Annotated in this window: 40 protein-coding genes and 1 other RNA gene; 11 read left to right on the top strand and 30 right to left on the bottom strand. The window is 73.4% G+C overall.

All coding sequences use genetic code 11. The features are described from left to right. Positions 1 to 132: 132 nt before the first annotated feature. The 8 genes from ABZ497_RS28265 to ftsE form a co-directional block, all read right to left on the bottom strand. Positions 133 to 414, bottom strand: coding sequence for an HU family DNA-binding protein (locus tag ABZ497_RS28265; protein WP_030059737.1), 282 nt, complete (start codon positions 412 to 414; stop codon positions 133 to 135). A 507-nt stretch (positions 415 to 921) separates the two neighbouring features. Next, a complete protein-coding gene (locus ABZ497_RS28260; RefSeq protein ID WP_329487878.1) occupies positions 922 to 2,394 on the bottom strand; it encodes an NAD-dependent malic enzyme in 1,473 nt (490 codons plus the stop codon). 329 nt (positions 2,395 to 2,723) lie between these two features. After that, positions 2,724 to 5,027, bottom strand: a complete 2,304-nt coding sequence (locus ABZ497_RS28255) for a UvrD-helicase domain-containing protein (RefSeq protein WP_329492116.1) — start codon at positions 5,025 to 5,027, stop codon at positions 2,724 to 2,726. A gap of 246 nt (positions 5,028 to 5,273) precedes the next feature. After that, positions 5,274 to 5,655: a transfer-messenger RNA gene (gene ssrA / locus ABZ497_RS28250) on the bottom strand. Between the two features lie 110 nt (positions 5,656 to 5,765). Beyond that, positions 5,766 to 6,242 carry an SsrA-binding protein SmpB gene (gene smpB, locus ABZ497_RS28245; protein ID WP_329487879.1) on the bottom strand — a complete coding sequence of 159 codons (477 nt, stop codon included), beginning with the start codon at positions 6,240 to 6,242 and terminating at the stop codon, positions 5,766 to 5,768. A 58-nt stretch (positions 6,243 to 6,300) separates the two neighbouring features. After that, positions 6,301 to 7,443, bottom strand: a complete 1,143-nt coding sequence (locus ABZ497_RS28240) for a S41 family peptidase (RefSeq protein WP_359809222.1) — start codon at positions 7,441 to 7,443, stop codon at positions 6,301 to 6,303. A gap of 113 nt (positions 7,444 to 7,556) precedes the next feature. Beyond that, complete coding sequence (gene ftsX, locus ABZ497_RS28235) at positions 7,557 to 8,468, bottom strand: permease-like cell division protein FtsX (RefSeq protein ID WP_329487881.1); 912 nt, start codon at positions 8,466 to 8,468, stop codon at positions 7,557 to 7,559. Between the two features lie 60 nt (positions 8,469 to 8,528). Next, on the bottom strand, positions 8,529 to 9,218 hold the full coding sequence (ftsE, locus tag ABZ497_RS28230) for a cell division ATP-binding protein FtsE (protein ID WP_329487882.1): 690 nt from the start codon (positions 9,216 to 9,218) through the stop codon (positions 8,529 to 8,531). A 349-nt stretch (positions 9,219 to 9,567) separates the two neighbouring features. Between ftsE and ABZ497_RS28225 the strand changes: the two genes are divergently transcribed. Further along, positions 9,568 to 9,762 carry a hypothetical protein gene (locus ABZ497_RS28225; protein ID WP_329487883.1) on the top strand — a complete coding sequence of 65 codons (195 nt, stop codon included), beginning with the start codon at positions 9,568 to 9,570 and terminating at the stop codon, positions 9,760 to 9,762. Positions 9,763 to 9,825: 63 nt separating this feature from the next. Here the strand turns inward: ABZ497_RS28225 and prfB are convergent, their stop codons facing one another. The 3 genes from prfB to ABZ497_RS28210 all read right to left on the bottom strand — a co-directional run bounded on the left by prfB (position 9,826) and on the right by ABZ497_RS28210 (position 14,349). Then, positions 9,826 to 10,938, bottom strand: a complete 1,113-nt coding sequence (gene prfB, locus ABZ497_RS28220; RefSeq protein WP_329487884.1) for a peptide chain release factor 2 — start codon at positions 10,936 to 10,938, stop codon at positions 9,826 to 9,828. Positions 10,939 to 10,995: 57 nt separating this feature from the next. Beyond that, a complete protein-coding gene (locus ABZ497_RS28215) occupies positions 10,996 to 12,255 on the bottom strand; it encodes a serine/threonine-protein kinase (RefSeq protein ID WP_359809219.1) in 1,260 nt (419 codons plus the stop codon). A 213-nt stretch (positions 12,256 to 12,468) separates the two neighbouring features. Continuing rightward, positions 12,469 to 14,349 carry a protein kinase gene (locus tag ABZ497_RS28210; RefSeq protein ID WP_359809218.1) on the bottom strand — a complete coding sequence of 627 codons (1,881 nt, stop codon included), beginning with the start codon at positions 14,347 to 14,349 and terminating at the stop codon, positions 12,469 to 12,471. Between the two features lie 413 nt (positions 14,350 to 14,762). Here ABZ497_RS28210 and ABZ497_RS28205 point away from each other — a divergent pair, with 413 nt between their 5' ends. Further along, the gene (locus tag ABZ497_RS28205) at positions 14,763 to 17,636 is read left to right on the top strand and encodes an FtsK/SpoIIIE domain-containing protein (protein ID WP_359809216.1); all 2,874 of its coding nucleotides are present in this window, start codon (positions 14,763 to 14,765) and stop codon (positions 17,634 to 17,636) included. Between the two features lie 63 nt (positions 17,637 to 17,699). On the opposite strand, the gene ABZ497_RS28200 is transcribed toward ABZ497_RS28205, so the two are convergent. The 13 genes from ABZ497_RS28200 to ABZ497_RS28140 form a co-directional block, all read right to left on the bottom strand. Beyond that, positions 17,700 to 18,512 (bottom strand): hypothetical protein, encoded by an 813-nt coding sequence (locus ABZ497_RS28200; RefSeq protein ID WP_359809214.1) that lies wholly within the window; start codon positions 18,510 to 18,512, stop codon positions 17,700 to 17,702. Between the two features lie 117 nt (positions 18,513 to 18,629). Then, positions 18,630 to 19,544 carry an enoyl-CoA hydratase/isomerase family protein gene (locus ABZ497_RS28195; protein WP_329487889.1) on the bottom strand — a complete coding sequence of 305 codons (915 nt, stop codon included), beginning with the start codon at positions 19,542 to 19,544 and terminating at the stop codon, positions 18,630 to 18,632. Next, positions 19,541 to 20,674: a cytochrome P450 gene (locus ABZ497_RS28190; RefSeq protein WP_359809231.1), complete on the bottom strand. Its 1,134-nt coding sequence runs from the start codon at positions 20,672 to 20,674 to the stop codon at positions 19,541 to 19,543. The genes ABZ497_RS28195 and ABZ497_RS28190 overlap by 4 nt, the downstream gene beginning before the upstream one ends. Positions 20,675 to 20,972: 298 nt before the next feature. Continuing rightward, entirely contained in the window at positions 20,973 to 22,367 is a 1,395-nt protein-coding gene (locus ABZ497_RS28185) for a cytochrome P450 (protein WP_359809212.1), read from the bottom strand. Positions 22,368 to 22,442: 75 nt separating this feature from the next. Continuing rightward, positions 22,443 to 23,033 carry an ATP/GTP-binding protein gene (locus tag ABZ497_RS28180; protein ID WP_329487891.1) on the bottom strand — a complete coding sequence of 197 codons (591 nt, stop codon included), beginning with the start codon at positions 23,031 to 23,033 and terminating at the stop codon, positions 22,443 to 22,445. Further along, a complete protein-coding gene (locus tag ABZ497_RS28175) occupies positions 23,008 to 23,382 on the bottom strand; it encodes a DUF742 domain-containing protein (RefSeq protein ID WP_329487892.1) in 375 nt (124 codons plus the stop codon). The genes ABZ497_RS28180 and ABZ497_RS28175 overlap by 26 nt, the downstream gene beginning before the upstream one ends. Next, entirely contained in the window at positions 23,379 to 23,780 is a 402-nt protein-coding gene (locus ABZ497_RS28170; RefSeq protein WP_329487893.1) for a roadblock/LC7 domain-containing protein, read from the bottom strand. Before ABZ497_RS28170 ends, ABZ497_RS28175 begins: the two co-directional genes overlap by 4 nt. After that, complete coding sequence (locus ABZ497_RS28165) at positions 23,777 to 25,132, bottom strand: ATP-binding protein (RefSeq protein ID WP_329487894.1); 1,356 nt, start codon at positions 25,130 to 25,132, stop codon at positions 23,777 to 23,779. Before ABZ497_RS28165 ends, ABZ497_RS28170 begins: the two co-directional genes overlap by 4 nt. Before the next feature lie 486 nt (positions 25,133 to 25,618). Continuing rightward, on the bottom strand, positions 25,619 to 30,568 hold the full coding sequence (locus tag ABZ497_RS28160) for an NAD-glutamate dehydrogenase (RefSeq protein ID WP_359809209.1): 4,950 nt from the start codon (positions 30,566 to 30,568) through the stop codon (positions 25,619 to 25,621). Between the two features lie 283 nt (positions 30,569 to 30,851). Beyond that, on the bottom strand, positions 30,852 to 32,477 hold the full coding sequence (gene pruA, locus ABZ497_RS28155; RefSeq protein WP_359809230.1) for an L-glutamate gamma-semialdehyde dehydrogenase: 1,626 nt from the start codon (positions 32,475 to 32,477) through the stop codon (positions 30,852 to 30,854). Positions 32,478 to 32,632: 155 nt separating this feature from the next. Continuing rightward, positions 32,633 to 33,289 (bottom strand): HAD hydrolase-like protein, encoded by a 657-nt coding sequence (locus ABZ497_RS28150; protein WP_329487896.1) that lies wholly within the window; start codon positions 33,287 to 33,289, stop codon positions 32,633 to 32,635. A 106-nt stretch (positions 33,290 to 33,395) separates the two neighbouring features. Continuing rightward, the gene (locus ABZ497_RS28145; protein WP_329487897.1) at positions 33,396 to 33,905 is read right to left on the bottom strand and encodes a hypothetical protein; all 510 of its coding nucleotides are present in this window, start codon (positions 33,903 to 33,905) and stop codon (positions 33,396 to 33,398) included. A gap of 340 nt (positions 33,906 to 34,245) precedes the next feature. Then, complete coding sequence (locus tag ABZ497_RS28140) at positions 34,246 to 35,310, bottom strand: patatin-like phospholipase family protein (RefSeq protein WP_359809208.1); 1,065 nt, start codon at positions 35,308 to 35,310, stop codon at positions 34,246 to 34,248. A 349-nt stretch (positions 35,311 to 35,659) separates the two neighbouring features. Here ABZ497_RS28140 and ABZ497_RS28135 point away from each other — a divergent pair, with 349 nt between their 5' ends. Continuing rightward, positions 35,660 to 36,199, top strand: coding sequence for an Rv3235 family protein (locus ABZ497_RS28135; RefSeq protein WP_359809206.1), 540 nt, complete (start codon positions 35,660 to 35,662; stop codon positions 36,197 to 36,199). A 278-nt stretch (positions 36,200 to 36,477) separates the two neighbouring features. On the opposite strand, the gene secA is transcribed toward ABZ497_RS28135, so the two are convergent. Beyond that, positions 36,478 to 39,240 (bottom strand): preprotein translocase subunit SecA, encoded by a 2,763-nt coding sequence (gene secA / locus ABZ497_RS28130; protein ID WP_329487900.1) that lies wholly within the window; start codon positions 39,238 to 39,240, stop codon positions 36,478 to 36,480. Positions 39,241 to 39,491: 251 nt separating this feature from the next. On the opposite strand from secA, the gene ABZ497_RS28125 reads away from it, so the two are divergent. Both ABZ497_RS28125 and ABZ497_RS28120 read left to right on the top strand, forming a co-directional pair. Further along, the gene (locus ABZ497_RS28125) at positions 39,492 to 40,082 is read left to right on the top strand and encodes a GNAT family N-acetyltransferase (RefSeq protein ID WP_359809204.1); all 591 of its coding nucleotides are present in this window, start codon (positions 39,492 to 39,494) and stop codon (positions 40,080 to 40,082) included. A gap of 130 nt (positions 40,083 to 40,212) precedes the next feature. Continuing rightward, on the top strand, positions 40,213 to 41,394 hold the full coding sequence (locus ABZ497_RS28120) for a crosslink repair DNA glycosylase YcaQ family protein (protein ID WP_359809203.1): 1,182 nt from the start codon (positions 40,213 to 40,215) through the stop codon (positions 41,392 to 41,394). Positions 41,395 to 41,425: 31 nt separating this feature from the next. On the opposite strand, the gene ABZ497_RS28115 is transcribed toward ABZ497_RS28120, so the two are convergent. Both ABZ497_RS28115 and raiA read right to left on the bottom strand, forming a co-directional pair. Beyond that, complete coding sequence (locus ABZ497_RS28115; RefSeq protein WP_329487903.1) at positions 41,426 to 42,184, bottom strand: response regulator transcription factor; 759 nt, start codon at positions 42,182 to 42,184, stop codon at positions 41,426 to 41,428. A 268-nt stretch (positions 42,185 to 42,452) separates the two neighbouring features. Further along, positions 42,453 to 43,145, bottom strand: coding sequence for a ribosome-associated translation inhibitor RaiA (gene raiA, locus ABZ497_RS28110; protein ID WP_329487904.1), 693 nt, complete (start codon positions 43,143 to 43,145; stop codon positions 42,453 to 42,455). Between the two features lie 450 nt (positions 43,146 to 43,595). On the opposite strand from raiA, the gene ABZ497_RS28105 reads away from it, so the two are divergent. After that, a complete protein-coding gene (locus ABZ497_RS28105) occupies positions 43,596 to 44,369 on the top strand; it encodes a ComF family protein (protein WP_359809228.1) in 774 nt (257 codons plus the stop codon). Here ABZ497_RS28105 and ABZ497_RS28100 read toward each other — a convergent pair. The 3 genes from ABZ497_RS28100 to mtrA all read right to left on the bottom strand — a co-directional run bounded on the left by ABZ497_RS28100 (position 44,357) and on the right by mtrA (position 49,026). Further along, a complete protein-coding gene (locus tag ABZ497_RS28100; RefSeq protein ID WP_359809201.1) occupies positions 44,357 to 46,231 on the bottom strand; it encodes an LpqB family beta-propeller domain-containing protein in 1,875 nt (624 codons plus the stop codon). The two genes, ABZ497_RS28105 and ABZ497_RS28100, sit on opposite strands and share 13 nt — an antisense overlap. Next, the gene (mtrB, locus tag ABZ497_RS28095; protein ID WP_359809226.1) at positions 46,209 to 48,218 is read right to left on the bottom strand and encodes an MtrAB system histidine kinase MtrB; all 2,010 of its coding nucleotides are present in this window, start codon (positions 48,216 to 48,218) and stop codon (positions 46,209 to 46,211) included. Before mtrB ends, ABZ497_RS28100 begins: the two co-directional genes overlap by 23 nt. 130 nt (positions 48,219 to 48,348) lie before the next feature. Next, the gene (gene mtrA, locus ABZ497_RS28090; RefSeq protein ID WP_030061806.1) at positions 48,349 to 49,026 is read right to left on the bottom strand and encodes an MtrAB system response regulator MtrA; all 678 of its coding nucleotides are present in this window, start codon (positions 49,024 to 49,026) and stop codon (positions 48,349 to 48,351) included. A gap of 310 nt (positions 49,027 to 49,336) precedes the next feature. On the opposite strand from mtrA, the gene ABZ497_RS28085 reads away from it, so the two are divergent. The 5 genes from ABZ497_RS28085 to ABZ497_RS28065 all read left to right on the top strand — a co-directional run bounded on the left by ABZ497_RS28085 (position 49,337) and on the right by ABZ497_RS28065 (position 54,870). Then, positions 49,337 to 50,533 (top strand): hypothetical protein, encoded by a 1,197-nt coding sequence (locus ABZ497_RS28085; protein ID WP_359809199.1) that lies wholly within the window; start codon positions 49,337 to 49,339, stop codon positions 50,531 to 50,533. Between the two features lie 5 nt (positions 50,534 to 50,538). After that, entirely contained in the window at positions 50,539 to 51,210 is a 672-nt protein-coding gene (locus ABZ497_RS28080) for a DUF4129 domain-containing protein (RefSeq protein WP_359809197.1), read from the top strand. Next, positions 51,207 to 52,508: a DUF4350 domain-containing protein gene (locus ABZ497_RS28075; protein ID WP_359809195.1), complete on the top strand. Its 1,302-nt coding sequence runs from the start codon at positions 51,207 to 51,209 to the stop codon at positions 52,506 to 52,508. Before ABZ497_RS28080 ends, ABZ497_RS28075 begins: the two co-directional genes overlap by 4 nt. Before the next feature lie 92 nt (positions 52,509 to 52,600). Then, a complete protein-coding gene (locus tag ABZ497_RS28070) occupies positions 52,601 to 53,521 on the top strand; it encodes a MoxR family ATPase (protein ID WP_359809224.1) in 921 nt (306 codons plus the stop codon). Positions 53,522 to 53,559: 38 nt separating this feature from the next. Beyond that, positions 53,560 to 54,870 carry a DUF58 domain-containing protein gene (locus ABZ497_RS28065; RefSeq protein ID WP_359809194.1) on the top strand — a complete coding sequence of 437 codons (1,311 nt, stop codon included), beginning with the start codon at positions 53,560 to 53,562 and terminating at the stop codon, positions 54,868 to 54,870. The last annotated feature ends 486 nt before the right edge of the window (positions 54,871 to 55,356 follow it).

Genomic DNA, 55,356 nt, shown 5'->3' with positions numbered 1-55,356 from the left:
CGCGGCCACCGTGCTCGACCAGACCGCCCGGCACGAGAGCCACCGGCCCGCCGTCCGGGCCCTGGTCCGGGACTGGACGAGGTCCGACTCGGTCCCGAAGGGAACCCGGCCTCTCGGCGTTCAAGGGGTTGCTCAGGCGCCCTTGGCGGCTTCCTTGAGCTTGGAGCCCGCGCTCACCTTGGCGCTGTAGCCGGCCGCGATCTGGATCGGCTCACCGGTCTGCGGGTTGCGGGCGGTGCGGGCAGCGCGGTGGGTGCGCTCGAAGGTCAGGAAACCGGGGATGGTGACCTTCTCGTCGCCCTTGGCGACGACCTCGCCGACGATCTCGGCGAAGGCGGCCAGAACGGCGTCGGCGTCCTTGCGGGTCACCTCGGCGCGCTCGGACAGCGCGGCCACCAGCTCACTGCGGTTCATGTGTACTCCTGTGGTCTGTTCGCTTGCGGTGTGCGGGGGCCCATCGGTGCTCCCCTCCGGGGGCACCCGGACAGGCCGCAGGTCCGCACACAGTGCTCATTCAGGCAATGCGTGGTCGCAGGCCGGGTTCGCGCCCTGTGCCGCGGTCGGTGCCGTCGACGGCCCGTCTGCCTGCCTGGATACGAATCCTGCCCCGACCGGCCCCGAGAAAGCCAATCGGGCCCCGGCCGTGCCACCCGAACAAAGCCCGCCCGCCGGAGGTGTGACGCTCCGTCGGCTCCGGCGGACCGGGCGCGGGCGGCGGTCGGGACGACGCGCCGGAAGACCAGGGGGACGTTCCGTACTTGTCGGACACGCCTGCCCCGTGCAGGGCTACCGTACGCCCTAGGCCCGACAAGCCCAAACACGCCCCTCGCCCTTGTGTCGCAAGGGTTCGGGGCGGACTTGGGCGGGTAAGGACGCTAATCGGTCATTTGACCGATCCGCGACACCTGTCGCGTACCGCCATCAGAGCTTGAAGACGGGGAAGGACGAGGTGTCGAGCGTGCCGACGATGCCCGGGGTCGGCCGGGACGGCGCCTGCTCCTCCTGGGGGCCGGCCAGGGCGGCGTCCCGGACGGCGGCGGCCACGGTCTTGGCGACGTCCTTGTGGAAGACGCTCGGGATGATGTAGTTGGCGTTCAGCTCGTCGTCCGCGACGGTGGTGGCCAGCGCGCGGGCGGCGGCGATCATCATCTCGGTGTTGACGGTCCGGCTCTGCGCGTCCAGCAGGCCGCGGAAGACACCCGGGAAGACCAGCACGTTGTTGATCTGGTTCGGGAAGTCGCTGCGGCCGGTGGCGACCACCGCGGCGGTCTGGCGGGCGATCGCCGGGTCGACCTCCGGGTCCGGGTTGGCCAGCGCGAAGACGATCGCGTCCTCGGCCATGGTGGCCAGGTCGTCGCCGTCCAGCACGTTCGGGGCCGAGACGCCGATGAAGACGTCGGCGCCCGCCACGGCCTCCTTGAGGCTGCCGGTGCGACCCGAGCGGTTGGTGTGCTCGGCGATCCAGCGCAGCGAGTCGTTGAGGTCCTCACGGCCCTGGTGGACCACGCCCAGCACGTCCGCGACGGTGGCGTGCTCGACGCCGGCCGCCAGCAGCAGCTTGAGGATCGCCGTGCCGGCGGCGCCGGCGCCCGACATCACCACCCGGATGTCGCCGATCTCCTTGCCGACCACCTTGAGCGCGTTGGTCAGCGCCGCCAGCACCACGATCGCGGTGCCGTGCTGGTCGTCGTGGAAGACCGGGATGTCCAGGGCCTCGCGCAGCCGGGCCTCGATCTCGAAGCACCGCGGCGCGGAGATGTCCTCCAGGTTGATGCCGGCGAAGCCGGGGGCGATCGCCTTGACGATGGCCACGATCTCGTCGGTGTCCTGGGTGTCCAGGCAGATCGGCCAGGCGTCGATGCCGGCGAAGCGCTTGAACAGGGCCGCCTTGCCCTCCATCACCGGCAGCGCGGCCGCCGGGCCGATGTTGCCCAGGCCCAGCACCGCGGAGCCGTCGGTGACCACGGCGACGCTGTTGCGCTTGATGGTCAGGCGGCGGGCGTCCTCGGGGTTCTCGGCGATCGCCATGCAGACCCGGGCGACGCCCGGGGTGTAGATCATGCTCAGGTCGTCGCGGTTGCGGATCGGGAGCTTCGAGGACATCTCGATCTTGCCGCCGAGGTGCATCAGGAAGGTGCGGTCCGAGACCTTGCCGATCGACACGCCGTCGATCGTGCGGAGCTTCTCGACGATCTCCTCGCCGTGCGCGACCGAGGACGCGGCCACCGTCACGTCGATCCGCAGGGCCTCCAGGCCGGAGGCGGTCACGTCGAGGCCGGTGACCGAGCCGCCGGAGGACTCGACCGCCGTGGTGATCGCACTGACGGCGTTGCCCCTGGCCGGGACCTCCAGCCGCACCGTGATCGAGTTGGAGACACTGGGCACCGTCGCCATCGACGTTTCCTTCTTCCGTCCGTCAGCTGCTTCAACAGAATGTTGAAGCCCTTCGCCTGCGCATGCTAGACCTCGATCGTCGCACCTACCAGGGCGAAGCCAGAAATAACGTTCATTGAGTGTGCGGACTCGACAACTTCTTGCCTCCCCGGGCAGATGCGTTACATTGGACGGGACACCGGCTCGATCCAAGCCCCCGGGCCCAACCTTCGTCCCTTCGAGGGACCACTTGCCGCGAGGCGAGCATGGCGGGTCGGTGTCATCAACGTCTGAAGGCCCCTCACCACCGGTGAGGGGCCTTCTTCGTGCCCGCGGCACGCGACGGTCGGTCAGCCGTGCAGCAGCGCCGGCACCCCGGCCGCGTCCGGCAGGTCGTCCGGACCGGAGAGCACCGTCAGCCGCTGGGTCGCCCGGGTGAGGGCCACGTAGAGCACCCGCAGACCGGCCTCCGACTCGCCGGCGATCCCGGTCGGGTCGGCCACCACGGTCGCGTCGTACTCCAGGCCCTTGGCCTCCAGGCTGCCCAGGGCCACCGCGCGGGCGCCCAGACCCTCGATCCAGCCGGCCGCCTCGGCCCGCCGGTCCATCGGCACGACGACCGCCACGGTGCCGTCCACCTCCGCCAGCAGCCGCTCCAGCTCCGCCCTGGCCGCCGCGCCGAAGGCCCGGGGCGACGGATCGGTGACGGCCGCGAAGCGCGGCTCCACGCCGACGTGGCGCACCGCGCTCGGCGAGGGCGTGCCCGGGGCCGCCAGCGCCAGCACCTTGGCCGCGACCTCGGCGATCTCGGCGGGGTTGCGGTAGTTCACGGTCAGCGTGAACCGCCGGCGCGGCTTGCCGGCCAGCACCTCGTCCAGCGCGGCCTGCGCCTCCTGCGGGAACGGCCAGGAGGACTGCGCCGGGTCGCCGACGATCGTCCAGGTGGCCATCCGGGCGCGGCGCCCGATCATCCGCCACTGCATCGGGGTGAGGTCCTGCGCCTCGTCCACGATGATGTGCGCGTACTCGGTGCGCTCCACCGGCACCTTCTCCCGCTGTCTGGAGCTGCGGTCGGCGAAGGTGGTGACCTCGTCCAGCCCGCTCAGCAGGTCCACCGCGTCCACCTCGCGGACCTTCGGGCGGGCCGCCTCGCCGAGCAGCACCTGGAGCTCGTCCACCAGCGCGACGTCGTGCGCCGACAGCGCGCCCTCGCCGCGCTCGGACAGGTGCCGCCAGGAGCCGGCCAGCACCCTGGCCTCCTCCGGGGTGACGGCGCGACGGGCGATCCGGTTGGTGTGCCGGCTCTGCTTCAGCGTGGCGAGCACCCGACGCGGGGTCAGCGCGGGCCACCAGGCGTCCAGGAAGTCCAGGAACGGCGCCTCGTCCGAGACGTAGTCGTCGAAGGACTCCTTCTCCTCCTGGCGCTGCTCCCGGGCGTAGTGGTCGGCGGGCCTGGGCAGGTGCCGGGTGAGCTCCTGCCAGAGGGCGTCCAGCAGCAGCCTGCGGGCGCGCGGGCGCAGCAGGTTCAGCGGGGTGCCGCCGGAGCCGATCACGTGGCCGCGGACGGCCTTCAGCCGGCCGGCGTCCAGCCGCAGCACCTCGCCGCGGGCGACCACCTTGAGCTCCTGCGGCGCGCCCAGCTCCAGGGCGCCCCTGGCGGCCCGGCGCAGCAGCTGCGTCATCCGGGCCGAGCCCTTGATCCGGGCCGCCTCCGGGGTGTCGTAGGTGCCCGCCTCGATGCCGTCCACCAGTGAGCCGACCGCGCGGACGGCGACCTGCCCCTCCTCGCCGAGCGAGGGCAGCACGCCCTCGGTGTAGGAGACCAGCAGCGGGGTCGGGGAGACCACCAGGATGCCCCCGGCGTAGCGGCGGCGGTCCTGGTAGAGCAGGAAGGCGGCGCGGTGCAGGGCGACGGCGGTCTTGCCGGTGCCGGGGCCGCCGGTGACCAGGGTGGCCCCGGCCGCGGCGGCGCGGATCACCTCGTCCTGCTCCTTCTGGATGGACGAGACGATGTCGCGCATCGAGTGGCTGCGGGCCCGGCCGAGCGAGGCCATCAGCGCGCCGTCGCCGACCACGGCCAGCTCGCGGCCGTCCAGGGTGGGGGTCAGGTCGGGGCGGAGCAGGTCGTCCTCGACCCCGATCACCCGGCGGCCCTTGGACCGGATCACCCGGCGGCGGACCACCCGGCCCGGCTCCAGCGGTGTGGCGCGGTAGAAGGGCGCCGCCGCGGGCGCCCGCCAGTCGATCACCAGCGGGCCGTACTCGGCGTCCAGCACCCCGAGCCGGCCGATGTGCAGCGTCTCGGCGACGGCCGGGTCGGCCGGGTCGAGCGGGGTGTCCGAGGGGATGCCGTGCTCCTCCGGCGCATCGGCCTGCTGGAGGTCGATCCGGCCGAAGAGGAAGTCCTCGAATTCGTTGTTGAGCCGCTGGAGGTGCGCGCCGGCTCGGTACACCTGGGCGTCGCGCTCGGCGAGCGCGCCGGGGGTGCCGACCTGCACGCGCTTGGCGGCGTCCTCCAGGATGTACTCGGCCTCGGCGAGCTTCTCCTCCAGGCGGTGGTAGACCGTGTCGAGGTGACGCTGTTCCCCGGCGATCTCCCGCTCGCGGACGGTCTCGGAATCGGTGACGGCGGTGGTGTCCGTGTTGCTCTGCATGGCCTCGGTGGTTGCGGCGGAGTACTGGGTGGAGCCGGTCTCGCCCAAGAAGCCCCCCGACGTACGTCCTGCGATGGATGGGGTCCGGCCCGGCGAAACGAGCGGACGGAAAATCCTACGCCCCCACCCCTCCCCCGCGCCGCACCAGGGCCGGAATGTGGCGCGGGAGGCTCCGGACGGGGCCGGGGACGCACGAAGGCCGCCCCCCGCTGAGCGGTGGGCGGCCTTCGATCTTCAAACATGGGGTGGTGGAGATGCCGGGAATCGAACCCGGGTCCAGTGGAGTGGATTCAGGACTTCTCCGAGCGCAGTCCGCTGTGATTTTCTCGGCCCTGGCGGTCACGCGGACAAGCCGCCAACAGGCCCAGCTGCTGTTTGATTTCCCCTCCACCCCCGCAGCCCGGGTGGACGGTTGAGTTCCCTAGATTATGCCAGGGTCCGGGTCGGGAACTCCCCGGTCTGACACCCAAGCGCTATCGGTGCTTATTAGGCAGCGAGAGCGAACTGCTGGGAATCGCGCTTAGAGTTGGCGATTATTTGTTTGCGACAGATGGTTAACGAGATCATTGCCGCGTTCCTCGGCTCGCTTCTCCTGTTTCGACTTCCCCTGTCGAAACCGATCATCCCCATGTTCTGTTGAGAAACAACTCGGACGGCGAACCGTCCGTGGTGCTGGCGCCATACTACGCGAGGCGGCCTGCGAGGGTCCAGCGGATTAACTCCGACGTGGCCGCCGGGTCACTGCTGGCGCCGCCGGGCGGCGGCCACGGCGCGGGCCGTCTCGCGGGTGTCCTGCTTCTCCCGCAGCGTCTGGCGCTTGTCGTACAGCTTCTTGCCGACGGCGAGTGCCAGTTCGAGCTTCACCCGGCCGTCCTTGAAGTACAGCGAGAGCGGGATCAGGGTGTGGCCCGCGTCCCGGACCTTCGCCTCGATCTTGTGGATCTCCAGCCGGTGCAGCAGCAGCTTGCGCTTGCGCCGCGCGGCGTGGTTGGTCCACGTCCCCTGGGTGTACTCGGGGATGAAGACGTTGTCGATCCAGGCCTCGTGGTTCTGGATGTAGGCATAGCCGTCGACCAGGTTGGCCCGCCCCTCGCGCAGTGACTTGACCTCGGTGCCGGTGAGCACGAGACCGCACTCGTAGGTGTCGAGGATGGTGTACTCGTGTCGCGCCTTCTTGTTCTGCGCGATCAGCTTGTGTCCGGTTTCCTTTGCCATAGCGCCGCCATTCTCGCACCTCGACGCGGTGGCGGGCAGCTCCTTTACCCGCGGTGCCTCAGGTCCGGGTGCCGAGGCCGGCGAGCACCCGCAGGGCCAGCGCGCCGGCGTCCTCGGTGCCGGACGCGGGCACGTCGGGCACCAGGCCGACGCCCTCCGGGGAGCGGCCGGCGGGGGTGTAGTAGCGCCCGACGGTCAGCTCCAGCACCGCGCCGTCGGCCAGCCGGCTGGGCTGCTGGACGGTGCCCTTGCCGAAGGTCCGGCCGCCCACCACGACGGCCCGGCTGCGGTCCTGGAGGGCGCCGGTGAGCAGCTCGGCGGCGCTCATGGTGCCGCCGTCCACCAGCACCACCAGCGGGGTGCGCTGGTCGCCGCCGGGCGGGGCGGTCAGCTCGCGCGTCCCGCCGCGCTCCTGGTAGGAGCCGACCGGGCCGCCGTCCAGGAAGACCGCGGCGGTGCCGGCGGCCTCCTCGACCAGCCCGCCGGAGTTCCCCCGCAGGTCGAGCACCACCCCGTGGGCGCCGTGCACGGCGGCGCGCACCTGCTCGGCGACGCCGCTGGTGAAGGCCCGCACGGTGATCCGCACGACCCCCTTGTCCAGCCGCTCCACCGCGACCTGCTGACTGTCCAGCAGGGCCCGCCGCAGCCGGACCTCGCGGACCTCGCCATCGCCGCGCCGGACGGCCAGGGTCACCTCGGAGCCGGCCTGGCGCTCGCCCTCGCGGCCGCGCAGCCGGGCGACCACTTCGGTGACCGGCAGCCGGTCGGCCTGGTCCGCGTCGATCGTCAGCAGCCGGTCGCCCACCGCGATCCCGGCGGCGGCGGCCGGACCGGCCGGCAGCACCTGGGAGACGGTGGTGACGCCGTCCTGGCCCCGGCCGACCGAGAGGCCCACGCCGAGGTAGCGGCCGTCCAGGCCCTGACTGAACTCGGCGTACTCCCGCGCGCTGTAGTAGGCGCCCCAGCGGTCGCCGGTGGCGCCGATCAGGTGCTCGGCCTGCTGCTCGGAGAGGGCCGCGCCGGCCGGGTCCTGGCCGGCCCCGACCGTGGCGACGGCGGCCGGGGCCGCGTCGCCGGAGGGGCGCGGGTGCGGCGCGGCCGGGTCGCCCCAGGCACCGGTCGCGGCCCCGGCCAGCAGCACGGCGCCGAACACCAGGCTGAGGGTGACCACCTGACGTGCTCTGCGCGGAGTTTCTGGCATGGCATCGGAGTGTAGGCGCAGCGTGCGGGGCGGTGGGCCGGATCGGCCGACGGCGAAACCCCGACGGCCCCGGACGGCGCAGTGCCGTCCGGGGCCGTCGGGGCCGTGCGGGGTCAGACCTTGAGGTACTTGCGCAGGGTGAAGAACGCCGCGATGCCGGCCATGCCCATACCGACCACCACCAGCAGCGGTATCACCGCCAGCACCGAACCGAGCCCGATGAAGTGGATGAACTGCACCCGCTCGGCCAGCCAGCTGTGGACGAAGAAGTGCCCGCCGAGCAGCAGTCCGGAGGCCATCACCGCGCCGAGCAGCGCGGCGAACGCCGCCTCGGCGATGAAGGGCATCTGGACGTAGAAGTTCGAGGCACCGACCAGGCGCATGATGCCGGTCTCGCGCCGCCTGCTGAACGCCGACACCCGGACGGTGTTCACGATCAGCAGCAACGCGACGAAGAGCATCAGCACCATGATCACGAAGGCCGCGGTCTGGAGGCCGTTCAGCAGGCCGAACAGGTTCTCCAGGATCTTGCGCTGGTCCTCGACCGACTTCACCCCGGGCTTGCCCGCGAAGGCGCTCTGGATGACGTCGTACTTGGTCGGGTCGTTCAGCTTCACCCGCCAGGACTGCGGGATGGCCTCCGGCCCGAGGACGGAGATGAGCGGGTTGTCCGGGTTCATCTCCTTCCAGTGCTTGTAGGCCTCGGCGGAGTCCTCGAACACGGAGGACTGGACGACCGAGTCCATCTTGTCGAGCTGGGTCTTGATGTCGGCGATCTGCTGGTCGGTGGCCGCACCCGCCTGGCACTGCGGCGAGTTGCGGGCATCCGCCTTGGTGCAGAAGTAGATGCTCACCTCGACCTTGTCGTACCAGTACCCCTTCATGGAGTTCACCTGGTCACGAACCAGCAGGGAGGCACCGGCGAGGGCGAGGGAGAGCGCGACACTGACGACCACCGCGATGGTCATCGTCAGGTTGCGGCGGAGACCCACACCGATCTCCGACAGGACGAACTGGGCGCGCATGCGGGTAACAACTCCAGGGTCGGTTGCTGGTCGGGCGAGACGGGCCGGCGGCCTACGGGATCAGTGCTGGTACCCGTAGACGCCGCGGGCCTGGTCGCGGACCAGCAGCCCCTTGTCGAGTTCGATGACGCGCTTGCGCATCTGGTCGACGATGGCCTGGTCGTGCGTGGCCATCAGCACCGTGGTGCCGGTGCGGTTGATCCGGTCCAGCAGCTTCATGATGCCGACCGAGTTCTGCGGGTCGAGGTTGCCGGTGGGCTCGTCCGCGATCAGCAGCATCGGGCGGTTCACGAACGCCCGGGCGATCGCGACGCGCTGCTGCTCACCACCGGAGAGCTCGCCCGGCATGCGGTCCTCCTTGCCGCCGAGGCCGACCAGGTCCAGCACCTCGGGCACCACCTTGTTGATGGCGCTCTTGGGCTTGCCGATCACTTCGAGGGCGAAGGCCACGTTCTGCGCGACCGTCTTGTTGGGCAGCAGGCGGAAGTCCTGGAAGACGGTGCCCAGCTGGCGGCGCATGTGCGGCACCTTCCAGTTGGACAGCTTGCCCAGGTCCTTGCCCATCACGTGCACCTCGCCGGTGCTGGGGCGCTCCTCGCGCAGGCACAGGCGCAGGAAGGTGGACTTGCCCGAGCCGGACGAACCGACCAGGAAGACGAACTCACCCTTCTCGATCTCCAGCGAGACGTTGTCCAGGGCGGGACGGTTCTGCTTGGGATAGGTCTTGGAGACGTTGTCGAATCTGATCACGGCTGCATCACGGAGGCCATCCTAGGCGGCGCCAGTCCTCGGTCGGTCCACCCCGGGCGCCCGGCCCGGGGGCGGGCGGCGGGAGCGGAAAGGGCCGCTCCCGGCTTGGGACCATACGCGAACCGGCGTCCGGCTCGCAGGGCCGGTCCGGGACGGAAGCCTCATCTTGGGAGACAATGTCCGGTTATGCCCGGAAAATTTGGGGGCATCTCACAGCCCGGGGGCCGGAACGGTCGGAACCTGGCAGAGTGGAGGTGGTGGCCGGGGCCGGCCACTCCCCCGCACAGGGCAAGAACAGGAACCAAAGCCCCGTCCGGTGCGTTGGCAGTAGCAGCGAGGAGGAGATCGCATGACCTGCGACCATCTGGTGTGCGCCAACTGCAACGGCCGCGTGAGCGATGGCCGCTGCCCCGTGTGCCGCGCCAACCGGGCCCGGCTGCAGGAGCAGCAGGGTCCGTTCGCCGCGCTCTCCCCCGTGATGCTGCTGGCCCTGCTGGCCGGGCTGATCGCGGTGGCACTGATCGCCCGGCAGGCGCTGGCCTGAGCCACGACGGACAGCCGGAAGGCCCCCGACGGATCTCCGTCGGGGGCCTTCCGTCGTTCACGCTCAGTTCGCGGCGGTCTCGCGCTGCTTGCGCCAGCGGATGCCGGCCTCGATGAAGCCGTCGATGTCGCCGTCCAGCACGCCCTGCGGGTTGCCGACCTCGTACTCGGTGCGGACGTCCTTCACCATCTGGTACGGGTGCAGCACGTAGGAGCGCATCTGGTTGCCCCAGGAGCTGCCGCTGTCCTTCAGCGCGTCCATGGCCGCCCGCTCCTCCTGGCGCCGCCGCTCCAGCAGCTTGGCCTGGAGGACGTTCATCGCGGACGCCTTGTTCTGGATCTGCGAGCGCTCGTTCTGGCAGGAGACCACGACGCCGGTCGGGAGGTGCGTGATGCGCACCGCCGAGTCGGTGGTGTTGACGCCCTGGCCGCCGGGGCCGGACGCGCGGTAGACGTCGATCCGCAGCTCGGACTCGTCGATGTCGACGTGGTCGGACTGCTCGACGACGGGGAGCACCTCGACACCGGCGAAGGAGGTCTGCCGGCGGCCCTGGTTGTCGAAGGGCGAGATGCGGACCAGGCGGTGGGTGCCCTGCTCGACCGAGAGGGTGCCGTAGGCGTAGGGCGCCTTGACGGTGAAGGTCGCGGACTTGATGCCGGCCTCCTCCGCGTACGAGGTGTCGTACACCTCGGTGGGGTACCCGTGCCGCTCGGCCCAGCGCAGGTACATCCGCATCAGCTGCTCGGCGAAGTCGGCGGCGTCCACGCCACCGGCCTCGGCACGGATGTTGATCAGCGCCTCGCGGGCGTCGTACTCGCCGGACAGGAGGGTGCGGACCTCCAGCTCCTCGACCGCCTTCATGACGACCCCGAGCTCCTGCTCGGCCTCGACGCGGGTGTCCGCGTCGTCCTCAGCCTCGGCGAGCTCGAACAGGACGCCCAGGTCGTCGATGCGGCTGCGCAGGCCTTCGACGCGGCGCAGTTCACCCTGGAGGAAGGAGAGCCGGCTGGTCACCTTCTGCGCGTTCGCGAGGTCGTCCCACAGGTCGGGGGCGGCTGCCTCCTCCTCCAGACGCGCGATGTCGGCCCGGATCTTGTCCAGGTCGAGGACTGCCTCGATCGACCCCATGGTCGTGTCGAGGTTCTTGAGCTCTTCGGAAGGATCGACGGCTGCCACGCACCCAGGGTAATGGTTCCGGGGGGGCACCTGGCGACACCGGGGTCGCCGGGCCTCCTACGGGGCCCGCGGCGGCGCGGAGTGGACGGCCGGACGGGGCGCCTGCCCGCCCTCCGGCGCGGTGGCGGCGAAGGCGGTCCAGGCGGCGGCCGCACCGGCCAGCAGCAGCACGGTGGCCAGCAGGACGGCCAGCAGCCGGCGGCGGCGCAGCAGGGCCTGGCGGTCCCGGCGGTGGGTGGCGCCCGGGGCGGTGCGCTGCGCCCGGGACTCGGCGGCGTAGGAGGCCAGCTCCTGCGCGGAGGGGCGGCGCAGGCTGGTGTGGGTGTCCCGGGTGGAGTCGGGGGCGACCCCGGGCACCAGCGGGACGGCCGGGCCGCGGCGGCGCTTGTGGGCGCCGGGGGCGGCGTCCACCTCGGCGTACACCGCCTCGCCGGGGGTCAGCTGCTCCTCGGCCGGGGTCCGGCCCTGCTGCGGGACGGCGAGCACCGGCAGTCCGGCCAGCGCGGGCAGCTGCTCGCGGAGCCGGGTGGCCAGCTCGGCGGCGCGCAGCCGGGAGGCCGGGGCCTTGGCCAGGCACTCGGCGATGATCCGCCAGAGGCCGTCGGGCAGCCCCGGGACGGGCGGCACCTGCTCGGTGACGTGGCGGCGCAGCACGGCGCCGGTGTGGCCGCCGCCGAACGGGGTGGAACCGGCCAGCAGCTCGTAGAGCACGGTGGCGAGCGCGTAGATGTCGACGGCGGCGCGCGGCTCCAGGCCCTCGATGATCTCGGGGGCGAGGTAGTCGGGGGTGCCGATGATCCGGGTGGCGCGGGTCCGGCGCGGGGCGTCGACCAGGCGGGCCACGCCGAAGTCGGTCAGCTTGGCGCGCGGGGCTCCGCCGGGGCCGGGCGCGGCGGCGAGGTCGAGCAGGACGTTCTCCGGCTTGACGTCGCGGTGGACGATGCCGGCGGCGTGCGCGGCGGCCAGGCCGTCGGCGACGTCGGCGATGACCGAGACGGCGGTCTGCGGGGCGAGCGCGCCGTCGCGCTCCAGCCGGGAGCGCAGGTCGGTGCCCTGGACCAGCTCCATCACCAGGGCGAGGTCGCTGCCGTCGACCACCATGTCGCGCACGCCGACCACCCGGGGGTGGTCGAGGCTGGTCAGCGCGGCGCGCTCCTGGACGAAGCGGCCGACCAGGACCTGGTCGGCGGCGAGGTCCTCGCGCAGCAGCTTGACCGCGACCGGGCCGTCCGGGCCCTCACCGAGCCAGACCGTCCCGGCGGAACCCCGGCCGATCACCTGGTGGACGGTGTAGCGGCTGCCGATCTTGCGTGCCAATGCTGCTCCGTGGGCGGCGGGAGCGCGCGGGGGAGGGTCCGGTGCGCTCGGTGGGGCGGGACAACAGCGACCAACCTACGCGCCCGAACGCCCTTCGCGGGCCGCCTGAGGGCGCTCGGCGGGCACTGACGGGCGAGAAATCTCGTGGATTGTCGATAAAGCGTCAATGTTGCCGCCGGGCCCGGCCCCTGGCGCGGCGCCGGGCCCCCGCGGTCAGCTCTTGGAGCTGCCGACGATATTGCTCACCCAGTCGCTCGCCCTGCTGAACCAGTCCTGGACGTCGGCCCAGTACTGCGGGAGCGGTGTGAAGTTCCACAGCGCCACCGCCGCCACGGCCAGCACCAGCAGCACCATCAGACAGCCCTTGAGGCAGCCGAGGCCCGGGATGTACATCCGGTTGCGGCTGCGCCGGCGCGGCTCGCGGGCCGGCGCGGCCTCCCGCCGGGCGGGCTCCGGCGGTGCCTCGCGGCGCTGCGGGGGCTCCCGCCGCTGCGGGGCGGGCGGCTCCGCCCGGCGCTGCGGCGCGGGCGGCGGCGGGGCCTGGTAGCCGCCGGGCGGGCCGGCCTGCGGCTGCTGCCGCCCGTAGGGCTGCGGGGCCTGGTTGTGCTGCGGGGCCTGGTTGTAGCCGCCCGGCGGCTGCGGGCGGCCACCGGGGGCCTGGCCCCCCTGCCCCGCCTGGTAGGGCGGCGGGGCCACCGGCGGGCGCTGGGCGTAACCGGGCGGCGGGGCCTGCTGGTAGCCGCGCGGCGGCGGCTGCTGGGGGTAGCCCTGCGGCCCCTGCGGCCGGGGCTGGCCGCCCTGGTCGGCCCGGCCGCCCGGTCGGGCCTGATACGGCGGCGGAGCGACCGGCGGAGCCTCGAAGTCCGCCGGGTCGAAGTAGCCGATCTCGGTCTGCTGGTTGCGGTCGCGGGCGGCGCGCAGCTGGCTCTGCCAGGGGTGCGGCGCCTCCGGCTGCGGCGGTCCCGGCGGGGTGGGCGGCATCACCTGGGTACGGTCCGCGGCGCCGTACGGGGCGGCCGGCGGCGGCTGGGTGCCCATCACCCGGGTCGCGGCGGCCGGGTCGTAGTGCTGCCCGCCCGGCTGGCCGGCCGGCAGCACCTGGGTCCGGTCCTCCGTACCCGGCCCGCCCGCGGCGGCGTCGGGCAGGACGCCCGGCGGGTTGCCCGGCACGGCGGCCGGCTGCGGGTCCGGCAGCAGCAGCGCGCCCACCGCGAGCGCCGCGTCCACCGCCGCCGGGGAGGCGTGCACGCCGACCCCGGCCGCGACCACCCGCAGCGCGCGGGCCAGCGCGACGGCGCTCGGCCGCTGCGCCGGGTCCTTGCGCAGGCAGCGCTCGATCACCGTCCAGAGCGGGTCGGGCATGGTGGAGGGCCGCTGCGGCTCCTGGGCGAGGTGCGCCTGGAGGATCTGCAGCGGGCCGTCGCCCTGGAACGGCTGGCGGCCGGTGACCAGCTCGTACAGCATGATCCCGGCGCCGTAGACGTCCACCGCGGAGGTCTGCGGGCGGCCCTCGGCGGACTCGGGCGCGACGTACGCCGGAGTGCCGACGAACTCGTGGGTGCGGGTGATGCCGGGAGAGTCGGCGAGGCGGGCGATGCCGAAGTCGGTCAGCATCGGGTGCATCTGCTCGGTGCCGTCCACCATGGTGGAGGCGAGCAGCACGTTGGCCGGCTTGAGGTCGCGGTGGACGACGCCGTCGGCGTGGCTGGCCGCCAGCGCGTCGGCGACCTGGGCCATCAGCAGGGCGCCGGCGATCGGGCTGAACGGGCCGTTGCCGCGCAGGTAGCGGGCCAGGTCGGGGCCCTCGATCAGGTCCATCACCAGGGCCAGCAGCTCACCCTCGACCACCAGGTCGCGGACCTTGACGATGTTGGGGTGGGTCAGCCGCAGCAGCAGCGAGCGCTCGCGCAGGAAGCGCATCACGACGTCGGGGTCGGCCGCGAGCTCCTCGCGCAGCACCTTGATCGCCACCGGCTGCCCGGGCTCGCTGCCGGGCACCGCGACATCCGCGCGGACCCGTCCGCGCCAGACGGTGCCGGTGGCCCCCCGTCCGAGGGTCTCCTCAAGCAGATACTTGCTGCCGACTGGCCGCACCTGTCGCACTCCTCGCCGTGCCGCCCGCGCGGGGCGCTCCTCCGCAGGTGCGGTGAGCCTGCCGGGCCCGTGTTGCGGCCACTCTAACCGGGTCCGTTCACGTTTTCGGGGCGACCGGCGAGGGTTCCGGACGGGTCTGGGGGACATCCCCTAGGGGGGTCCCCGAGGCCGGCGGGCGGGGCGTTCGGGGGGACGGTTGACCTGACCCTCCGTCGCCCCCACCATGGCGATGATCGCAAGATCGTCAAATCCGGTACCGTGCGCGGACTGTCGGTGACGGATGGCAGGATGACAGTCGCCACTCTTGTGGCCCACCGTCGTCGCAGCCGCCCGCAGGGGCGTCCACCGCAGGCAGCCCGGGCAGCAAGCGTCAGCACCAGGCGTCAGCACCAGCAGAAGGGACCGCGGGCGAGATGCAGATCCGGCTGACCGTCCTCCGACCGCGCAGCGGCCCGGCAGCCGCCGGCTCCGCCATCCCCTACGTGGACGTGCTGGTCACCGCGCCCGTCGGCACCGCGCTCGGCTCCCTCGCGGGCGCCCTCGCGGGCGCCGTGGGCGTGCGCGGCCCACGAGCCGCCACCCATGTACACCTGTACGCCGGGGCGCACCGGGTGGACGAGCACACCCTGCTCGGCCACCCCCCGCTGCTCGACGGCGCCGTCCTCAGCCTCAACGAGCCCGACCCGACCGCCGACGACCCGGACGACGGCCCGGCCGCCGCCGAGCTGCGGGTGGTCGGCGGCCCCGACGCCGGCGGCGTGCACCGCCTGCACGGCCGGGAGATCCGGGTCGGCCGCTCCGGCGAGGCCGACGTCCCGCTCGACGACCCCGACGTCTCCCGCCTCCACCTCGCGCTACACCTCGGGGAGGACGGCCGGGTCGCCGTGCGGGACCTCGGCTCCACCAACGGCACCACCCTGGACGGCCGGATCGTCCCGCCCGGACCGCCCGAGGAGGCCGTCCCGCTGGAGGGCGGCGCCCTGCTGCGGATCGGCGAGTCCACCCTTCGGGTCACCCCGCCGGATCCCGGGTCCGGCCCGGGCGCGCCCGCCCGCGCGGCGCTGCCCGACGGCCACGGCCACCTCCAGCTCGCCGCACCCGCCCCCGCGCGGCCCGCGCCGCCGGTGGCCGAACCGCCCGCCGCGCCCGAGCCCGCCCCCGGCCGCGGCCGGGGCCTGCTCTCGCTCCGGCTCGGCCGCGCCGGCGCCGAGCCGCCCGGCCAGGAGAGCGCCGAGCGCCACCACGCCGCCGTCCGCACCCGGCAGGCCGCCGCCCAGCGCGAGCGCTGGCCCGACCTCGCCACCCTGCTGCTCAACGCCCTCGGCCCGGGCCCGCGGCTCTGGGAGCGCGGCCCCGGCCACCCCGACGCGCTCACCCTGCGCCTCGGCACCGCCGACCGGCCCGGCGGGCCCGGCACCACCCCCGGCACGCTGCTGCCCGCCGTCCCGGTCACCCTCGACCTGCAGACCGCCGGCAGCCTCGGCCTCAGCGGCCCGCGCGAGCGGCTGGACGCCCTCACCCGCGCGGTCGTCGCCCAGCTGGCCGCCCTGCACCCGCCCACCGGCCTCAGCCTCGTCGTGGTCGACGCCGACCCGGCGCGGCCCGCGCAGGACCGCGTCGACACCTGGGCCTGGGCGCTGTGGCTGCCGCACCTGCGCCCCGTCGACGGCCAGGACTGCCGGCTGCTGATCGGCCTCGACGACGAGCAGGCCACCGCCCGCCTCGCCGAGCTCACCGCCCGGCTCAGCGGCCCGGTCGGGCTCGGCGGCCAGCCCGCCACCGTGGTCGTGGTCGACGGCCGCCCGCCCGGCGACGCCGCCCGGCAGGCGCTCGACCTGCTGCTGCGCCAGGGCCCGGCCGTCGGCATCTTCCCGATCTGCCTCGCCGAACAGCCCGAGCTGCTGCCGCGCGGCGTCGGCGCCACCGCCCTGATCACCGGCGAGGTCGGCACCCAGCTCTCCCTCGACCGCCCGGTCGCCCGGGGCCGCGAGACGCTGCACGAAGTCTCGCTGGACGCCGTCTCCGACGTCTGGGCCGAACGGCTGGCCCGCGTCCTCGCCCCGCTGCGCGAGGCCGTCCCCGCCGCCCGCGGCCCGCTGCCCGACGCGCTGCGCCTGCTCGACCTGCTGCAGCTCGACACCGTCACCCCGGCCAAGCTCTCGGCCCGCTGGGCCGCGCACGCCGGCGGCATCGGCGCCGCCACCGCCCTGCTGGGCACCACCCGCGACGAGCTCTGCACCCTCGACCTCGCCGACCCCGAGCTCACCCTGCCCTCGCCCGACCCGGGCGGCCCGCACCTGCTCATCGGCGGCGCGCGCGGCTCGGGCAAGACCGAGCTGCTGCGCACCCTGGTCGCCTCGCTGGCCGTCTCCGAGCGGCCCGAGCGGCTGGCCGTCTCCCTCATCGAGGGCCGGGCGACGGAGGAGGGCCTGGACGGCTGTACCGAGCTGCCGCACGTCACCGGGCTGGTCAACGCCGCCACCGACCCGCGCGCCGCACTGCTCGCGGCGGAGGCACTGGAGGACGAACTCGCCCTGCGCGAGCGGCTGTTCGACGGCCTGGACTTCGCCTCCTGGCACGCTGCCCGCATCTTGGACGGCGAGCGGGGCCTGGACGGCGAGCGCGGGCAGGACGACGCCCGGGGCCTGGAAGCGGGGCGGCCGGCCGTCCCGGTACCCGCCGCGGTCGGCGCCGCCGGCACCACGGCGCCGACGACCACCGCCAGGATCATCCACCCCCGCAACGGCGACTCCCCCCGGTCCGCCGCCCCGGCCCCCGTGGTGCCCGCCCGGCTGGTCGTCGTGGTGGACGACTACGACGCCCTGCTCGCCCCGACCTCCCCGGCCGGCCGGCCCCTGGCCCGCGCCCTCGCGGCCGTCGCCCGCCGCGGCGGCCCGCTCGGCGTCCACCTCGCCGTCACCACCGGCCGCCCCGAGGAGAGCGCCGGCACCGAGGTCGACGAGGCCGCGCTGCTGCGGATCGCGCTGCGCACCGACGACCCGGCCGACTCGGACCTGCTGATCCACCTCGGTGACGCCGCCGCCCTGGGCGAGGACACCCCCGGCCGCGGCTATCTGCGGCTGCCGGACGGCGGTGTCACCGCGTTCCAGAGCGCCCGGATCAGCGGCCGCATCCCGCGGACCGCCACCCTGCGGCCGACGGTGGTCGCGATAGACCCGCTCCAGCTCGGTGCCCCGCCGGCCCGCCGGCCGGTGCGCGAGCTCGGCAACGGCCCGACCGACCTCGCCCTGCTGGCGAGCGCGCTCCAGCGGGCGGCCACGCACTGACACGACGGCGGGGCGGACCGGTCGCCGGTCCGCCCCGCCCCCGGTCGTCCGGCGCGCGGGTGCTCAGGAGCAGTACATGCCGCGGTTCGCCACGGCCAGGCCGCCGACCTTGTCGCCGTCCAGGGTGAACTCGTACTTCCAGCCCTGCGTGCCCCGGCCGCCCTCGACCGGCATCTCGTACTTGCCGCTCTCGGCCAGCTCCAGCCCCTTGTCGCCGTAGGCCTGCCTGAGCGCCTCGACCGTCGAACCGGCCCCGATGCCCTCGGCGGTCCGGGCGCCCGCCGGGGCCACCAGCTCGCGCAGACCCTCCGGGCCGAACCCGGCCCGGCCGGTGGCCAGGAACGCGGCGTCGCGGGTCGCCCGCGCGGCCTTCAGCTCGTCGGTGGCCTTGGCCAGCTGTTCGAGCGTCCCCTGGTTGGCCTTCATCCGCTCGGTCTCGGCCAGCAGCAGCGCGGAGTGCGCCTTGAGGTCCTGCAGCGTGGGATTGGACGGGAGGGGCGGCACCGCGCCGGGGGTGCTCCGCCCGGCCTGCGCCTTGGCCTCCAGCTCGTCGATCTTGGCCTGGAGGGCCGCCTCGGCCGCCATCCTGGCCGCGTCCGGCGCCGGGCCGCCCTTGTAGACGAAGTCGGTGCAGCCGTTGAGCAGCGACACCGGGGCCGCCTCCAGGGCGCCGACGGCCAGCGCCGCGTCCTTCGCCATGCCGGGCTTGAGCCCCCGGTAGCCGGCGGCGCCGAACGGCTCCGGGGCCGGGCTCGCGCTGGTCGCCGCCGGGGCGGCCGCGGTCTTCCCGTCGGAGTCACAGGCCGCCGCCCCCGTGACGAGCAGCGCCACGGTCAGCGCGGTCCCCACGGTGCGCCTGATGCGCGTCGTCGTCATGATGATCTTCCCCCTTGTCGCGGGCCACCGTACCGAAGCCGGATCGGCGTCGCGGCCGGTGGGTCCGTGCCCCGGACACGGACCCACCGCGGCGAGCGGCACAGGAGGCGCGGCGGCTCAGGAGGACGGCGGAGCGCCGGTCCCGCGGGCGTAGTGGGCGCCGGCCAGGACGGCGGCCATCAACTCCGCGTCCAGGACGGAGGTGTCGGCCAGCCTGGTCGCCGCCGCGTGGGAGTTGAGCAACGTCTTGGTGACCCGCAGCGCGGCTTCGGGGCGGCGCGTCACGGGCCGGACCCACTCGGCCACCGCCACGTCCAGCTCCTCCTCGGGGACGACCCGCTGGAGGATGGAGAGGTCGTACGCCTCGGCGGCTCCGACCGGGCGGCCGGTGAGGATGATCTCGCGGGCCCGGGCCGCGCCCACCTCGTGCAGCAGTCGGGGCAGCAGGCCGCCCCACGCGACGGGCAGGCCGAGGGCGAGTTCGGGCAGCCGGAAGGCGGCCGTGTCGGCGCCGACCCGCAGGTCACAGGCGAGGGCCAGCGCGAAGCCGGCGCCGATCGCCCGGCCCTGGACCCGCGCGATCGTGACGGCCGGGCTGTCGGTGAGGGCCGCGCAGACCTGGCGGGCCAGGGTGCCGGCGGTACGGATGCCGCCACCCGTGGGGTCCGCGCCGAGCGAGTCGGCGAACTCGTCCCGGTCGCCGCCGAGGCAGAAGTCCGGACCGGCGCCGGACAGCACCACGGCGCGGACGGCCGGGTCCGGCGCGGCCAGCACGGCGAGGAGGTCGCGCAGCACGGCCTCGGTGACGGCGTTGCCGGTCTCGGGGCTGTCCAGCTCGACGTACAGCACCGCGCCCCGGCGCTCGGCGTGGACGGCGCGGGGCGCCGGGGCGTGGGAACCGGCGGGCTCCGGATCGCCCGCCTCGTACGCGGCGCGGTCATGGGCCGCCTCGCCCGCGGGGGCCCGCCCGGGCGGCGCCGGCGGCTGGAGGGGGTACGGAGGGTACGGGATCGCCTCGGAGGAAACGTTCATGCCGCCACTCTCAAGGACATCACCCGGTGGAAGACCATCCGGGGTGCGAACTCGGGCTGGCCCACCACCCGCAGGGTCGGGAAGCGCCGCAGCAGCTGCCCCAGCAGGGTGCGCGCCTCCAGCCGGGCCAGGGCCGCGCCGAGGCAGTAGTGGGCGCCCCCGCCGAAGGCGATGTGGGAGCCCTTGCGGAGGACGTCGAAGGTGTGCGGAGCCGGATTGCGGCGCGGGTCGCGGTTGGCCGCGCCGTACATCACGTGGACCATGGTGTCCTTGGGAATGAACACCCCGGCCAGCTCCGTGTCCTCCCCCGCCACCCGGCTGTTGAGGCGGACCGGCGGGTCGTAGCGCAGCGCCTCCTCGACCGCGTCGTCGATGTGCTCCGGCCGGGCCCGCAGCCAGTCCCAGGTGCCCGGGGACCGGAGCAGCGACCACACCATCAGGGAGAGCGACGCCGCCGTGGCCTCCAGCGACGCGATGGTGACGAACATGGTGAGCTCGTAGACGGTCCGGTCGGTGGCCTCGCGGTCCGACTCCAGCGCGTCCCAGGTGCGGATCCAACCGGACACCACGTCGTCACCCGGGTGGGCACGACGCTCCTGGACGAGGTCGGTGAAGTACCGGCGCAGGTGCAGGGTGGCCGCTTCGGAGATCGCCAACTGGCTCTTGGTGGGCAGGAGTTCCTGGGCGTGCACCTGATTGTGGGTGATCTCCAGAATGTGCGCGTAGTCCTCCGGCGGAAGGTCCAGCCAGCGCCCGATGGTGTTGATCGGGAGCCGGTCGCCGACCAATGAGGCCAGGTCCGCCTCGCCGTCCACGCGTATTCGCTCGGCCAGCCGGTCGAGCAGCTCGGTGACGTCGGCCTCGATCTCCGGCGCCAGGGCCTGGAGGGTGTGGCGGCCGAAGAGGTTCCCGAGGCCCTGCCGCTGCCGGGTGTGGACGGGGGCGTTGAGCCGGTGGAGGGTCCGGCTCATCTCCTGGGTGGCGACGGCCTGCCAGCGCTCGGTCTCGGTCTGCCGCCCCTGCCAGGCCAGGTCGGGGACGAGCCAGTTCCTGCCGCGCAGGACCTGGTCGCACGCGTCGTAACCGGTGACCAGGTACCCGCCCCACGGCGCCGGCACGAGATCGCCCATGGCCCGCAGCTCGTCGTAGATCGGGAACGGATCGGCCAGCCCCTCCGCCGACCGCAGCCGCCGTAGCAACGGCACGGCGGCGCGGCGGTCGACGGTTCCAGCACGGCACTCCGGCGTCCCGGGGCGGGCTTCCATCATGGCGGTCACACGGGGCTCCTTGCGCTGGCGGGCAGTACGGCGGCGACCTACCCACCGGGAGCACGCTCAAGCGTCGAACGGAGTTGCCCCCGTCACATGCGCGAAGTCACCGGACCACGTGCACCGCTGAGCGGTCGTCCGGTCTCCCGCGCCGTCCCGGTCAGAGCCGGAAGACGTCCAGGAAGGAACTCCACCACCCCTTCTGCTTGGCCGGGGCCCGGCCCGCGGCGGGCGCCGCGGCGGTGGCGGCCGGCGGGTGCGGCGTCCCGTTGGCGGCGGCCTGGCCGGCCGGCGGGCCACCGAGGCCGGCTCCCGTGCCCGCCACCGGGGGGCGGACGGGCGCCGGGCTGAACCGCACCGGCAGCGAGACCAGTCCGCGCTGGAACGGGCCCGGCCGCCAGCCCACGCTCCGCGCGGGCACCGCGAGCGTGACGTCCGGCAGCGCGTTGAGCAGGCACTCGATCGCGGTCAGCGCGATCAGCTGGGCCGGCGACTTGGCCGGGCAGGCGTGCGGGCCGGCGCCCCAGGCCAGGTGGGCGCCCTTGCTGAGGGTCAGTCGGGCGTCGGTCAGCGCCGGGTCGGTGTTGGCGGCGGCGAAGCTGATCACCACCGGGCTGTCCGCGGGCATCCGGACCCCGCCCACCTCGACGTCCTGCATCGGGAAGTGCGTCGCGTAGTTGGCGATCGGCGGGTTGTTCCACAGCACGTCGTCGAGGGCGTCCTCGATGCGCATCCCGGAGCCGGCGTCACCGGACAGCAGCAGGAGCAGCGCGTTGCCTATCAGGTTGCGCTCGGGCTCGACCCCGGCGCCCATCAGCATGACCAGCTGGTCCTTGAGCTCCTCGTCGCGCAGCCCGGCCGGGTGCTGGACGAGCCACGAGGTGATGTCGTCGCCGGGCTGGCGGCGCTTCAGCGCGACCAGGTCCATCAGGCAGGCGTTCAGCTCCTCGTTGGCCTGGAGCACGTCCAGCCCGTCGAAGAGCGCGGACATGCTGCGGGTCAGCCGGTCGCCGATGTCGGCCGGGCAGCCGAAGAGCTGGTTGAACAGCAGCAGCGGCAGCAGCTTGGCGTAGTCGTTGATCAGGTCGGCCCGGCCCAGCGGGCTGAACTGGTCGATCAGGTAGCCGGCGATCCGCTCGACGTGCCGGTTGAGCCGGTTGTCGTTGAGCCGCTCCAGGCTCTCGGTGACGGCCTTGCGCAGCCGGAGGTGCTCGGTGCCGTCCGTGAACAGGCAGTTGGGCCGGTAGAACATCATCGGCAGGACGGGGCTGTCCATCGGCACCCGCCCCTCCTTCAGCGCCGACCACCGTCGGGAGTCCCGGGCGAACAGCCCCGGGTTCTGCAGCACCCGCAGGGCGACCTCGTGCGAGGTCACCAGCGTGGCGTCCACACCGGGCGACAACTCCACGGGCGCGACGGGGCCGTGCGCGCGCAGCGCGTCGTAGACCGCCTCGGGGTCGGACGAGAACATCTCCCCGTACAGCGGGGTCGAGCCGCCGTGCATCGGGCAGCCCGGGGGCGGCGACTGCGGGGCGGAGCGCTGCGGAGATTCCATGGGTCGTTCCTCGGAAATGGCCCCGGGCGGGTGCGGCCCCGGGAGGCGGTGACGGGGGGCGGTGACGGGGAAGGGTCAGGAGGCGCGTTCGAGCAGGTGCCGGACGAGGGTCAGCAGCGCGTCGGCCGACGACCGCTGGTCGCGGGCGTCGCAGAACACCACCGGCGTGTGCGGCAGCAGGTCGAGCGCCTCGCGCAGCTCGTCCTCGGTGTAGTCGCTCTGCCGGTCGAAGCTGTTGACCGCCACGGCGTACTCCAGGCCGTACTGCTCGATCAGGTCGATGACGGGGAAGGTGTCCGTGAGCCGGGTCGGGTCGGTCAGCAGCAGCGCTCCCAGCGCCCCCCGCGCCATGTCCTCCCAGAGCTGCATGAAGCGCTGCTGGCCCGGCGTGCCGAACAGGTACAGCACCAGGTCGTCGCCGAGCGTCAGCCGGCCGAAGTCCAGGGCCACGGTCGTGGTCTTCTTGTCCGGTGCGCCCCGGAGGTCGTCGACGCCGGTGGACGCCTGCGTCATCTTCTCCTCGGTGCTCAGCGGGGCGATCTCCGACAGGGCGCCGATGAGCGTGGTCTTGCCGACCGCGAAGTGGCCCACGACCAGGATCTTGACGGCGGTCGTCACCCCGCCCGGGACGTAGATGTCCTCAGGCGAACCGGCGTTGAAGTCCATGCAGTACCTTCTCTAGAAGTCTCGGATCCGGGGCCTGGGCCGGTGGCGGGGCCGCCCGGCGCAGCAGCCGCCCCTCGCGGATCAGGTCCGTCAGCAGCAGCCGGACCACCCCCACCGGGAGCACCAGGTGGGCCGCGACCTCGGCCACCGAGAGGTAGCCGCCGGAGCACAGTTCCCAGATCGCCGTGGTCTCCGGGCTCGGCCGGGCCGGGAGGCCCTGCTCGGGAGCGACGGTGACCAGGGTGATCAGGGACAGGTCGTCCGCACTCGGCAGCTCACGGCCGCCGGTGATGACATAGGAGCGGATGAATCCGCTGGCAACCCGCTGCTCCTCGCCGGGAACCGTCATGAGCCGCTGTGTGTGCTCTGGCGCGGCGCCGCTGTCATGGCCCGTCCGAGCGCGCCCACCTGCTGCTGCATCCGGAAGGACATCGCCTCCATGTCCACGTCGGAGGCGGTGGAGGCCGCGAGGTAGGCGCCGCTGCCGGCCGCGATCAGGAAGATCCAGCCGTGGTCGTACTCCAGGAGCGTCTGGCGCCACGTCCCGCCGTTGCCCCCGACGAACGGGGCCACCGCGCGGCTCAGCGACTGCATCGAACTCATCGCGGCGGCGTTGGTCTCCGCCTCGTCGCGGCCGATCTCGCTGGACCGTTCGAGCAGGAGGCCGTCGGCGGAGACGAGAATGGCGTGCCGGGCACCGCGCACCTGCAGCACGTCGTTGAGCACCCAGGTCAGATCAGGGCTCACTGGATCTCGGTTCCTTCCGTGGTCATGGTGTTGCGCCCGGACAGCGTCCCGCGCTGGAACGCGCCGAGGCGGGACGCCGTCTCCTGGCCGGTGCTCGGCACCGGCTCGTCGACGCGGCCGGAGTCCTGCGGGTGCGGGACCACCGAGACAGTGCGCTGGCGGCGGCGCCTGGGCAGCCGTCCGTCCGCCGTCATCTCCGGGACCGCCTGCGCCGCGGCCGGGGCGACCTGGGCGAGGGCGGCCGGAACGGGCTCGGGCAGCGACGCGAGCCGCTGCGCCCGGGCCGGTACGGGCTGCTCCACCGGCTCCCCCTGGTACTCACCCTGGTACGTGCTCGGGTACGTGCTCTGCTGGGCGCCGTCGTACTCGCCCTGGTAGGCGTTCTGCTGGGCGCCCTGGTAGGCGCCGCTGTAGTCGCCGTGGCCGGCGGCCGCCGGGGGCGCGACCTCGCTGCTGAGCAGTTCGGCGGGCAGCAGCACCACGGCCCGCACACCGCCGTACGGGGAGACCGAGTCGACCGAGACCCGGAAGCCGTAGCGGGCGGCCAGCATGCCGGAGACGGCGAAGCCGAACTTCGGGGGGTTGCCGAGGCCGGTGAGGCTGATCGGCGCACCGGGGTTCAGGAGCGCGGCGGCGCGGTCCTTCTCCTCCTGCCCCATGCCGAGGCCGGCGTCGTCGATGATCAGGCAGACCCCGGTCGGGACGGCCTGGACGCTGATCTCCACCGGGGTGTCCGGCGCGGAGTAGTTGGTGGCGTTGGCCAGCAGCTCGGCCAGCACGACGGCGACCGGCTCGACGACCTTGCTGACCAGCGAGACGCTGACCCGGGAGTGGATCTGCACCCGGTCGAAGTGCCGGATCCGGCCCTGGGCGCTGCGGGCCACGTCGTAGATCGAGGCGACGGTCTCCCGGCGGCCCAGCCAGCCGCCGCAGAGCACCGCGATGCCCTGGGCGCGCCGGCCGAACTGGCTGTTGGTGTGGTCGATCAGCATCAGGTCGGCGAGGATCTGCGGGCTGTCGCCGTACTTGCGCTGGACCTTGTCGATGACGACCTGCTGCTCGTCGGCCAGACCCTGCAGGGTCCGCATCGCCGCCTTGAGGACGGCCTTGGTGTCCTCCTCGGCGTCCCGGCGGACCTCCGCCAGCACGGCCGCGTGCTGGCTCTGCAGGCGCGAGTTCAGCGCGCCGAGTTCGTCGCGTTGCCGCTGCGCCTGGGCGGCCGTCTCCTCAAGGGAAACGTTTCGCCTGCGCAGGGAGAGGTTCGTCCTGCGGGCTTGGAGGGAGACCCCGACTACTACGAGCATCACCACGATGGAGACCCAGAAAAAGGGTTCCTGCACAAATGACGTCATGAAACTCTCTTCAGGTGGCATCGCGTCAGGAACTGGTCCGGACCGCCCTGCGCGGGTGGGACTGGCGGCCTGCTCCCCGCCGAAAGACACCTGTTGTTCCAGCACGTCGGTGGAGCTCTTCCGGCACGGGACCTGCGGCAACGCCTATCGCGGAGTTAGCTTACTGCAACTCTTGGCATGTCAGAACAGCTGCCAATCAGGGCAGTTGGGGAGGAACTCCGCCACCTGACGACACTTCGGGGCCGACGTACCGGACATTGTGACCCCGCGTTCACCCGCACCTCACATCCGGGCCACAAACGGATTCGCACCTGGAGTGACCGCCCTGACACGCTCCGCCTCGACGCCCTCCCGCCGGCCGCAGCCCCGGCCGCAGCCCCGGCCGCCGACCCGGCCACCGACCCGGCCACCGACCCGGAGAACGACGACGGCGGGGCCGCGTCCGAAGACGCGGCCCCGCCGTCCGGGCCGTCCGGCTCCCGGTCGTCAGCGCATCGAACCCGTGCGGAGCAGGGTGCGGATGACGCGCATCGCGACGGAGAGGCTGGACAGCTCGTAGTTGTCCGAACCCCTTATGTCGTCGAGCGTGCTCTTGGCGCGGTTCAGCAGGGTGGAGTTGAGCTCCGCCCAGGCGGTGTACCGCTCCTCGGGGGTCGCGCCCTCGGGGCCGCAGGCCAGGATGTCGGCGGTCAGCGCCGCGTGGGCCGCGAAGAGGTCCTCGCGGATCGCCGCGCGGGCCATCGACGACCAGCGGTCGGTCCGCGGCAGCTCGATGATGCGGTCGAGCAGGTGGGTGATCTGCAGGCGGTCGGCCAGGTCGTAGTACAGCTCGGCGACCTCGGCGACGTCCTTGCCGGACCGGTCCGCGACCTCGGTGATGTCCAGGGTCGGGAAGGTCGAGGACAGACCCGCGATCCGGGTGGCCAGCTCCTCCGGCACGCCGGCCGCGGCGAGCTCGCCGTAGACCGACTCGAACCAGGCCAGGTCCTCGCCGCGCAGCGGCTTGGGCAGCGAGCCCCAGACCTGGTTGACCCGGTCGTGGAAGAACTCGATGGTGCCGGCGATGTCGAGCGGCTGGCGGCGGTTGTTCAGCATCCACCGGGTGGCGCGCTCGACGAGCCGGCGCGAGTGCAGCCGCATCCTGGTCTGGGCGCCGGCCGGGACCCGGTTGTCCAGGGCCTCGATCTCGGACCAGATCTGCTCCAGGCTGAAGACGGCCCGCGCGGCGGTGTGCGTCCGGGCGATCTCCTCGTACGTGGCGCCGGTCTCCTCCTTCAGCCGGAAGGCGAAGGTGCAGCCACCGCGGTTGATCGTGTCGTTGACGATCAGCGTGGTGATGATCTCGCGGCGCAGCGCGTGGTTGTCGATCGCCTCGGCGAACCGGGCCCGCAGCGCGCTGGGGAAGTACTCGTGCAGCGCGGTGCGGAAGAACGGGTCGTCGGGCAGCTCGGTGGCGAGCAGCTCGTCGGCCAGGGTGATCTTGGTGTAGGCGAGCAGCACCGACAGCTCGGGCTGCGAGAGGCCGCGGCCGTTCTGCTGGCGCTCGCGGATCTGCCGCTCGGTGGGCAGGAACTCCAGCCCGCGGTCGAGCCGGCCGTCGCGCTCCAGGCGGTTGATCATCCGGGAGTGGACGTTGACCATGCTGGTCGCCTGGGCGACGGCGTTGGCCAGCACCACGTTCTGCGCGTAGTTGTTGCGCAGCACCAGGTGGCCGACCTCGTCGGTCATCTCGGCGAGCAGCTGGTTGCGCTGCTTGACCGTCATGTCGCCGTCCCCGACGACCTGGTTGAGCAGGATCTTGATGTTGACCTCGTGGTCCGAGGTGTCCACCCCGGCCGAGTTGTCGATGGCGTCGGTGTTGATCCAGCCGCCGGCGCCCTGCGGGCCGCCGGACGCCGCGTACTCGATCCGGCCGAGCTGGGTGCAGCCGAGGTTGCCGCCCTCGCCGACGACCCGGACCCGCAGCTGCTCGCCGTTGACCCGGATGGCGTCGTTGGCCTTGTCGCCGACCTCGGCGTTGGTCTCGGTGGAGGCCTTGACGTAGGTGCCGATGCCGCCGTTCCAGAACAGGTCGACCGGCGCCTGGAGGATCCGCTTCATCAGCTCGGCGGGGGTGAGCCGGCTCTCCTCGACGCCGAGCGCGGCCCGCACCTGCGAGGTCAGCTGGATCGACTTGGCGCTGCGCGGGAAGACCCCGCCGCCGGTCGAGATCAGCGACTTGTCGTAGTCGTCCCAGGAGCTGCGCGGCAGCTCGAAGAGGCGGCGGCGCTCGGCGTACGAGACGGCCGCGTCCGGGTTGGGGTCGAGGAAGATGTGCCGGTGGTCGAAGGCGGCGACCAGGCGGATGTGCTCGCTGAGCAGCATGCCGTTGCCGAAGACGTCACCGGACATGTCGCCGATGCCGACGACGGTGAAGTCCTCGGACTGGGTGTCGTGGCCGAGCTCGCGGAAGTTGCGCTTGACCGACTCCCAGGCGCCGCGGGCGGTGATGCCCATGCCCTTGTGGTCGTAGCCGGCCGAACCGCCGGAGGCGAACGCGTCGCCCAGCCAGAAGCCGTACGACTCGGCGACGCCGTTGGCGATGTCGGAGAAGGTCGCGGTGCCCTTGTCCGCGGCGACGACCAGGTAGGTGTCGTCCTCGTCGTGGCGGACCACGTCCGCCGGGTGGACGACCTCGCCGCCCTTGAGGTTGTCGGTGATGTCCAGCAGCGCCGAGATGAAGGTCTTGTAGGAGGAGATGCCCTCGGCCAGCCAGGCGTCCCGGTCCACCGACGGGTCCGGCAGCTGCTTGGCGACGAAGCCGCCCTTGGCGCCGACCGGCACGATGACGGTGTTCTTCACCATCTGCGCCTTGACCAGGCCCAGGATCTCGGTGCGGAAGTCCTCACGCCGGTCGGACCAGCGCAGACCGCCGCGGGCGACCTTGCCGAAGCGCAGGTGCACGCCCTCGACCTGCGGCGAGTACACCCAGATCTCGAACGCGGGGCGCGGGGCCGGCAGGTCCGGGATGGCCTTCGGGTCGAACTTCATCGACACGTAGGAGTGCCAGGCGCCCGCTTCTCCGGTGTGCTGGAAGAAGTTGGTGCGCAGGGTGGCCTTGATGAGGTGCAGGAAGGAGCGCAGGATGCGGTCCTCGTCCAGCGAGGCGACCTCGTCCAGCGCGCCGGACAGCTCCTCCAGGATGGCGTCGGTCAGCTCGGCCGCGCCCAGCTGGTGGCTGGGGCTCAGCCGGGCCTCGAAGAGGTTGACCAGCAGCCGGGTGCTGTGGGTGTTGTTGCGGAGCGCGTCCTCCATGTAGTCCTGGGAGAACGTCGAGCCGGCCTGGCGCAGGTACTTGGCGTACGCGCGCAGCATCATCGCCTGGCGCCAGGTCAGCCCGGCGGTCAGCACCAGCTCGTTGAAGCCGTCGTTCTCGGCCTTGCCGGTCCAGGTGGCGGCGAAGGTCTCCTGGAAGCGGTCGCGCGCCTCGTCGGTCAGCTCGACGGCCTCGCGCAGCCGCAGGCCGAAGTCGTAGACCCAGGCGGTGGTCTGGTCCGAGCGGGTCAGCGCGTAGGGGTGCTCGTCGAGCACCTCGACGCCCAGGCGCTGCAGGACCGGCAGGACCTCGGTCAGCGAGATCGGGCCGCCGACCCGGTAGATCTTGAAGCGGCGCTCGTCGTCGCCCGCGCCGACCGGCTGGTACAGGTTGAGGCGGAAGTCGCCCTCGCCGTGCAGCGACTCGATCTGCTTGAGGTCGGCGACGGCGGTGCGCGCGGTGAAGTCGGCGCGGTAGCCGTCGGGGAAGGCGTTGGCGTACTTGCGGGACAGCTCGGCGGCCCGCTCCTCGCCCAGCTCCAGGTGCAGCTGGTCGTTGAAGCCGTCCATCCAGAACCGGGCGGCCTCGGCGAGCTTGCCCTCGATCCGCTCGATCTCGGCGTCGGTCAGGTGCGGCAGCTCGCTGCCGGGGGTGACCCGGACGACGAAGTGCAGCCGGGTCAGCACGGACTCCGTCGACCAGACCGTGTAGTCGATCGAGGCGCCGTTGAGCTCCTGCATCAGGATGTCCATCAGGCGCAGCCGGATGCGGGTGGTGTAGCGGTCGCGCGGCAGGTACACCAGCGCGGAGAAGTAGCGCCCGTACTCGTCCTGGCGCAGGAAGAGCCGCAGCCGGCGGCGCTCCTGGAGGTAGAGCACGCTGGTGGCGATCTGGAGCAGTTCCTCGGCCGGGGTCTGGAAGATCTCGTCCCGGGGGAAGGTCTCCAGGATCTGCACCAGGTCGCGGCCGTCGTGGCTCTCGGTGGAGAAGCCGGAGCTGAGGACGACGTCCTGGACCTTGCGGCGGACCACCGGGATGCGGCTGACCGACTCGGTGTAGGCGGCGGCCGAGAACAGGCCGAGGAAGCGGCGCTCGCCGACGACCTCGCCGTTGGCGTCGAACTTCTTCACGCCGACGTAGTCGAGGTAGGCCGGGCGGTGCACGGTGGAGCGGCTGTTGGCCTTGGTGAGGACGAGCAGCTTCTTCTCGTGGGCCTTGGCGCGCACCGGCGCGGAGAGCCGGCCGAAGGCCTCGCTGACCGGGTGGTGGTCGTCGTCGTGGCTGAGCGGGTCGGAGCGCAGGATGCCGAGGCCGGTGCCGGCGACGGCCTTCAGGACCTCCTCGCCCTCGTGCTCCACCAGGTCGTACTCGCGGTAGCCGAGGAAGGTGAAGTGGTCGTCGGCCAGCCAGCGCATCAGCTCCCAGGCCTCGCCGACCTCCTGCTCGGGCAGGTGGGCCGGGGGCTCCTCGGCGAGCTCGTCGGCGAGCCGCAGCGCGGACTCGCGCATCTTCGTCCAGTCCTCGACGACCTCGCGGACGTCGCCCAGGACCCGGCGCAGGTCGGCCTCGATCGCGCGGAGGTCGTCGCGGTCGGTCTCGCGGTCGACCTCGATGTGCATCCAGGACTCGACGACGGCGTCGGCGGGCCACTCGGTGCCGGCGGCCTGGCTGCGGGCGCAGGCGTCGATGTCCAGGATCTCCAGCAGCTTGCCGGTGATGTCACGGCGGACCACCAGCTGGGGGTGGATCACGATGTGGATCGCCCGGTCCTGGCGGGACAGCTCGTTGGTGACCGAGTCGACCAGGAAGGGCATGTCGTCCGTGACGACCTCGACCACGGTGTGGCCGCAGGACCAGCCGTTCTCCTCCACCGACGGGGTGTGCACGCGGACCTCGGCGGTGCCCTGCGGGCGCTTGAGGCCGAGGCGGTAGTGGGAGGCGGCCGCGCCGTACACGTCGACCGGGTCGCGGTCGACCAGGTCCTCGGGCGCGGTGTGGAGGTAGTAGTGGTGCAGGTACGCGGTCAGAGCGCCGTTGCTCAGACCCTCCCCCGGCGCCGCTCCCCCCACCTGGCTGTTCTCAGCGGCTGCTGCTGCCTTCGTGAGCAGTTCGGCCTTGGCTGCGTCCAGCTTGGTCTGCATGACTTCTTGGCTCCTGTCGCGCGCCGTTGCGTGACTCGGTGGTGTGTGGTCTCACCGCCGGGTCCACCGCAATCCTGCCGCACCAACCGGCTGAAAGGTCTCCATGGCGCGCATGAAACACCTCCGCAGCGGGTAGGACGAGACGTTCGGCCTGCAGCCACCCGACGACGCCAGCCAGCCTAACGGGCCGATTCGAAGGTGTCAGGGGACAGGGAGGCGCAATCCTGCAGGAAGATCCCGCCGTCCTGGACACCATGTCCAATCCGACCCGCTGTGTTCGCCATCAGCCCATATGCGGGTGAACATACGTGGTCGGCGGGACGAAGGTCTCCTTGATCGACCGCGCCGAGGTCCAGCGCAGCAGGTTCTGGGCGGCGCCGGCCTTGTCGTTGGTGCCGGAGGCCCGGCCGCCGCCGAACGGCTGCTGGCCGACCACCGCGCCGGTCGGCTTGTCGTTGATGTAGAAGTTGCCCGCCGCGAAGCGCAGCTCCTCCACCGCCTGTGCGATGGCGTAGCGGTCCTGCGCGATCACCGCACCGGTGAGGCCGTACGGCGCGCCCGAGTCCACCCGTCGCAGGACGTCTTCCCAGCGGGAGTCCTCGTAGACGTGGACGGCCAGGATCGGACCGAAGTACTCGGTGCGGAAGATCTCGCCCCGGTGGTCGGAGGAGACCAGCACGGTGGGGCGGACGAACCAGCCGATCGCGTCGTCGTACTGCCCGCCGGCCGCCAGCTCCACCGTCGGGTCGGCCTTGGCCCGGTCGATCGCGTCGCGGTTCTTCTCGAAGGCGCGCCGGTCGATCAGCGCGCCCATGAAGTTGGACAGGTCGGTGACGTCGCCGACGGCCAGCGCGTCCACCTCGGCCAGGAACTCGTCCTTGATCGTCTGCCAGAGGCTGCGCGGCAGGTAGGCCCGGGAGAGCGCCGAGCACTTCTGGCCCTGGTACTCGAAGGCGCCGCGGATCAGCGCGGTCCGCACGATCGCCGGGTCGGCCGAGCGGTGGGCGAGCAGGAAGTCCTTGCCGCCGGTCTCGCCGACGATCCGCGGGTACGTCCGGTAGCCGCCGATGTTGGCGCCGACGGTCTGCCAGAGCGACTGGAAGGTGGCGGTGGAGCCGGTGAAGTGCAGCCCGGCGAGGGCGGGGTCGGTGAGTGCCACCTGGGAGAGCTGCTGCCCGTCGCCGGTCACCATGTTGATCACCCCGGGCGGCAGGCCGGCGGCCTCCAGCAGGCGCATCAGGTAGTACGCGGCCAGGGTCTGGGTGGGCGCCGGCTTCCAGACCACGGTGTTGCCCATCAGGGCCGGCGCGGTCGGCAGGTTGCCCGCGATCGCGGTGAAGTTGAACGGGGTGACCGCGTAGACGAAGCCCTCCAGCGGGCGGTGGTCGGTGCGGTTCCACACCCCGGGCGAGGAGATCGGCTGGTCGGCCAGGATCTCGCGGGCGAACCGCACGTTGAACCGCCAGAAGTCGATCAGCTCGCAGGCGGAGTCGATCTCGGCCTGCTGGACCGTCTTGGACTGGCCCAGCATGGTGGCCGCGTTGAGGGTCTCCCGCCAGGGGCCGGCCAGCAGGTCGGCGGCGCGCAGGAAGACCGCCGCCCGGTCGTCGAAGGACAGCCCGCGCCACTCGCGCCCGGCCGCCAGCGCCGCGTCCACCGCGGCCCGGGCGTCCTCCCGGGTGGCGTTGCCCAGCACCCCCAGCTTCGCCGCGTGGTGGTGCGGCTGGACGACCTCGATCCGCTCGCCGCCGCCGAACCGCTGCTCGCCGGCGATGGTCATCGGCAGCGGGATCTGCTCGGCGGCCAGCTCGTCCAGCCGGCGCACCAGCCCGGTCCGCTCCGGGCTGCCGGGCGCGTACCCGTGCACCGGCTCGTTGCCCGGGGTCGGGACCTGGGTGACTGCGTCGATGGGCATGGCGGCTCCGCTCGTCGTCCTGATGGCCTGGCGTCAATCCAGACTGACGAGCGGAGGGCCGGTTCGCCCGCTCGGACACGCCACCGGTGGACGTGGTTCGCGCCACGTCCGGGCGCCGGGCCACCGGACGCCGGGCTACCGGGCCGGACTCAGCCGACCAGGCTCGCGGCCAGCTCGACGGCCTCGGCCAGGCTGTCCACCACCGGGACGCCCACCGGCTCCAGCTTCGCCCGGGTGTGCGAGCCACCGGTGTACAGCACCGCGTGCGCACCCGCGCTCAGCGCCGCCAGCGCGTCGTCCGCGGCGTCGCCGATCAGCACCGTGCGGGCCGGGTCCACCTGTTCCCCGAGCGCGGCCAGGTGCCTGGCCAGGTGCTCCGCCTTCTGGCCACCGGCGGGCCCGCTGCGGCCGTCCACCCGGAGGAAGTGACCGGTCAGGCCGAAGCCGTCGACCACCGGCAGCAGCTTGTGGTGCTCGTACATCGACAGCAGGGACTGGCTGTGCCCGGCCTCCCCCCAGCCGCTCAGCAGCTCCAGCACGCCCTCGGTCAGCCCGCACGCCACGCTCAGCTCCAGATAGCGGTCGTGGAAGACGTCGTCGAGCCGCAGCCACTCGGCGTCGGAGGGCATCCGACCGAGCAGCCGCTGGTAGAAGCGGGGAATCGGGATCTCGTACTGCTCGCGGTACTCCTGCATGGTCATCGGGCCGATGCCGATGGTCGCGAACGCGGCGTTGCTCGCGCCGAGCACCGCCTCCATGTCGTGGAAGAGCGTGCCGTTCCAGTCCCAGACGATATGAGTGCGCACGCAGGGAACGGTAACCCCGGTCACCGACGAAGCGGTACGACGGGGTGGCCGGGGCCCGGCGGGCGGGCGGCGCGAGGCGGGCCGCTCAGGCCGCCCCGGGCCGGGCTCAGGGCAGCAGGGCGGCGATCTCCTGGGTGGCGAACCAGAGCAGCTCGTGGTCCTCGGCGCCGTCCACGGTGAACTGGGCGTCCTGATCGCCCTCGTCGGCCGCGGCGACGGCCGCGACCGCCGCCTCGACGTCCGCGACCACCTCCTGGTCGGCCACGTCCGCGTGCACCGCGGCCGCCTTCGCCAGCCGCACCGGCCCGGCCAGCACCACCCGGCCCAGCGAGGCCTGGTCCTGGTACTCGTCGCCGGGGAACGGCCGCACCGCGGAGTCGGCGACGTCCAGCGCCACCACCACCCGGCGGCGCGGCGCCTGCGGGTCGGCGGCCAGCAGCCGCAGCGAGGACTGCGCGGCCCGGTTCAGCGCCGCGTACTCCAGCTCTTCGAGGTCGTCACTGACGTACCACTCGCGCAGCGCGGGGGTCACGGCGTACGCCGCGGACTGCTCCAGGGCGCCGCCCGGGTGCGCCGCTGCCAGGCCGGTCAGGGTGGTGGGCACGTACACGCGCATCGGTGGCACTCTCCGGTTCGTCCAGCGGCACAGCTTCCAGCGCCCCAAGAATAAGCGCCGGGGTGGCATCCGTGATCACGCGCTCACTCCCGCCCGCACCGCCGGCTCCCGGCGACGGCGCCGCGCACCGCCGGTGCCGCCGGGAACCGGGCCGGCCGGCGGCCCTGCGGCGTGCCGGACACGGCCGCCGACCACCCGGGGCGCCGGCCGGATCACCGCACGCGAGGGGACCGGGCGCCCCCGGCGGCCGGGCACGCCCTCGACCCGAGCACGCGCCCCCGGCCGCCACGACCCGCCGCACGCGCTGCCCCCACCGGCGACCGCCCGCGCGCGGGCCGGATCACCGCACGCCGTCCAGGGCCGCCCGGCTGGTCCGCAGCGCGCTCTCCAGCACCGCTCCGCGGCGGGCCGGGTCCATCATGTTCGGGCCCATCACCGTCAGGTCCGCCAGGGTCGGCGCGAGCAGGTGCACCCGGACGCCGCTCGCCCGCAGCAGCCGGGTCTCCCGCATCAGCTGCCTGGTCACCGCCCGGCGGTAGCGGCCGACCAGCTGGGCGAGCACCCCGCGCGGGCGGTCCCGGGCGCGCCACTCGCGCAGCGCCACCACGGTGCCGCGACCGGGCTCGGCGCGCCCGCGCGGGTGCAGCCGCAGCGCCATCGGGGCGAGCACGAACACCTCGTCCAGACCGCGGCCGAGCATCAGATCGGCGTTGGTGGCCGACCAGCAGCCGCCGTCCACGTACGCCGAGCCGTTCACCCGGACCGGGGCGAACCAGCCGGGGATCGCGCAGGAGGCCATCACCGCGTCGGCGACGGCGGCGGCCGGCGCGCCCGGATCGCCGAAGACCACCCGGCGGCCGCCGCGGTAGTCCACCGCCGCCACCCGCAGCGGCGAGCCGGCCGGCCAGCCGTCCCCGCCCAGCAGACCGCGCACCAGCTCGCCGACGGGCTCCAGCGAGCCGCGGCCGTGCGGCGCCATCGCCGACACCATGGTCAGCAGCGGGTACTCGCGCGGGTGGCGGACGGCGTCCCGCAGCAGGCCCGGCGAGCCGATGCCGGCGCGCGGGCGCGGGGGCAGCGCCCCGCCGACCGCGGTCTCGTAGTCGAAGGCCACCCCGGCCAGCGGGCCGTCCGGAATCGGCAGACCGCGCTGGTGGTCGCGGAGCTCGCCGGTACCGACCCCACCGGCCAGCATCGCGGCGAGGATCGCGCCCGCCGACGTCCCGAGCACCACCTCGGCGCCGCCCGGCCGCCAGCCGACCGCCTCCTCGACGGCGCAGAGCGCGCCGACCGTCCACGCCGCGCCCAGCATCCCGCCACCGCCCAGCACCAGGCCGCGCCGGGGCCGGCCGTCGGCGGGCGGCGCCGACGACGACGCCCGTGTCTGCGCTACCCATGTCGTCATGCCGGCCGCCTGTCCTCGTCGGGGCGCTGTCGTGGTCCGTCCTCCACGGTTCCCGGACCGGCTCCGATCGTGCGCGCCCAGGGCCAGGCGGCGCAACGTCGCGCCCGGCGGGCGCGCCGCCCGTCCCGACGGTGCGGGGTGTCCCCTTTCGGGCCTTCCCGCTGGCCCCGGTACGTCAACCGGGCGCCCTCCCGACGGGCCCGGCGGCCCTTGCGGCACCGGGTCTTTCACCCGGATAGGTGAGACCGCGGGCGGGCCCGCCGGATGCGCCGAACCCGCTTGCCGCCCCGCGCGGCACCGGGCTACCAAGGACCCGTCCGTACCCGCACCAACTGCCCGGGAGGGCCCCATGACCACCAGCCCGGTCCCCGCCGCCGCCCAGCCCGCCCCCCGACCCGCCGGGCCGACCGCCGTACCGCCCGGCGGCCACGGTGGCCGGCCCGTCCGCCCCTCGGCCCACCCGCACCGGCCGCACCACCCCACCGCCCGGACCGGCCACCACCCCTACGACGGCCGGCGACCGCGCCGGCCCCGGACCGCCTGCGCCGCCCCCGCCGCCCCGGGCCCCCACACCGGGCTGAGCACACGGTTCGCCCACCAGCTGGTCGAGGTGCTCACCGGCGCCCGGCCGTCCGGCCAGCTGATGCGGCACACCAGCCTGGACGGCTACGGCCAGCTCGCCTCGCTCGTCCGGATCGGCATCCTGCGGCGCGGCGGCGCCGCCGACCGGCCCCGGCTCGGGCCGGTGCACGACCGGTCGCCCTCGCCCGACGCGATCGAGGCCTGCGTCCGGGTCGACCTCGGCAGCCGGCACCACATGGTGGCGTTCCGGCTGGAGCAGCGCGGGGCGGCCGGGCAGTGGCAGTGCACCGCCGTGGAGGCCCGGTGAACCCGCCCGGCGCGACCGTCCCGTCGCACCGCCCCCGGTCCCGGACGGGCGCCGCACCGGGCCGCGGCGGCCGGCCCGCACCAGGTGCCCCCGGCGGCTCCCGCGACGGCGCCACGCGGCCCGCACGGGCCGCGTGGACCCCGCGGTCCGACCCCGCCCCACGGTCCGACCGGCCCGCCGACGCCGTGGGCAGCGGCACCGGCGCAACGGCGCAGGGCGCCACCCCCCTGCGGGAGTGGCGCCCTGCGTGGCGGCGGACCGGGCGGACCGGCCCCGCCTCAGCTCTTGCGACGGCGGCCCTTGGCCGACTTGGCGGCCTTGCGGCGCTCGGCGCGGGTCAGCCCGTCGCCCTCGTCCTCCGGCGCGAGGTCCTCGAAGTCACCCTCGACGACACCGCCACCGACCTCGTCCGAGGGGGCCGTGTAGTGCAGCCGCTGCGGCTTGGGGGCCTCCAGGCCCTTGGCCTTGATCTCCGGACGGGCGGCGTCCTTCTCCAGCTTGTCGAGCAGCACCTCGGCGTCCTCGACCGGCACCTCCTCGACCTGCTGCTCGACCTGGACCTCCAGGTTGAACAGGTAGCCGACGGACTCCTCCTTGATGCCCTCCATCATGGCGGTGAACATGTCGAAGCCCTCGCGCTGGTACTCGACCAGCGGGTCGCGCTGCGCCATGGCCCGCAGGCCGATGCCCTCCTGGAGGTAGTCCATCTCGTAGAGGTGCTCGCGCCAGCGGCGGTCCAGCACCGAGAGGACGACCCGGCGTTCCAGCTCGCGCATGATCTCCGCGCCGAGCTGGTCCTCGCGGGCGCCGTACTGCCCCTGGATGTCCTCCTGGATGACCTTGGTGAGGAACTCCGGGGTGAGTCCGGCCGTGCCGCCGGCGTCCTCCTCCAGCTGCTCCAGGTCCAGGGTGACGGGGTAGAGCTGCTTCAGCGCCGTCCAGAGCTTGTCGAGGTCCCAGTCGTCCTCGTAGCCCTCGCCGGTGGCCGCCTTGACGTACGCCTCGACGGTGTCGTCCATGAAGTGGCCGACCTGCTCCTGCAGGTCCTCGCCCTCCAGGACGCGGCGGCGCTCGCCGTAGATGACCTCGCGCTGGCGGTTCAGCACCTCGTCGTACTTGAGGACGTTCTTGCGGATCTCGAAGTTCTGCTGCTCGACCTGGGTCTGCGCCGAGGCGATGGCGCGGGTGACCATCTTGGACTCGATCGGCACGTCCTCGGGCACGTTGGCCATCGAGAGCACGCGCTCGACCATGCCGGCCTTGAACAGGCGCATCAGGTCGTCGCCGAGCGACAGGTAGAAGCGGGACTCGCCCGGGTCGCCCTGACGGCCGGAACGGCCGCGCAGCTGGTTGTCGATCCGGCGGGACTCGTGCCGCTCGGTGCCGAGGACGTAGAGGCCACCGGCCGCCTTGACCTCGTCCTGCTCCGCCTTCACGGACGCCTTGGCCTTCTCCAGCGCGGCCGGGAACGCCTCCTCGTACTCCTCCGGGGTGTCCACCGGGGTGATGCCGCGCTGGGCCAGCTCGGCCGCGGCGAGGTGGTCGGAGTTGCCGCCGAGCATGATGTCGGTGCCACGGCCGGCCATGTTGGTGGCGACGGTCACGGCGCCCTTGCGGCCCGCCTGCGCGACGATCTGCGCCTCGCGCTCGTGGTGCTTGGCGTTCAGCACCTCGTGCGGGATGCCGCGCTTGCGCAGCTCCTGCGACAGGTACTCGGACTTCTCCACCGACACGGTGCCGACCAGCACCGGCTGGCCCTTCTCGTGCTTCTCGGCGATGTCCTCGACCACGGCGGCGAACTTGGCCGGCTCCGACTTGTAGATCAGGTCGGGCTGGTCGATGCGCAGCGGGTCCCGGTTGGTCGGAATGGGCACCACGCCGAGCTTGTAGATCTGGTGGAACTCGGCGGCCTCGGTGGTACCGGTACCGGTCATTCCGGAAAGCTTGTCGTACAGGCGGAAGAAGTTCTGCAGGGTGATGGTGGCCAGCGTCTGGTTCTCGTTCTGGACCTCCACCCCCTCCTTCGCCTCGATCGCCTGGTGCATGCCCTCGTTGTAGCGGCGCCCGGCCAGGATGCGGCCGGTGTGCTCGTCGACGATCATGACCTCGCCGTTCATCACGACGTAGTCCTTGTCCCGCTTGTACAGCTCCTTGGCCTTGATGGCGTTGTTCAGGAAGCCGACCAGCGGGGTGTTCACCGACTCGTAGAGGTTGTCGATGCCGAGGTAGTCCTCGACCCGGGTGACACCCTCCTCCAGCACGCCGACGGTGCGCTTCTTCTCGTCGACCTCGTAGTCGCGCTCGATCTTCAGGCGCTGCACCAGCTTGGCGAAGTCGGCGTACCACTTGGTCGCCTGGTCCGCCGGGCCGGAGATGATCAGCGGGGTACGGGCCTCGTCGATGAGGATCGAGTCGACCTCGTCGACCACCGCGAAGTTGTGGCCGCGCTGGACGAGTTCGTCCTTCGACCAGGCCATGTTGTCGCGCAGGTAGTCGAAGCCGAACTCGTTGTTGGTGCCGTACGTGATGTCCATCGCGTACTGGCGCTTGCGCTCGGCGGGCGTCATGTTGCCCAGGATCACGCCGACTTCGAGGCCGAGGAAGCGGTGCACCCGGCCCATCCACTCCGAGTCGCGCTCGGCGAGGTAGTCGTTGACCGTGATCAGGTGGACGCCCTTGCCGGTCAGTGCGTTGAGGTAGGTGGGCAGGGTGCCGACCAGGGTCTTGCCCTCACCGGTGCGCATCTCGGCGACGTAGCCGAAGTGCAGCGCGGCGCCGCCCATGATCTGGACGTCGTAGTGCCGCTGCCCGAGCACTCGCCGGGCGGCCTCGCGGACGGTCGCGAACGCCTCGGGGAGGATGTCGTCCAGGGACTCACCGTCCGCGATCCGCTGCTTGTACTCGTCGGTCAGCGCGCGCAGCTCGGCGTCGGTGAGGTTGACGAAGTCCTCTTCGATGGAGTTGACCTGGGCAGCAATCCGCTGCAGCTTGCGAAGGATCTTGCCTTCGCCGGCGCGCAGGATCTTGTCGAAGACGGACACTTGAGCGGGCTCCTTGCCTGTATTGGCACTGGACGACTGCACGACGGGTTTACCCCACCGCACGGGCCATCGTATGCGAGGAGTCCAACACCCCGGGAGGTGCGTCAGCACGCTATTCCCGTGTCACCCGTGCGGGCACATGGCCCGATAGCATCGCCCACCGGGGCAAAACGGTCAGCTGCCCGGGCGGTTGAGCGGTCGAGCCGGTTATTCGGATGCCCGGTTTCCTTTCTGCACGGAATAATCCGTTCATGGCAGAGCACCCCGAACCCACCGCGCCCGACTCCGTTCCGGGCCTCCTGGTCACCGAGCGGCTGTTCCTGCGACCGCCCCGGGAATCCGACCTGGACGCGATCTTCGAGGCTTGCCAGGACCCGGAGATCCAGCGCTGGACGGTCGTTCCCAGCCCGTACCGCCGCGAGGACGCGGAGTACTTCGTCAACGACCTGGCCGTGAACGGCCGTCGCACCGGCGAGAACCTCGTCTGGTGCGTGGTCGAGCGCGCCGGTGGCGCCCTGGTCGGCGCCCAGGGGCTGGTCCGCGTCCCGGGCAGGCCGGGGACCGCCGAGGTCGGCTGGTGGGCCACCCGGGAGCACCGCGGCCGCGGGTACACCGTCGAGGCCGCCCGCGCGGTCGCCCACCACGCGATCACCGAGCTGGGCCTGCGCCGGCTGGAGTGGACGGCGTACGTGGGCAACGAGGGCTCCCGCGCGGTCGCCGAGAAGGTCGGCTTCCGCTTCGAGGGCACCCTGCGCTCGTACGCCGAGCAGCGCGGCGAGTTCCGCGACTCCTGGGTCGGCGGGCTGCTCGCCACCGACCTCGCCACCGACCTCGCGGACTGAGCGGCCCGTACCCCGACTCCGTACCCCGGCTCCGAGGCCCCGCCCCGCCGCCGGCGGCCGCCGACCACGCCCCGGCACCCGGTCCTTCCGGGCCGGGGCGTTGTCGGTGCCGCGGTCTACGCTCGCCGACATGACCGTCATGACTCCCGCCACGACCCTCGGCGCCGACGAGGCCCGCCGGATCGCCCTGCGCGCACAGGGCCTGCTCGGCGCGCCGGACCGCCGGGGCGGCGTCCGCGGAGTGCTGCGCCACCTCGGCGCCGTCCAGCTCGACACCATCTCGGTGCTGGCCCGCTCGCACGAGCTGGTCCCGTACGCCCGGCTCGGCGCCGTCGGCCGGCCCGCCGTCGACGCGGCCTACTGGGCGTCGGGAGCGAGCTTCGAGTACTGGTCGCACGCGGCCTGCATCCTGCCGATCGAGGAGTGGCCGCTCTTCGCGTTCCGCCGCCGGCGCTACCGCGAGCGCGCCCACGTCTGGGGCATGCAGGTGGACGCCGCCACCTACCGCGCCGTCCTGGCCAAGCTGCGCGACGAGGGGCCGCTCACCTCGACCGAGCTGGGCGGCGCCAAGAAGACGGCCGACTGGTGGGACTGGTCCGACACCAAGATCGCGGTGGAGCGGGCCCTGGCCTTCGGCGACGTGGTCTGCACCGAGCGCCGGAGCTGGAAGCGGGTCTACGCGCTGGCCGAACAGGCCATCCCCACCGAGCTGTTCGAGGCGGAGCCGACCGACGAGGACTGCCTGCGCACCCTGGTCGCCCAGGCCGGCGCCGCGCTCGGCGTGGCCACCCGGGCCGATCTGCTCGACTACCACCGTCTGAAGGCCGAGCAGCTGGACGCGGTGCTCGCCGACTCCGGCCTGGTCCCGGTGCGGGTCGCGGGCTGGGGCCCGGCCGGCGCCCCCGCCGCGGCCTGGGCCGATCCGGCCGCACTCGCCACCGCCCCGCGCGGCCGGCACCGCACCACGCTGCTCTCGCCGTTCGACTCGCTGATCTGGGACCGCTCGCGCACCGAGCGGATCTTCGGCATGACGCACCGGCTGGAGGCCTACACCCCCAAACACAAGCGGGTGCACGGCTACTTCGCGATGCCGCTGCTGGCCGGCGGGCAGCTGGTCGGCCGGGTCGATCCGGCCCGGGCGGGGGGCACCCTGGTGGCCCGTCAGGTCTCGCTGGACTCCGCGCGGCACGTCGGGGCGCTGGCGACCGCGCTGCGCGAGGCGGCCGCGTGGGTGGGCTGCGACAGCGTCCGGGTGGAGGCGCTGCACGACGAGGCGTTGCGCCCGGCGCTGGAGAAGCTGCTCGCCGACTGAGCCGGCACCGGGCCCGCGACGGGCTCCGCCGTCACCCTATTTCGAGGATCTTCTCCCGCATCGCGTAGACCACGGCCTCCATCCGGGAGTGCAGCTGGAGCTTCTCCAGGATGTTGCGCACGTGGTTCTTCACGGTGTTCTCGCTGATGAACAACTCCTTGGCGATCTCCCGGTTGTTCATCCCGGTCGCCACCAGCTTCAGCACTTCCAACTCCCGGTCGGTCAACCGGGGTGCGGGCACGAGGTCCCGGTCGTCGGAGCGGCGCTGGATCATCGACTTGAACTCGGTGAGCAGCTTGGAGGCCATCGACGGGCTGATCTGTGACTGGCCGTCGGCGACCGCCCGGATCGCGGTGGCCACCTCGTCGGTGGAGATCTCCTTGAGCAGGTACCCGGTGGCACCCGCCTTGATCGCCTCGTAGAGGTCGGCTTCCTCGTCGCTTATCGTCAGCATGATGATCTTGGTGCTGGGGGCCACGTCCTTGATCGCGGTGCAGGCCTCGATCCCGCTGCGACGGGGCATCCGAACATCCATCAGAATGATGTCGGGCAGCAGGTCGGCGGCCTTGAGCACGGCCTCCGCGCCGTCCCCCGCCTCACCGACGACGGTGATGTCCTCCTCCTCGGCGAGCACGATCTCCAGGCCGCGGCGGAACAGCGCGTGGTCGTCCACCACCAGGACGCGGATCGGCTCCCTCCGGCGCGGGGCGTAGTCGAGGTCCTCCCCCGACCCTCGCGCCACCCCCCCGACCGGCCCCGCACCGGGCCCCAGCCCGAAGTGATCCCCCATCCGCTCCTCCCCCGTCGCCGGTCGTCGTTCGCCAATCATTCCACGCCGCGGACGTCCTCCGGTCACCCTCCGATGCCGATTCCCTCGCACCGGGTGACCTCCCGGCGCCCGGAATCGGCCGGTCACCGGCCCGGACCGGCCCGGCACCCGCTCCGGAGCAGCCCCGAACGCCACGGAACACCCCCGAACGCGCCCGGAACGCCCCCCGAACGCCGGTGACCCCGGCGGCAGCGCCACCGGGGTCACCACTCCCACACCGCTCGGACGGTCAGTCCTCGTCGTCGGCGCCGCCGATGGCGCCGCCGGCACCGCCACCCGGCCCGGTCGTTCCGTCGGCCTTCAGGTGGATGACTCCGTAGTGGTAACCGTGCCGGCGGTAGACGACGCTCGGCAGGCCGCTGTCCTTCTCCACGAACAGGTAGAAGTCGTGGCCGACCAGTTCCATCTCGTAGAGCGCCTGGTCCAGCGCCATGGGGGCGGCCGGGTGGGTCTTCTCCCGGACCACCAGCGGGCCTTCGCCCTCCACTTCCAGGGATCCCATCATGGTCTTGCGGACGGCCCCGTTGGTCTCGTTCTCCGGCTTGGTCGTCTCGGGCAGCGCGGCCAGGGCCGCGGTCGCCTCGGCGACGCTGATGGGAGTACGGCCGTTGCCGCCCTTGTGCACCCGGCGCCGGTCCGCGGACTTGCGCAGCTGCGCGTCGAGCTTCGCCGAAGCCAGGTCGAGCGCCGCGTACGGGTCGCCGGCGGCGGCCTCGGCCCGGATCACCGGACCGCGGGTACGGAGAGTGATCTCCACCCGCTCGGACCGGTCGGCCTGACGCGGGTTGTGCTCCTTGGACACCTCGACGTCGAGGCTGATCACCTTGCCGTCGAACTTCTGGACCTTCTCCAGCTTCTCGGCCACGTGCTCGCGGAACCTCTTGGGCACCTCGGTCTTGCGGCCCTTGACGACGATGTCCACGCAGAACTCCGATCCCTCGTGCTGACGCCGATCCGGGTGCTACCGGATCGGGCTGAGACCCAGCCGGACCAGCCAATTCGCTGCTGACCCTCCACCTCCGCCGCGAGCGACGAAAGCGACTGGCCCTCACCTCACTTCCTCCCCACCAGGGACGGTTGAAACCCCCTGGAGCCTCATCGAACACCTCACACGGGGTTTTCGCCTCCCCAAACGGGAATACGGGTACGACCCGAGGCGGTGGGCTGGCGGTCAAGCTGTTGCACCCTGTCTACCCTCTTGCGAGTGAAGCATGGGTAAATACCTGGACAACACCCCCCGTACGGCGCATCCTGTGCTCACTCTCCGTGCCTGCCGCCGCCAGGAGCAGCCGTGCCGCCCACCGCCGTCCCCACCCGTCCACGGTCCGCCCAAGGGCCGTTCGGCCACGCACTGGCCGGTCTGCTGGAGGTGCTGCTGCCCGCCCGCTGCGCCGGCTGCGGCGCCGACCGCACCCAGCTCTGCCCGGCCTGCCGGCACGCCCTGGCCGCCGCCCGGCCCGGCCCCACCGCGCTGCCCTGGGTGCACGCCGCCGCCTCGTACGCCGGACCGGTCCGGCAGCTGCTGCTCGCCCACAAGGAGCGCGGCGTGCTGCACCTCGCCGGGCCGCTCGGCGAAGCACTCGCCCTGGCCGTGCGCTCCTCGCTCGGGCCGCGCGCGGGGCTGAGCCCGCTGCTGCTGGTCCCGATGCCCTCGGCCCGTTCCGCCGTCCGCGCCCGCGGGCACGATCCGACGCTGCGGCTGGCCGGCGCGGCCGCCCGGTCACTGCGCCGGGCCGGAGTGGACGCCAGGGCGGCGGCCCTGCTGCGGCACACCCGGCCGGTCGCGGACCAGGCCGGCCTCACCGCCGCCGAGCGCCGGCGCAACCTGCACGGCGCGCTCACCGTCCTGCCGCGGGCGGACCGCCGGCTGACCGGCCGCCGGCCGGTCCTGGTGGACGACCTGGTGACCACGGGGGCCAGCCTCGCCGAGGCCGCTCGGGCGCTGGCGTCGGCCGGGCTCCCGCCGAAGGCGGCCGCCACCGTCGCGGCCGCCGTCCCGCACCGGCCCGCCGGCCGGGTGCACCACCCCTGCGGCGGGCCCCCGCCCCCGGTAGCCCCGGACCAGCTCGGACGAAGGCGGGACCGGACCGCCCGCTCAGCCGGGATAGACGAAGCCGGGACCGGACCGCCGGCTCAGCCGGGATAGATGAAGGAGGACGCCCGGAAGTTCAGGACGAGCTCACGCCACTGGCTGTTGACCAGCCGGTAGATCTTGCCGTCGGTGCCCTGCCGCGCGAGCACCGGCGGAGCCTGGTCCATGGTGTCGGCGGGCGCCTCCGAGGCCTGGGCCGAGGCCATCCCCTCGCCGCCCTGAGGCGGGGCCTCGCTGCTCTGCGAGCCGTCCGTACTGATGTAGTGCAGCTGCTGGAGGCGGCCCTTCTCCTTGCCCAGCACCAGCAGCTGGTCGGCCTCCGCCCAGGACACCGAGGAGACCTCGGTGATCGCGGGGGCCACCCGGCGCAGTCCGGTGATCCGCGCGGTCGGGGCGTCCTTGGTGCCGCCGTGCACCACCAGACCGAGCCAGAGCGACTGCGCCCCGCGCTGGTCCTTGAACACCAGGGCGATCCGGACGGCGTCCGAGGAGATCTTGAGGTCCTGCAGCACCTGCCCGTCGGGGCTGTCCACCGGCACCGTGACCGGGGGCTGGTTGCCGCGCACCATCACCACCCGCCGGTTCTGCGGGTCGCGGTCCACCACCCAGAGGTCGCCGCGGCCGTCCCAGCTGGGCGAGGTCAGGCCGTCCTCGTCCTTCTGCCCGGTGCGGACGGGGGTGGTGAGCACCGGCTCGGGCATGGCCTGCACGCCGTCCGCCAGCGGCACCGTGTAGAGCTGGTGGCCCCTGCCGCCGATCGCCGCGGCCCGCTCGCCGTCCCGGGCCACCGCGATCGTGCCGAGCGGGTCCCGGCCGGCCGGTTGCGGACGGCCCAGCGGGCCGCGCACCGGGCTGCCGTCGCCGGTCTCCTGAGCCTCGGTCAGGACGCCGTTGTCGGCCCGCTGGAAGAACTGCCGCTGGGAGCCGGCCCCGGTCAGCGCGCCCGGTCCGGTCTGCGGGAGGTCGCCGCGGGTCGCCTGGCAGCCGCTGTTGCGCGGGCCCTTCAGGTCCAGCCTGTCCACCTGCCCCTTGCCCTGGTCGGCGAGGGTGTAGAAGAGCTGAGTGGCCATCCGCTTGCAGAGCATCGCGCCGCCGAGGTCGACACCGGTGAGCACCACGTGGGCGGTGCGGGCCTCGTCGACGCTCACCCGCTCGACGGCGGTACCGGTCGGGAAGGCGCTCCGGGCCACCGGCGAGAGCCAGTCGGACGGCCCGGCGACCACGGCCCTGGCGGCCGAGGTCAGCGGGTCTATTCGGCGCCGCAGGTAGATCGGGTCGGCGATCAGCACGGCCGGGGAGCGCAGCGTCGCGGCCGCGGACGGGTCGTCGGCCGCGTAGAAGAAGCGGTCCACCTGGCGGTAACTGTTGCGGAAGTTGGTTTCGTTGATGAGCAGGCCGTCGGGCAGCGCGTCGATCCGCCACTCGCCGCTCTTCTTGTCCCGGACGAACGAGAACTGGAAGTCCACGTCCTTCTGGCCGTCCAGGAAGGTGTACGAGTGCTTGGCGTCCACCTCGGCCACCACCATGCCGGACACCGGGACGGCGAAGGAGGTGTCGGCCTCGGTCAGGGTCTGGACGGGCAGCGACGGGGTCGCGGAGAGCACCTGGATGCGCTCGTCCGGCTTCCACTTCGCCGCCGCTTCCTCGGTGAGGTACATCCGGGCGGTGTCGTAGCTCTCGTCCGCCGTGACGGCGTCCAGGAACCCGGCCAGCAGGTCGCGCGGCTTGGCGCCCTTGTCGGGCGCCTTCGGGAAGACCCTGACCTGCAGGTTCTTGTCCACCGAGTCCTGCGCCAGTTCGACCTTGCTGACGCCGCCGGAGTCCGGCATGGCCGCGCAGCCGCCGGCCAGCAGGGTGCCCAGCACCACGCCGGCCACCGCGGCCAGCCGCGGCTCAGTCCCGCTCGTCCCTCGCACGCTGCGACCCCTCCGTGTCCGTCCCGGCCGTGCCGTGCCCGGCCTCCGCCGGGCCCGGTTCCGCCGTCCGCTGTGCCACCGACGGCCAGCCGGGCGTCGGGTCCACCATCACCTGGGCTCCGGTGGCACCGTACCCGGCGCCGGCGGTCCGGACGTCCGAGGGGTCGGCCCGCGGGCCCTGGGGCAGCCGGCTGGTGCCGAGGCCAGGGCCGATGCTCAGTACGCCGCCGAGGCCGCTGCCGAACCCGCTGCCCCCGGAGCCCTCCGGGGTCTCCGGGACGGCCGGCTCGTCGGTGGCGGTCAGCGCGGTGGCGCCGCCCGGCCGGATCGCCCGGCGGTACGGCACGCCGTACGAGCCGAGGCCCCGGTTGTTGCGCGAGTCCTCCGGCTCCAGCCGGAACGGTGCCCGGTTGATGTCGCCGCCGCGGGTGCGCGGCAGGGTGAGCCGGAAGTGCGAGCCACCGCCGGGCTCGCCCCAGGCCTGCAGCCAGCCGCCGTGCAGGTGCGCGTCCTCGACCGCGATGGACAGCCCGAGGCCGGTGCCGCCGGTGGTCCGCACCCGGGACGGGTCGGCCCGCCAGAAGCGGTGGAAGACCCGGGACGCCTCGCCGGGCTTGAGCCCGATGCCGTAGTCGCGCACGCCGACCGCGACGGCGCCGTCCGCCGAGCCCAGCCGGACCACGACGTCCCGGCCCTCGCCGTGCTCCAGCGCGTTGACCACCAGGTTGCGCAGGATGCGCTCGATCCGGCGGGAGTCGACCTCCGCCAGCACCGGTTCGCCGTCGCCGCGGATCACCACGGCGCTGCCCTTGGCCTGGGCCAGCGGGTCGGCGGCCTCCACCACCCGGGTGACGATCTCGCGCAGGTCGACCGGCTCGGCGTCCAGGATCGCGGCGCCGGCGTCGAAGCGGCTGATCTCCAGCAGGTCGGCGAGCAGCGACTCGAAACGGTCCAGCTGGCCCTGGAGCAGCTCGGCCGAGCGGGCCGCCATCGGGTCCAGGTCCTCGCGGCTGTCGTAGATCAGGTCGGCGGCCATCCGGACGGTGGTCAGCGGGGTGCGCAGCTCGTGCGAGACGTCGGAGACGAACCGCCGCTGCACCCGGGAGAGCTCCTCCAGCTGGCGGATCTGCGCCTGCAGCGCGTTCGCCATGCGGTTGAAGGACTCGCCGAGGCGGGCGATGTCGTCCGTCCCGGTGACCTTCATCCGCTCTTCCAGGTGGCCCGCGGCCAGCCGCTCCGAGATCCCGGCGGCCATCCGGACCGGGGTGACCACCTGGCGCACCACCAGCCAGGCGATCCCGCCCATCAGGATCACCACGAAGACCCCGGCCGTGGCGAGGGTCCCGGTGACCAGGTCGAGGGTGTCCGTCTCCTGGCCGAAGGAGAAGATGTAGTACAGCTCGTAGGAGACGCCGTTGGGGCCGGTGAACTGCATGCCGATGGCCAGTCCGGGCTCGGTCCGCCCAGCGCCGTCCACACGGTGGATCCGCGTCGGCTGGTCGAAGATCTGGCCGGGCTCCGCCGAGACCCTGGCGCGCAGCGTGTCGGGGATGCTGACCGGCGAGATGTCACCGGTGTAGCGCGGTCCGAGGCCGGCCGTCTCCGGCGAGACCGTCTTGCCGCCGCGCACCACCGCGATCACCGAGTAGACGTTCTGGCCGCTGGCCGCGAGGTCGCCGACCTGGTTGAGCAGCCAGGTACCGGTCTCCTCGACGGCCTGGTCGGCGGGTGCGCCGACCTTGAGCCGCAGGTCCTTGGCCTCGTCGATCTTCTTCTGCTCGGTCTGGAAGCCGGCCCGGGCCTGGCTGTGCGCCGAGTCCCGCTTGGTGCCCAGCAGCCCGTTGCGCACCTGGGCCACCACCACCACGCCCAGGACCAGGACCACCACGACGGAAAGCATCAGGGTGGCCGCGACCACCCGCAGCTGGATGGAACGGCGGTACAGCGCCGAGACCCGGTGCAGGGGCCGGCGCAGCTGACGGGTCACCGGCGCGAGCAGTGCGGCGGGCCCGCGACGGCGGCGGCTGCGCGTGGTCGAGCTCAGCACGTCGCCGCGCACGGCGGAGCCCCCGTCGGTCGAGGACTCCGACGGGGTGTCGTCAGCCTGGTACGTCACGTCAGCTGGGTCCGGCCTTGTAGCCGACGCCACGGACGGTCACCACGATCTCGGGACGCTCCGGGTCCTTCTCGATCTTGGACCGGAGCCGCTGGACGTGGACGTTGACCAGTCGGGTGTCCGCCGCGTGGCGGTAGCCCCAGACCTGCTCCAGCAGCACCTCCCGGGTGAACACCTGCCAGGGCTTGCGGGCCAGTGCGACGAGCAGGTCGAACTCCAGCGGGGTCAGCGGGATGCCCCGGCCGTCCCGCTTGACGGAGTGGCCGGCCACGTCGATCACCAGATCGCCGATGGTCAGCTGCTCGGGAGTCGGCTCCTCGGCACGGCGAAGTCGGGCACGTACCCGGGCCACCAGCTCCTTGGGCTTGAACGGCTTGGTGACATAGTCATCGGCACCCGATTCCAGACCGACCACGACGTCGACCGTGTCGGTCTTCGCGGTCAGCATGACGATCGGGATGCCGGACTCCGCCCGGATCTGCCTGCAGACATCGATGCCGTCCCGTCCGGGCAGCATCAGGTCCAGCAGGACCAGATCGGGCTTGGTCTCCCGGAACGCGGCTAGTGCCTTGTCCCCATCCGCGACGAAAAACGGCTCAAAACCCTCACCACGCAGCACAATGCCGAGCATCTCGGCCAGTGCGGAGTCGTCATCAACGACGAGGACGCGTCCCTTCATGCGTCCATCTTCTCATTACCGGATTGTGACCTGCCGCACAGCAGTCCCTTTGCTCCAGAACGGCCAAGTGGCAGCCCGGCGAATTCCGGCCATACCGGACGAATGACCTGGCCCGAACCGGCCCCTCCGGCCCCACCGGTCACCCCCGGGCCGCGTCCGGACCGCGTCCCGCCCGCCCGACGGCCTCCCGTTGCCGTTCAGCAACCGGATACCCCTGGGGGCCGTCCGACCACCATGGCACGATGGGCGCTGCGCGCGGGTGAAGATCCACCCGGCCCCGCGAACCCTGACGCCCCTCCGAGGAGCAGTGATGACCGACACCCCGGGCTGGGCCTCGCCCAGCTCGTCCGAGCCGTCCCGCGACGACAACCGGCCCCCGGCCGACACGTCCGCCGCCGCGCCCGGGCCGTCGGTACCACCCCAGGCCGCGCCCCCCGCCTGGGGCGCCGGCTACGGCGGCCCCGGACCGGGCGGCCCCCAGTACGGCGGCCAGGGCCCGCACGGCCCCCACGGCCCCCACGGCCAGTACGGCTGGGGCGCCCCGGTCAGCCCCAAGCCGGGCATCATCCCGCTGCGCCCGCTCGGCCTCGGCGAGATCCTCGACGGAGCCGTCTCCACCATCCGCACGCACTGGCGCACGACGCTCGGCCTCTCGCTCGGCGTCGCCGTCGTCGAGCAGGCCGCCGTCACCGGCACCCAGCTGACCGTGCGGGGCGACACCGGCGACCTCACCCCGGTGATCTCCGCCCTGGTGAGCCTGCCGGTGACCATGCTGCTCAGCGTGGTCGCCGCCGCCCTGCTGACCATGGTGGTGAGCCGCGCCATCCTCGGGCAGTCCGCCACCATCCGCGACGCCTGGCGGGACGCCCGCCCCCGGCTGCTCCAGCTGACCGGCCTCACCCTGCTGACCGCCCTGATCGGCGCCGGCGTGGTGCTGGTCGGCTTCGCCCCGATGATCGGCTACCTGCTGACCGGCGCGGACGAACCCGCCATCGCGGGCCTGCTCTTCGTGGTCGGCCTGCTCAGCATCCCGGTCGCGATCTGGATCTGGATCCAGCTCAGCCTGGCCGCCCCCGCCCTGATGCTGGAGAAGCAGGGCGTCATCACGGCGCTCTCCCGTTCGCGCCGGCTGGTCCGCGGCTCCTGGTGGCGGCTGTTCGGGATCAACCTCCTCAGCCAGGTCCTGGCCGGCATCGTCGCCGGCATCATCAGCGTGCCGTTCACGATCGTCGGCCTGGCCCTCGGCTTCGACGACCTCGTCGGCCAGGTCGACGCGGGCGACCCGGCCACCCTGCCCACCGCCGTCCTGATCACCACCGCGATCGCCGGCGTGATCGCCTCCACCGTCACCATCCCGTTCACCGCCACCATCGGCGTGCTGCTCTACGTCGACCAGCGGATCCGGCGCGAGGCCCTGGACATCGAGCTCGCCCGCGCCGCGGGCCTGACCGAGTACGGCGGCACCGGCTGGGGCGACCAGGCCGGCCAGAACCCGGCGAGGCTCTGAACCGGATGCCGAACTGGGGGGAGAGGACGCTGGCGGCGAGCGGCGCCCCGGTCACCGTTCCACGTGACCCGGCCCGTGACGCCGCCCGCGACGAACTGCTCAACGCGGAGTACCACCGGCACGACCCGAGCCTGCAGCAGCGGGTCTACGACTGGGTCATGGACCGGATCGACGACGCGCTCACCACCATCGCCGGCGACGGCACCAGCGGCACCACCGGACTGATCCTCTTCCTGGTGATCGCCGTGCTGATCGCCGCCGCCCTCTGGTGGCGGTTCGGCGCGCCCAAGCGGGCCGCCCGCACCGTGCTCGACGTCTTCGGCACCGCCGGACCGCGCAGCGCCGACCAGTACCGGGCCGACGCCGAACAGCACGCCGCGGCCGGCCGGTGGACGGAGGCCGTCCGCGAGCAGATGCGCGCCCTCGTCCGGGCCCTGGAGGAGCGCACCCTGCTCGACGCCCGGCCCGGCCGCACCGCCGACGAAGCCGCCGCCGAGGCCGGCCGGGCCCTCCCGGCGCACGCCGACGCCCTCCGCGCCGCGGCCCGCACCTTCGACGACATCGCCTACGGCGACCGCACCGCCGACCGCACCGCGTACCAGCTGCTGCGCGACCTCGACCAGACCCTGGAACGCGCCCGCCCGGCGTTCGCCCCGGCCGCGGGAGGAGCGGCATGACCAGCCCCACCCCCGGTCCGGCCGCTCCGCCGGCCCCCGGCGGGCCGCCGCCCGCCGCACCGCCCGCACCCGCCGCCGCACCGCCGTCCGCCGCACCGCCGCAGACCGCGCCCGCGGCCGGGCCCCCCGCGGCCGGCAGCCTCGCGCCCACCGGCCGCGGCCTCTGGCACCGCTCCCGCTGGTACCTGCTCACCGCCGTGCTCCTGCTGCTCGCCGCCGCCGTGCTGGCCGGGCTCAACCAGGACCGCCGCTACCCCCCGCTCGACCCGCGCTCCTACGACGCCTCCGGCTCCCACGCCGTCGTCGCGCTGCTCCAGCGCCAGGGCCTCGACGTCGACGTCACCGCCGACCTCCCCGCCCGCTCCACCGGCAACGACACCCTCGTCGTCCCCGAACCCGACCTGCTCGGCCCCGACCAGCTGCGCGCCCTCGCCGCCGCCCGGCACGGCCGGCTGGTCCTGGTCTCCCCCGGCCCCGCGGCCCTCAGCGCGCTCGCCCCCGGCGTCCGCCCCTCCGAGGAGGGCGGCGGCGCCCCCTACGCCGCCGTCCGCAGCACCGCCGCCCAGTGCGCGCTCACCGAGGCCGTCCGGGCCGGCACCGCCCACCTCGGCGGCCTGCTGTACACCGCCGGCAGCCGCGGCGAGGGCTGCTACCCGCGCGGCCACGGCTACCCGCTGGTCGCCGTCCGGACCGGCCAGGGCACCGACGTCGTCGTCCTCGGCAGCGGTGACTTCCTCAGCAACGAGCTGATCAAGAAGGACGGCAACGCCTCGCTCGCGCTCGGCCTGCTCGGCTCGCAGCCCCGCCTCACCTGGCACCTGCCGGACTACACCGCCCCGCTCGGCGACAGCGTCGGCGACAAGCGGTTCACCGACTACATCCCCGACGGCTGGCGCTGGGCCGCCGTCCAGCTCGGCATCGCGACCCTGCTGGCCGCGCTCTGGCGGGCCCGCCGGCTCGGCCCGGTCATCAGCGAGAACCTGCCCGTCGTGGTCCGCGCCGCCGAGACCACCGAGGGCCGCGCCCGCCTCTACCGCCGGGCCAGGGCCCGGGGCCGCGCCGCCGACGCCCTGCGCCGCGCCGCCGCCCACCGCCTCGCGCCCGTCCTCGGCGTGCCGCCCACCGGCGGCGCACCCGACGCCACCGCGCTCTGCGCGGCCGTCCTCGACCGCCTCCCCGACCGACCCGCCGGGGACGTACGGGCCCTCCTCTACGGCCCGCCCCCGACCGACGACGCCGCGCTGCTGCGGCTCGCCGACGACCTCGACGCCCTCGAAAGGCAGGTACGGAAGCCGTGACCGAACAGGCCACCGCCACCCCCGTCTCCACCCCCGGCACGGCGACCGGCACCCCCGGGACCACCGACGACCCGCGCCAGGCGCTCACCGCCCTGCGCGCCGAGATCGCCAAGGCCGTGGTCGGCCAGGACGCCGCCGTCACCGGCCTGGTCGTCGCCCTGCTCTGCGGCGGCCACGTGCTGCTGGAGGGCGTCCCCGGCGTCGCCAAGACGCTGCTGATCCGCACCCTGTCCACCGCGCTCAGCCTGGACACCAAGCGGATCCAGTTCACCCCCGACCTGATGCCGGGCGATGTCACCGGCTCCCTCGTCTACGACGCCCGCACCGCGGAGTTCTCCTTCCAGCCCGGCCCGGTCTTCACCAACCTGCTGCTCGCCGACGAGATCAACCGCACCCCGCCGAAGACCCAGGCCGCCCTGCTGGAGGCCATGGAGGAGCACCAGGTCACCGTCGACGGCTCGCCCCGCGCGCTGCCGGCCCCGTTCCTGGTCGCCGCCACCCAGAACCCGGTCGAGTACGAGGGCACCTACCCGCTGCCCGAGGCCCAGCTCGACCGCTTCCTGCTCAAGTTGATCCTGCCGCTGCCCGACCGCGACCAGGAGTTCCAGGTCCTCGCCCGGCACGCCGGCGGCTTCGACCCGCGCAACCTCGCCGCGGCCGGCGTGCGCCCGGTCGCCGGCCCCGAACACATCACCGCCGCCCGCGAGCAGATCGCCAAGCTCACCGTCTCGCCCGAGGTGCTCGCCTACATCGTCGACCTCTGCCGGGCCACCCGGCAGTCCCCGTCGCTCTCGATCGGCGTCTCGCCCCGTGGCGCCACCGCCCTGCTCGGCGCCTCCCGCGCCTGGGCCTGGCTGGCCGGCCGCGACTACGTCACCCCCGACGACGTCAAGGCACTCGCCCTGCCGACCCTGCGGCACCGCGTCGCGCTGCGCGCCGAGGCCGAGATGGAGGGCGTCACCGCCGACTCCGTCATCCAGGCGGTCCTGGCCCAGACGCCCGCCCCCCGCTGACCGCCCGCCCCGCCCCGCTCACGAAGGAGCGCAACCGCATGGCCCTCACCGGGCGAACCGCCCTGCTCGCCGCACTCGGCGCGCTCGTCGTGGGCCTGCTCCTGCCGTCCTGGGGCGGGATCGCGGCCGTCACCGGCACGGTCCTGCTCGCCGTCGTCGTCGACCTCGTGCTCGCCGCCCCCGTCCGCAGCCTGCGGATCACCCGGGGCGGCGACACCACCGTCCGGCTCGGCGAGCCGGCCACCGTCGAACTGACCGTCACCAACCCCAGCGGCCGCCCGCTCAGAGGTCGCGTCCGCGACGCCTGGGCCCCGTCCGCGTGGCGGCGCGGCACCGAGATCGCCGCCTCCCGGCACACCCTGCGCATTCCCGGCCGCGAGCGGCGCCGGGCCACCACCGTGCTCACCCCGACCCGGCGCGGCGACCACCACGCCCAGCGGGTGACGGTCCGTTCGCTCGGCCCGCTCGGACTGGCCGGGCGGCAGGGCTCGCACCTCGTCCCCTGGGCGGTCCGCGCCCTGCCGCCGTTCAACAGTCGCAAACACCTGCCGTCCCGGCTCGCCCGGCTGCGCGAACTCGACGGCCGCACCTCCGTCCTGACCCGGGGCCAGGGCACCGAGTTCGACTCCCTGCGCGAGTACCTGCCCGGCGACGACATCCGTTCCATCGACTGGCGCGCCAGCGCCCGCCGGAACACCGTCGCCGTCCGCACCTGGCGCCCCGAGCGCGACCGGCACATCCTGATCGTCCTGGACACCGGCCGCACCTCCGCCGGCCGCGTCGGCGACGCACCCCGCCTGGACGCCTCGCTCGACGCCGCGCTGCTGCTCACCGCGCTCGCCACCAAGGCGGGCGACCGGGTCGACCTGCTCGCCCACGACCTGCGCAAGCGCGTCTCGGTGGCCGGCCGCTCCCCCAGCGAGATCCTGCCGGCCTTCACCAACGCGATGGCCGTCCTGGAACCGGCCCTCTACGAGACCGACATGCGCTCGCTGGTGGCGACCGCGCTCAAGATGGCGCCGCACCGCTCCCTGATCGTCCTGCTCACGGGCCTCGACGCGGCCCCGGTCGAGGACGGGCTGCTGCCGCTGCTCCCGCTGCTGACCAAGCGCCACGAAGTGGTCCTGGCCTCCGTCTCCGACCCCCACCTGGACGAACTGGCCACCGGCCGCGGCACCGTCGAGGCCGTGTACGGCGCGGCCGCCGCCGAGCAGACCCGCGCCGACCGCCGGCTCACCGCGGACCGGCTCACCCGGCACGGCGTGACCGTCCTGGACGCCCCGCCGACCGCGGTGGCCCCGGCCCTCGCCGACACCTACCTCGCCCTCAAGGCCGCCGGCCGCCTCTGAGCCCCCCCCCCCCCGGCCGTGCGGCCGGTGTGAGACCGCATGACTGAGCCCCCGCCACGGATGTGGCGAGGGCTCAGTCGTACGCCTTGCCCGTGGACGGACGTCCGGTCAGCGGGCGCCCTGACGACCGCTTCGGCTGCTTCGGCCGCTTCGGGGAGGGTCTCTGTCCCTGGTCCCCTGTGGTAGCCACTAACCGCCCTCTACTCTGCCGGCGGTCGAGCGAGGAGGCCTGCCTGCCCCCAGGCCTGCCTGCCCCCAGGGCTTGCTGTCGTCTCTCGCCACCGGCGCCTGGTGACCCCGCAACGAAGTGCCGCCTGCGGCCCGAAGCTTGCCCTTATGGTCCCCGGCGAGCCGCAGCCACCCACCGCGAATGCCGCCGGAGAATGCCCCTGGAAACGCAAAGAACCCCCCGATCCTTACGGACCGGGGGGTTCTTTGGAATGATTGTTCGGCGGCGTCCTACTCTCCCACAGGGTCCCCCCTGCA

It is taken from the genome of Kitasatospora sp. NPDC005751 (genome assembly GCF_040630835.1).
Taxonomy (GTDB): Bacteria; Actinomycetota; Actinomycetes; order Streptomycetales; family Streptomycetaceae; genus Kitasatospora.
This window is presented reverse-complemented; position numbering and strand designations above follow the sequence as displayed.

Excerpts from the sequence above, each read along its gene's own strand:
- ABZ497_RS28265 (WP_030059737.1), bottom strand. The coding sequence starts at position 414 with ATGAACCGCAGTGAGCTGGTGGCCGCGCTGTCCGAGCGCGCCGAGGTG.
- ABZ497_RS28260 (WP_329487878.1), bottom strand. The coding sequence starts at position 2,394 with ATGGCGACGGTGCCCAGTGTCTCCAACTCGATCACGGTGCGGCTGGAG.
- ABZ497_RS28255 (WP_329492116.1), bottom strand. The coding sequence starts at position 5,027 with ATGCAGAGCAACACGGACACCACCGCCGTCACCGATTCCGAGACCGTC.
- smpB (WP_329487879.1), bottom strand. The coding sequence starts at position 6,242 with ATGGCAAAGGAAACCGGACACAAGCTGATCGCGCAGAACAAGAAGGCG.
- ABZ497_RS28240 (WP_359809222.1), bottom strand. The coding sequence starts at position 7,443 with ATGCCAGAAACTCCGCGCAGAGCACGTCAGGTGGTCACCCTCAGCCTG.
- ftsX (WP_329487881.1), bottom strand. The coding sequence starts at position 8,468 with ATGCGCGCCCAGTTCGTCCTGTCGGAGATCGGTGTGGGTCTCCGCCGC.
- ABZ497_RS28225 (WP_329487883.1), top strand. The coding sequence starts at position 9,568 with ATGACCTGCGACCATCTGGTGTGCGCCAACTGCAACGGCCGCGTGAGC.
- ABZ497_RS28205 (WP_359809216.1), top strand. The coding sequence starts at position 14,763 with ATGCAGATCCGGCTGACCGTCCTCCGACCGCGCAGCGGCCCGGCAGCC.
- ABZ497_RS28200 (WP_359809214.1), bottom strand. The coding sequence starts at position 18,512 with ATGACGACGACGCGCATCAGGCGCACCGTGGGGACCGCGCTGACCGTG.
- ABZ497_RS28195 (WP_329487889.1), bottom strand. The coding sequence starts at position 19,544 with ATGAACGTTTCCTCCGAGGCGATCCCGTACCCTCCGTACCCCCTCCAG.
- ABZ497_RS28190 (WP_359809231.1), bottom strand. The coding sequence starts at position 20,674 with ATGGGCGATCTCGTGCCGGCGCCGTGGGGCGGGTACCTGGTCACCGGT.
- ABZ497_RS28185 (WP_359809212.1), bottom strand. The coding sequence starts at position 22,367 with ATGGAATCTCCGCAGCGCTCCGCCCCGCAGTCGCCGCCCCCGGGCTGC.
- ABZ497_RS28180 (WP_329487891.1), bottom strand. The coding sequence starts at position 23,033 with ATGGACTTCAACGCCGGTTCGCCTGAGGACATCTACGTCCCGGGCGGG.
- ABZ497_RS28175 (WP_329487892.1), bottom strand. The coding sequence starts at position 23,382 with ATGACGGTTCCCGGCGAGGAGCAGCGGGTTGCCAGCGGATTCATCCGC.
- ABZ497_RS28165 (WP_329487894.1), bottom strand. The coding sequence starts at position 25,132 with ATGACGTCATTTGTGCAGGAACCCTTTTTCTGGGTCTCCATCGTGGTG.
- ABZ497_RS28160 (WP_359809209.1), bottom strand. The coding sequence starts at position 30,568 with ATGCAGACCAAGCTGGACGCAGCCAAGGCCGAACTGCTCACGAAGGCA.
- ABZ497_RS28145 (WP_329487897.1), bottom strand. The coding sequence starts at position 33,905 with ATGCGCGTGTACGTGCCCACCACCCTGACCGGCCTGGCAGCGGCGCAC.
- ABZ497_RS28140 (WP_359809208.1), bottom strand. The coding sequence starts at position 35,310 with ATGACGACATGGGTAGCGCAGACACGGGCGTCGTCGTCGGCGCCGCCC.
- ABZ497_RS28135 (WP_359809206.1), top strand. The coding sequence starts at position 35,660 with ATGACCACCAGCCCGGTCCCCGCCGCCGCCCAGCCCGCCCCCCGACCC.
- ABZ497_RS28125 (WP_359809204.1), top strand. The coding sequence starts at position 39,492 with ATGGCAGAGCACCCCGAACCCACCGCGCCCGACTCCGTTCCGGGCCTC.
- ABZ497_RS28120 (WP_359809203.1), top strand. The coding sequence starts at position 40,213 with ATGACCGTCATGACTCCCGCCACGACCCTCGGCGCCGACGAGGCCCGC.
- ABZ497_RS28115 (WP_329487903.1), bottom strand. The coding sequence starts at position 42,184 with ATGGGGGATCACTTCGGGCTGGGGCCCGGTGCGGGGCCGGTCGGGGGG.
- mtrA (WP_030061806.1), bottom strand. The coding sequence starts at position 49,026 with ATGAAGGGACGCGTCCTCGTCGTTGATGACGACTCCGCACTGGCCGAG.
- ABZ497_RS28085 (WP_359809199.1), top strand. The coding sequence starts at position 49,337 with ATGACCGACACCCCGGGCTGGGCCTCGCCCAGCTCGTCCGAGCCGTCC.
- ABZ497_RS28080 (WP_359809197.1), top strand. The coding sequence starts at position 50,539 with ATGCCGAACTGGGGGGAGAGGACGCTGGCGGCGAGCGGCGCCCCGGTC.
- ABZ497_RS28075 (WP_359809195.1), top strand. The coding sequence starts at position 51,207 with ATGACCAGCCCCACCCCCGGTCCGGCCGCTCCGCCGGCCCCCGGCGGG.
- ABZ497_RS28065 (WP_359809194.1), top strand. The coding sequence starts at position 53,560 with ATGGCCCTCACCGGGCGAACCGCCCTGCTCGCCGCACTCGGCGCGCTC.